We start from the raw sequence: 57,671 nt of genomic DNA on the forward strand, positions 1-57,671 counted from the left end.
AGCAGTGAAACGATGCATCGCCGATGGTAGTGTGGGGTTTCCCCATGTGAGAGTAGGTCATCGTCAAGATTAAATTCCGAAACCCCAATTGCGAAAGCAGTTGGGGTTTTGTTTTGTCCGCAGGAAAGTTTTTCAACGCTTTCGGGCCACCCCAACCGTCGCTCAAGCTGCCATTGGGGAAAAACCTTATGAAGTCGCCGGGCAGTTTTTGGTATGGTGCAGCTCGTTTTTTAACGGACTGATGTCATGCCCACGGATCGGCACTCATTTATGTCAAAGAGTTGCTGTAGAAATGCCTGAACCAATCCCGATCAAGGATCACGAAAAAGAGACGCGCCTGGTCAACAAACGGTTGATCGCCTGCGCCTTGTTCGTCTTCGCTGTGAGCTGCGCTCTGGTCGTGCGCCTGTACATCCTGCAAGTGGTCGAGTTCGACTACCACTCGACCATTTCCGAAAACAACCGCGTCCACGTTTTGCCGATTCCGCCGACGCGCGGCCTGATCTATGACCGCAACGGCGTGTTATTGGCCGACAACCGCCCCAGTTTCAACCTGACCATCACTCGTGAGCGCGCTACTGACGTTAATCAGGAGCTGGACGAGGTCATCAATCTTCTGCACCTGCCAGTAGAAGACCGTACAGTCTTCGACAAGGCGATGAAGCAGTCCCGTCATCCGTTCACCCCGGTTACGCTGTTCTACGAGCTGACGGAAGAGCAGATCGCGGTATTGGCAGTGAATGAGTTCCGCTTGCCGGGACTCGATGTCGAGCCACAGTTCGTCCGTCATTACCCGCTCGGCGCACATTTCGCCCATTCAATCGGTTATGTCGGCCGCATCAACGAAAAAGAATCCAAGTCCCTCGACTCGGTCGAGTACCGTGGCACCCAATCCATCGGCAAGACCGGCATCGAACGCTTCTATGAAGAGCAGTTGCACGGTCACGTTGGCTACGAGGAAGTCGAGACCAACGCGCAAGGCCGCGTGCTGCGGGTGCTGAAACACACGGATCCGGTGCCAGGCAAAAACATCGTCCTGAGCCTCGACGTTAAACTGCAGGAGGCCGCCGAGGCTGCACTGGGGGATCGTCGTGGTTCCGTCGTCGCGCTGGATCCGTCCACTGGCGAAGTGCTCGCCATGGTCAGCAACCCGAGTTTCGATCCCAACCTGTTCGTCACCGGCATCAGCTCCAAGGAGTATTCGGCGCTGCGTGATTCCATCGACCGGCCGCTGTTCAACCGCGTTCTGCGCGGCTTGTACGCACCGGGTTCGACGATCAAGCCAGAAGTGGCGATTGCCGGCCTCGATGCCGGTGTGGTGACGCCGCAGACGCGCGTGTTCGATCCGGGCTATTACCAACTGCCGGACTTCGATCACAAATACCGTAACTGGAACCACAGTGGTGACGGCTGGGTGGACATGGACGCAGCGATCATGCGTTCCAACGACACCTACTTCTACGACCTGGCACACAAGCTCGGCATCGATCGCCTGCATGACTACATGGCGATGTTCGGCCTTGGCGAGAAAGTCTCGCTGGACATGTTCGAAGAGTCTCCCGGCCTGATGCCATCGCAAGCCTGGAAGCGCGCCACGCGCCGTCAGGCCTGGTTCCCCGGCGAAACCGTAATCCTCGGCATCGGTCAAGGCTACATGCAGGTCACGCCGCTGCAACTGGCCCAGGCCACCGCGCTGATCGCCAACAAAGGCGTGTGGAATCGTCCGCACCTGGCCAAGACCGTCGATGGCGTAGCGCCTGTCGACGAGCATCCAATGCCGAACATTCTGCTGAAGAATCCGCGCGATTGGGATCAGGTCAACCATGGCATGCAGATGGTGATGCACGATGCCCGGGGTATCGCCCGTGCCGCAGCGGCGGGTGCGCAATACCGTATCGCCGGCAAGAGTGGTACGGCGCAGGTGGTGGCGATCAAGCAGGGCGAACGCTATAACCGCGAGAAGACGCTCGAGCGCCACCGTGATAACGCCTTGTTCGTTGGCTTCGCGCCGGCAGAGCATCCGAAGATTGCGATTTCGGTGATGATCGAAAACGGTGAGGCGGGTGGTCGTGTCGCCGGTCCCGTGGTGCGGCAGATCATGGACGCCTGGCTACTCGATCAGGATGGCCATCTCAAACCGCAATATGCGGCGCCGACCAAGGCGCCGGGTGACCCGCACGTTTAACGGTTCACAGCCTCGGCTCATGCTGCTTGAGCCGAGGCTGTGAGTTGTCCTGCAAAGCCTATTTGCAGCTGTAACCCTCGGGCATCGTGACGCTGTAGTTACGCTGTACGCGCTCCTCAAAGCTCAGGTTCTGCAAACCTTGCTCCACCAGAAACGTTTCGACCTTGGCGGACTGGCAGTCATCGTTATAGGACGAGGCCCGAAGCAGGTAGACCGTGCGTTTGCTGGCTTCATCCCGGGCCGTGGCATTGAATGTACTGAGCGTGGTGTAACCGGTTCGCTCCGAGGTACCTATCGGGCCGTAGGTCGTGTTGGGTGTACTGGTGCAGGTCAGTCGGTCGTCCTTTTTCTTGCTGTTCTTGCACACGGTAGAGGTGCTGGTCGGCACGTGCCCGTAGTCGGTGGCGGTATAACGATAAGTCACCTGTCGACTGCCAATATCGAGGCTGACCGTCATGTTTATCGGCGCATGGTTCTTTGGCAGGCTGGCGTCGGTGTAGACCTCCCGGTAGCCCCGGTCTTTCAGCGCGTTAACCATGTCGCGAAGATAGTAGCGGGCATTCAGAGAGTTTTCATCGCTACCGCCTGCTGATGTCACAAGCACAGTTGCCTTTCGATCAAATTGATAGTCCGGATCAGGTGTCGCATTTAACGCTACGTCCAGTTGTGTCGCGCAGCCGCTGATCAACGCTGTCAGCAACAACAGCGCGCAAAGTAAAAACCGGGTCATGACAAAGTCGCCTTACAACCAAGGATTGAATAAAAGGTAAACGGTGGGGACGGGCGGTAATTAACTCGCGTTCATGCGCAAGGCTCAGTCTTTCTGGTATTCCAGCAGATCGCCAGGCTGGCAATCGAGTGCGGCGCAGAGTTTGTCCAGGGTGGCCATCTTCACGCCCTTGACCTTGCCATTTTTCAGTAACGACAGGTTGGCCTCGGTAATGCCCAGCAGCGCAGCTAACTCTTTCGAGCGAATTTTTTGCGTGGCCATGACAACGTCAAGGCGGACGATAATGGTCATTGTCTTGTTCTATATGTATTGACTTTGCTCATCGCTGAGTACTTTTGCGTCACGCATGATAATTGAAAACAAACAGAGCAAAACCCCTTTGATGATCTCGTAGGCCGACGAGGAAGACAGGCCAATCGAGAACTGAAAAATGCGCTCCCCAGCGGGCAGATCGATAGACAGCGCCAAACCTTGCAAGGTTTCTACCAGCGGGTAGGTTGCAGGAGAAATGATGCACAGAATCCCCACTCGCCAAAGAACCCTGATATTGCGCTCGGTCCAGGTTTCACCGCGGGACAAGCGCAGGAAAAACAGGCCTGTCAGCCAGAGCACGTAGGTCGAGAGCAGAACGGGCAGGAAATCCAAAGCGATGAGCAGCGCGGTGACCAGTGGTGAGAGCCATGTGTCGGGCGAAAGTAGTGCGCCTTCGACAAACGGGTCAAGCAATTGCGGTGAGTTTTCAGCAAAGGCGTAAAGCAGAGCCGCGAGCATTTCATCCGTTTTGAAGAACCAGATCGAAGCGTTGCCACCGACCTCGGTCACCCCTAAAACCCAGACAAGAATCGCTGCCAGCAATCCGACCCAATGCATGCGCTGCAGTGCCAATCCGTTGTTACGAGTACTCATGAAAAATCCTTGCGGTGCCATTGGGAATGACTAATTCTCGATGTTAAATTATTGAATGGCAATAATAAATTGTTCTTTTTTTGTTAAGATCACCAACGGCATCGAATGCGGGGGCCACAGAGTGAACCTCTGTTCCATCGATCTAGGGGGATTTCAATGTCGATTTGCTCTCGAATTCAAACAAGTCGAGCGCAGAGGAGGGAAGCGTTCCACTCGGTGGCCGCTGGTATCGATGACGGGTTCAGGAATTGATTAGAGCGGGGACACACACTAGAGGCATGCTTCAGTCGCCCGCTCTTACCGGGATTACTTGATCTCGGTAACGAAATTTTCCCGCGAGCGGCGCACCTTTTTCAGGTTGACCAACCAGTCTCCCTCAGTGGCTCTATGCCCCAGTGGCAGAATCACCACGCTGCGCAGGTTGCGGGCCGCGAGTCCGAGGATCTCATCGATGGCTGCCGGGTCGAAACCTTCCATCGGTGTGGCATCGACTTCTTCAAACGCTGCGGCGATCAAAGCCGAGCCCAAACCGATATAAGCCTGTCGCGCAGCCGCCTGATAATTGGCTTCCTTGCCACGTCCCGCGACAATACCCAAGAGCATCTGACGGTAATTTTCCCATCCTTCGTTAACCGTCCCGCGTACTTCATTGGTCAGGTCAAACATCATGTTGACGCGCTCCGCAGTGATGTCGTCCCACGCGGCGAACACCAGCAAATGAGAGCAGTCGGTAACCTGCTGCTGATTCCAGCTGACGGCTTTGATCTTTTCGCGAATCTCTGCGTTAGTCACTACGAGCAATTCAAAAGGCTGCAGTCCACTTGATGTCGGCGTTAACCGCACCGCTTCCAGAATGCGCTCGATTTTTTCATCGGACACCGTCTGGGAAGGGTCGTACTTTTTCGTTGCGTAGCGCCATTTCAGCAGGTCTGTCAGTGTGCTCATCATCAAATTCCGTAAAGGTGAAAGATGTTCAGGTGGGTCAATAACGACTGGCTGTCGTGCTGAGCCTGGGCTTATGCTAACGATTAAAGCCAACTTGAAGGTCAAGCAGTTTTATGAAGATTGGAGAAGTTTCCAAGCGTACCGGTGTTGCCGCTTCGGCCATTCGCTATTACGAGGAACAAGGGTTACTGGAGCCTTCTACCCGTGACGCCAATGGATATCGCCACTACGCCGAGGCAGCTGTTGCACGATTGATACTGGTGCGCGACGCGCAACGGCTTGGTTTTTCTCTCGAGACCATTCGCGGTCTGTTCTTGCAGGATGGCAGTTGTTCGAAATCGCTGACCATCGAGCAAATCGATATCCGTATGGATGAGATACGCCAGATCGAGGCCAACCTGGCGATGCAACGTGAGGGATTGTTGCGGCTACGGCATGTGCTTGAGGAAAGTTTGCGCAGTGGTGCTCCTGTCGTGTGCGCGAGTGTGCACAGGGCCGAGTCGTATCGGCCTGAGCAGAACATGATCACGCGCAACGCATTGCACGGGCGTTGACCCACATTTGAAATGCGTTCCAATGTGGGAGCGAGCCTGCTCGCGAAAGATCCCTCAAAACCGCGGCAAGAAATCAGGCCCCGGGCACCGGGCAGCTCATGTCACCTTCTTCACACTTCAAATACTGTTTCAGCGCCTCAACCCGGACCTTGGTCACGCCGGTCAGGCAACTGCTGTAAACCCACGGATAAACGCTCCCGCCCGTTACCCCGGACGATGAAAACTTGCACTCGGCATCCCGAAACCCCAGCCACGCCCGCTGCGCACTGACCAACAGCTTCTTGCCATCCGGGTTGTCCTTCAAACGCCCGGTGATCTGCTGATAAACCGCGTTCAATTCCTTGTCCGCCGCTTTGAAGTCCTGCCCGGCACACTGATTCATTGTCGCCTGGTCGCTGGCATTGGCGCAGTCGACGGCAGCGTGGGCGAGGGGAGTGAACAGGAAGGGTGTCAGGGCCAGAAGCAGGCGTGGGGACATAGTCAAATCTCGCTGTATCATAGTAAGTGCCGAGCAGTGTAGCGGCTGCGTCGCGCTTATTCAGGCGCGCGCATTCGGGAAGCCGCGAGCAAACGGTCGGCGGTCGCCGCAATCTCTTCAACGTCGTGCAGCTTTTCCAGCCAGTGTTCAGGAATCCCCCGCACGCCGTAATAGGCGCCGGCCAATTGGCCGGTGATCGCGGCGGTGGTATCGGCGTCATCGCCCAGGTTGGCCGCCCGCAAAATGGCCGCTTCGAAGCTGTCCGTGTGATGAAAGCACCACAACGCCGCTTCCAGTGACTGCACGCTGTAGCCATTGCCTTTGATGTCCGTCTCGGACAGAACGATGTAATCGCCACACGCAATCGCGGCGACCTTGGGTTGCGAGAAGCTGGCGGAAGGCAGCTGACGCAGTTCTGCTTTGCTTGCGCCTTCAAGCGCTCTGGCGATCAGCCCGGCCAACAATTGGCAGCATTCGATGGCTTCTGGTGCTGCGTGGGTGGTTCGCGAACTGTCGGCGGCGAAGCTCTGGATTTTCCGGGCGTCGGGAAAGTAGAACAGCACCACCGGCACCAGACGCATCAGCGAACCGTTGCCGGCGCTGTTCGGGTCGGTCGAGCCGGCGAAGGGATCAGCGGTTTGTTGATATTGCGCCAGCGCCTGGCTGACGGTCATGCCGACATCGAAACATTCACCGGTCGAACTGAGGTAACCCCATTGCCACCAGTTGAGGTAGCGGCCCATCTGATCGGCAGCATTGAATCCATTCTTGTTCAGCAGGCTTTCTGCCAGACACAGAGCCATGGAGGTGTCATCGGTCCACTGCCCTGGCTTGAGGTGGAACGGGCCAGCGCCGACCATATCGGTCAACGGTTGGAATGATCCTCGTGGTTTGAACTCAACCGTAGTACCGACAGCGTCGCCGCATGCAAGACCGAGCAGGGCACCGCGGTAACGTTCAGCGAGGGATGGCGGCATGATTCGTCCTTGTAGATTCAAATTCGCGGGAAAAGGTAACAGTTTCGTTGGGCGGAGGGCGCCTGGATCCATCACGGCACCGGTCAAAAAGTGCAGCTTGATGTGTCCTTGCTGATGAATGACTGCACTGCCCTGATACAACTTCACATTGGACATGTGGTCATACAGGCCTAGTGTTCAAAACAGGAGGTGACGTATGAAACCAGTACCCAATAGTTTCGAACGCAAAATCACGCTCAAGGCGCCGCGTTCCCATGTCTGGCGTGCATTGGTCGATGCCGAGGCGTTTGGCCAGTGGTTTGGGGTGGCGCTGGAGGGCAGACGGTTTATTGCCGGTGAATGGACGCAAGGGCAGGTCACGTATCCGGGTTATGAACATGTGTTGTGGAATGTGCTGATCGAGCGGGTCGAGCCGCAGCAACTGTTTTCGTTTCGCTGGCATCCGTATGCGGTCAATCCGCAGATCGACTACTCCCAGGAGCCGACCACGCTGGTCAAGTTCGAGTTGGAGGATTACCAGGAGGGCACGTTGCTCAAGGTGTCTGAATCAGGCTTCGCGCATATTCCCGACATCCGCCAGAAAGAAGCGTATTACATGGACAGCCGTGGCTGGGAGGAGCAATTAAGCCGTCTCGAACAGTTTCTTGCCGAGAGCGCCAAGGCCCGCGAGCGTGACGGTGGCTGACATTTTTCAAGCCTGGCTGAAGCGCTGGTCACTGGTCCCCGATGGTGCGCCGATCATTACGCCCGGCAGCCGGTTGTTGCCGGTACGCCTGAACGACTCGCCGGCCATGCTCAAAGTGGCGCTGGATGTCGACGAAAAGTACGGCAATCGGCTGATGACCTGGTGGGACGGTGACGGTGCGGCGCAAGTGTTGGCGCATCACGAAGATGGCCTGCTGATGGAGCGCGCCATGGGCCGACGCTCGCTGATGCACATGGCAATGAATGGCGAAGACGATGAAGCGAGCCGGATTCTGTGTTCGGCGCTGGCACGTTTACATGCACCGCGTATAAAGCCTCCACCGCCGCTGGTTGAACTGGGGCCATGGTTTGCTTCGTTGCGCATCGCCGCTGCGCAACATGGCGGCCTGTATGACTTGAGTCTGCAAACCGCCGAAGCCTTGCTCACCGACCCACAGGATGTGGTGGTGTTGCACGGCGACATGCATCACGACAATGTTCTGGATTTCGAATCACGCGGCTGGCTGTCAATCGATCCGAAGCGGGTCAGGGGTGAGCGCGGTTTTGACTACGCCAACCTGATTTGCAACCCGGACCTGCCGACGGCCGGCGATCCGCTGCGCTTTCGCCGCCAACTTGCGGTGATTGTCGAGGCGGCCGGGCTCGATCGCCGCCGGTTGCTGCACTGGGTGCTGGCGTTTGCCGGGTTGTCGGCGGCGTGGTTTTTGGAGGATGACGCACTGGAACAGGCCTCAGGGCAGCTGAAAGTCGCGCAGATCGCGGCGTCCATGCTCGATGCCTGACACGTCTAGGGGTTTTCGGAAGGGCTGCTATGGCGAATGTCTTACACGCGCTGGTAGCTTTTACGACTATTGCTGATTGGATCCACTGCGTAATCTACACACATCAACTGAGACACAGGGAGTGTTTCAGGATCACGGATGATCGACCATTTGCAAGGATCGCTGCCGACAGGGAGTCGATAATGGTCTTGGGAAAAACCCGCTTCGGCGGGTTTTTTTTCGCCCATGGAAAAGTGCATTGCTCAAACAGAAACACCGCCGAATGGCGGTGTTTCTGCATCCGTAAATCTTACGAAGCGATCAGTTGACGCAGGACATAATGCAAAATCCCGCCCGACTTGAAGTACTCCACCTCATTCAATGTATCGATCCGGCACAGCACCTCGATTTTCTCCTGGCGCCCGTCCTCGCGAGTGATGACCAGCGGCAGGTTCATCCGCGGTGTCAGCTCGACGCCGGTCAGACCCAGGATTTGGAAGGTTTCCTTGCCCGTGAGGTTGAGGCTCTTGCGGTTCTGATCGAGCTTGAACTGCAGCGGCAATACGCCCATCCCCACCAGGTTGGAACGGTGAATCCGCTCGAAGCTTTCCGCGATCACCGCTTTCACCCCCAGCAGGTTGGTGCCTTTGGCCGCCCAGTCACGGCTGGAACCGGTGCCGTATTCTTGCCCGGCAATCACCACCAGTGGCGTGCCCGAAGCCTGATACTTCATCGCCGCATCGTAGATCGCCAGTTTCTCGCCGGTGGGAATGTAGAGAGTGTTGCCACCTTCTTCACCGCCGAGCATTTCGTTGCGGATCCGGATGTTGGCGAAGGTGCCGCGCATCATCACTTCATGGTTGCCGCGCCGTGAACCGTAAGAGTTGAAGTCCCGCGGCTCGACGCCTTTTTCGCGCAGATAGCGCCCGGCCGGGCTGTCAGCCTTGATGTTGCCGGCAGGTGAGATGTGGTCGGTGGTCACCGAATCGCCAAGCAGGGCCAGTACCCGGGCACCTTTGACATCCTTGATCTGCGGCAACGGTCCGGAAATATCGTCAAAGAACGGCGGGTGCTGGATGTAGGTGGAATCGTCCTGCCACACGTAAGTCGCCGCTTGCGGCACCTCGATGGCTTGCCATTGTTCATCACCGGCAAACACTTCGGCGTATTCCTTGTGGAACATTGCGGTGTTGACCTGACTCACCGCGTCGGCGATTTCCTTACTGGTCGGCCAGATATCGCGTAGATACACCGGATTGCCTTGCTGATCTTCGCCCAGCGGCTCGCTGCTGATATCGCTGCGCACACTGCCGGCCAAGGCATAGGCGACTACCAGCGGCGGCGAAGCCAGCCAGTTGGTTTTCACCAACGGGTGCACGCGGCCTTCGAAGTTACGATTGCCGGACAGCACCGATGCCACGGTCAGATCAGCTTTCTGGATGGCTTTCTCGATCGGCTCCGGCAACGGCCCGGAGTTGCCGATGCAGGTGGTGCAGCCATAACCGACCAGGGAAAAGCCGAGCTGGTCGAGGTATTGCGTCAGCCCCGCAGCCTTGTAGTAGTCGGTGACCACTTTTGAGCCCGGTGCCAGCGAACTCTTCACCCACGGTTTGCGCGTCAGGCCCTTTTCCACGGCTTTCTTGGCCAGCAACCCGGCGGCCATCATCACGCTCGGGTTGGAGGTGTTGGTGCAAGAGGTGATCGCGGCGATGACCACCGCGCCGTTTTTCAGGCGATAGGTGTGGCCTTCGTATTCGTATTCGGTCTCACCGACCAGATCGGCATTGCCCACCGCGACACCGCCACCGCCCTCACTTTCCAGGCGTCCTTCTTCTTTGCTGGTGGGTTTGAATTGCAGGTCGATGAAGTCGCTGAAAGCTTGCGGCACGTTCGGCAGCGACACGCGGTCCTGCGGGCGTTTCGGCCCGGCGAGGCTGGCTTCGACGCTGCCCATGTCCAGCGCGAGGCTATCGGTGAACGCCGGTTCCTGACCGGGCAGACGCCACAGGCCCTGAGCCTTGGTGTAAGCCTCGACCAGTTTCACCACTTCCGGTGGCCGGCCGGACAGGCGCAAATATTCCAAAGTCACGTCATCAACGGGGAAGAAGCCGCATGTCGCACCGTACTCCGGGGCCATGTTGGCGATGGTTGCACGGTCGGCCAGCGGCAAGTCGGCGAGGCCATCGCCGTAAAATTCGACGAATTTGCCCACCACACCTTTCTTGCGCAGCATTTGTGTGACGGTCAGCACCAGGTCGGTAGCAGTGATGCCTTCCTTGAGTTTGCCGGTAAGTTTGAAACCGATCACTTCCGGAATCAGCATCGACACCGGTTGCCCGAGCATCGCCGCTTCCGCTTCGATCCCGCCGACGCCCCAGCCGAGCACGCCGAGGCCGTTGATCATGGTGGTGTGCGAGTCGGTTCCGACCAAGGTGTCGGGGAACGCATAAGTGCGGCCGTCTTCATCCTTGGTCCAGACGGTGCGGCCAAGGTATTCGAGGTTGACCTGGTGGCAGATCCCGGTGCCCGGTGGCACCACGCTGAAATTGTCGAAAGCGCTCTGGCCCCAACGCAGGAAGGCATAACGTTCGCCGTTGCGCTGCATTTCGATGTCGACGTTCTGCTCGAAAGCGCTGGCGGTGGCGAACTTGTCGACCATCACCGAGTGGTCGATCACCAGATCCACCGGCGATAGCGGATTGATTCGCTGCGGATCGCCGCCGGCCTTGGCCATCGCCGCGCGCATGGCGGCGAGGTCGACCACGGCGGGCACGCCGGTAAAGTCTTGCATCAATACCCGGGCAGGGCGGTACTGGATTTCCCGATCGGAGCGACGCTCCTTGAGCCACGCGGCAATCGCCTTGAGGTCGGCGCCGGTGACAGTTTTTTCATCTTCCCAGCGCAGCAGGTTTTCCAGCAGGACTTTCAGCGACATCGGCAGCTTGTCGAGGTCGCCGAGGCTTTTGGCGGCGTCCGGCAAGCTGAAATAGTGGTAGGTTTTTTGGTCAATCTGCAGTGTTTTGAGGGTCTTCAGACTATCGAGGGACGGCATTACGATCACTCCTTTGAATCCGCACGGCTACGGATTGAGGGGACGGGCAGAGCTATCAACGTAGCCCTGTTTTCATTAGCTGGCTAATAACTGGACTCTATGGGCAAGTCCAAGGTTCCGACATCGGCTATCATGCGCCGGTTTTCGTGACAGGCTTTGCTGCAACGCAAGGCTTGAGCATCGCGCAGGGGCCGAATGATCGCCCGCTGCCCAGGAGTAAGAATGAACACCCTATTCATGCATTGCCGGCCAGGCTTCGAAGGCGAAGTCTGTTCGGAAATTTCCGACCTTGCCGCGCAACTCAACGTGGCCGGCTACGCCAAAGCCAAAGCGGCCAGCGCGTACGCCGAGTTTGTCTGCACCGAAGAAGACGGCGCCGAGCGCCTGATGCGCGGTCAGCGCTTTGCCGAGCTGATCTTCCCGCGCCAATGGGCGCGCGGGGTTTTCATCGATCTGCCGGAAAACGACCGTATCAGCGTGATCCTCGCGCACATGGCCGATTTCCCGGTGTGCGGCAGCCTGTGGCTGGAAGTCGTCGACACCAATGACGGCAAGGAGCTGTCGAACTTCTGCAAGAAATTCGAAGGACCGCTGCGCAAGGCACTGACCGGCGCTGGCAAACTGGTAGAGGACGCCAGCAAGCCGCGTCTGTTGCTGACCTTTAAAAGTGGTCGTGAAGTGTTTCTGGGTATGGCCGATGCCGGTAACTCGGCGATGTGGCCGATGGGCATTCCGCGTTTGAAGTTCCCGCGTGAAGCGCCGAGCCGTTCGACGCTGAAGCTGGAAGAGGCGTGGCATCACTTCATCCCGCGTGATCAGTGGGAAGATCGCCTGCACAGCGACATGACCGGTGTCGATCTGGGCGCTGCGCCGGGTGGCTGGACCTGGCAACTGGTCAACCGCGGCATGCTGGTCACCGCCATCGACAACGGCCCGATGGCTGAAAGCCTGATGGACACTGGTCTGGTCCAGCATTTGATGGCCGACGGTTTCACCTTCAAGCCCAAGCAGCCGGTGGACTGGATGGTCTGCGACATCGTCGAGAAACCGGCGCGTAACGCCGCGATGCTGGAAGAGTGGATCGGTGAGGGGCATTGCCGCGAGGCGGTGGTCAACCTGAAGTTGCCGATGAAGCAGCGTTATGCCGAAGTGAAGCGTTTGCTCGAGCGCATTGCCGATGGTTTCAAGGCGCGCGGGATCAAGGTCGATATTGGCTGCAAACAGCTGTATCACGATCGTGAGGAAGTGACTTGCCACTTGCGCCGGCATGACACCAAGAAAGCCAAATCCCGCTGAAAAAGCACAAAACCCTTGTAGGAGTGAGCCTGCTCGCGATGGCGTCGTGTCAGCCAACATCCATGCTGAATGACATATTGCTTTCGCGAGCAAGCTCGCTCCCACAGGGTTAGACGTTTTACCCGGCAATGCGCGACAATGCCGGCCAGTTTCAGGAGTGAATCATGAGTGAAATGATCGATACCCCGGTCGACGGCACCCTCGACGCCACCGGCCTCAATTGCCCGGAGCCGGTGATGATGCTGCACCAGCACATCCGTGACCTGGTGCCCGGCGGCCTGCTCAAGGTGATCGCGACCGACCCGTCGACCCGTCGTGACATTCCCAAGTTCTGTGTGTTTCTCGACCACGAACTGCTGGGCCAGCACGAAGAGGCCGGGACTTATCTGTACTGGATTCGCAAAAAGTCCTGATCAAAGACAAAAAAAGACCTGCATATGCAGGTCTTTTTTTTGGCGCGATCAACCCGCCGAGCGACTGATCCGAATTCGCTTGCGCGCACTGCGCGTCAGGCGGATCGACAGCATAAACGCCGCACAGCTCAAGCCCACGATCAGACCCTGCCACAAACCGCTCGGGCCACGTGGTTCACCGAGCCAGTCGGTCAGGCCGAGGGCGTAACCCACTGGCAAACCGATCCCCCAATAGGCGAACAGCGTCAGGATCATCGTCACCCGCGTGTCCTGATAACCACGCAGCGCGCCGGCGGCGGTGACCTGGATCGCGTCGGAAAACTGGAACAGCGCCGAATACACAATCAGCATCGCCGCGATGTGAATCACCGTCGGGTCGGCGGTGTAGATCGCCGCAATCGGCTCGCGCAGCAACAGCATCATGCTCGCCGACAGGCAGGCGTAAGCCAGCGCGGTGCCCATGCCGACACCCGCGGCAAAGCGTGCCTCGCGCGGTTCTTCACGGCCCAGTGCCTGACCGACACGCACGGTGACGGCCATGCCCAGCGAGTAGGGAATCATGAACACCAACGAGCTGACGTTCAGCGCAATCTGATGCCCGGCCACTACGGTGGCGCCGAGGCTGCCGATCAGCAGGGCGATCACGGCAAAAATGCTCGACTCGGCAAACACCGCGATACCGATTGGCAGCCCAATCGCCAGCAGACGCTTGATCACCGCCCATTGCGGCCAGTCGAAACGGCTGAAAATTTCGCTCGAACGATAAGCCGGCGCCCAGCGCTCATACCCGGCCAGACCCAGTGCCATCACCCACATCACGATCGCCGTGGCCCAGCCGCAGCCGACGCCGCCCATGGCCGGCACGCCGAAGTGGCCATAGATGAAGATGTAGTTCAGCGGAATGTTCAACGCCAGGCCGCACAGACCGAGCACCATCGCCGGACGGGTACGGCCGATGCCGTCACTGGTGCAGCGCAACACGTGATAGAACGCCACCGCCGGCAGACCGCTGGCGATGCCGTGCAGGTATTGCATGCACGGGCCGATCAGCTCGGGATCGACTTTCATCAGGTGCAGGACCGGCTCGGCGGCCACCAGCATCGCGGTCGCGATCAGCCCAACCACCAGCGCCAGCCACAACGCCTGACGGACGATCGGGCCGATCTCGCTGTGGGTGCCGGCGCCAAAGCGCTGGGCGACTTTCGGCGTGGTTGCCAGCAGGGTGCCGGTCATCAGCAGAAACACCGGCACCCAGATCGAGTTGCCCAGCGCCACGGCCGCCAGATCCTTGGGCCCGACGCGGCCGGCCATCACCGCATCGACGAAGCCCATGGCCGTGGTCGCCAGTTGCGCGATGATGATCGGCAACGCCAGGGCGAGCAGGTTCTTGAATTCCAGGCGAATGCGCGCAGGGCGGGTGAGGGAGACGGCGACAGGTTGATCGGTTACAGAATTCACGGGCAAAGCGTCCACAGGAGTTGATGCGCAGGGCGCCGCATTCTACGCCGCTGACGCCTTGGTCAGGAAAAATCCTCTGTTGCGGATTTGTAAGCGCAAAGCCCGCTGGCCCGGCGACCGATCTACACCTAAACTGCCGATCCGCCAAAGGAGCCCGCCATGCTGATTGTTGCCGACGAAAATATCCCGCTGCTCGATGCCTTTTTTGCCGGTTTCGGCGAGATCCGCCGGGTGCCGGGCCGTTCCATCGACCGTGCGACGGTCGAGCAGGCCGACGTGTTGCTCGTGCGCTCGGTGACCAACGTCAACCGTGCGTTGCTTGAAGGCAGCAAGGTGCGCTTTGTCGGCACCTGCACCATCGGCACTGATCATCTGGATCTCGACTACTTCAATGAGGTCGGTATCACCTGGTCGAGCGCACCCGGCTGCAACGCCCGTGGTGTGGTCGATTATGTGCTGGGCAGTCTGATGACCCTCGCCGAAATCGAAGGCGTCGATCTCACTCGACGGACTTACGGTGTCGTCGGTGCCGGTGAGGTGGGCGGGCGCCTGATCAAGGTTCTGAAAGGCCTGGGCTGGAACGTCAAAGTCTGCGATCCACCGCGTCAGGCCGCCGAGGGTGGCGATTACGTCAGCCTGGAGCAGATCATTGAGCAATGTGACGTGATCAGTCTGCACACACCGCTGACCCGTAGCGGCGACGGCGCGACCTGGCATTTGTTCGATCAGTCGCGTTTGCAGCAACTCAAGCCCGGTGCCTGGTTGATCAATGCGGCGCGTGGCCCGGTGGTGGATAACGCCGCACTGCGCGACGTGCTGCTGGACCGTGAAGACCTGCAAGCCGTTCTCGATGTCTGGGAAGCCGAGCCCGAAGTTGACGTGGCGTTGGCCGAGCTTTGCGTATTGGCCACGCCGCACATTGCCGGTTACAGCCTTGATGGCAAGCAGCGCGGCACGGCGCAGATCTATCAGGCTTTCTGCGAGTTCAGCGGTCAAGCGGCGAGCATCCAGCTCAGTGAGCTGTTGCCGGCTCCGTGGTTGTCGCAAGTCACCCTGCACGCTGACAGCGATCCGGCCTGGGCGCTAGCGATGTTGTGCCGTGGCGTGTACGACCCGCGCCGCGATGATGCGGATTTTCGCCGCAGCCTCGTAGGCAATGTCGGCGAACAGCGCGCGGCGTTCGATGTGTTGCGCAAGCAATATCCGGTGCGGCGTGAGATTGAAGGGTTGAAGGTGCGGATTGAAGGGGAATCGCCAGAGTTGGCGAGGATCGTGGCGGCGCTGGGGGCTGTGGCTGTCTAGAAACCGAGTCGGTTCCTTCGCGAGCAGGCTCGCTCCCACATGGATCTGTGATTCACAAAAGATATTCTGTGGGAGAGAGCCTGCTCGCGAAGGCCGCGCCACAAGTGCCGGATCTGCAGACAGAAAAAACCCGGCCAAAGGGGCCGGGTCAGGAAGACGGTGGCTATATCACTTTTGTTCGGCAGGCTTGACCAATCGCTTCTCCAGTTCGCGGCACGCGTCCTGGATCATGTCTTCAGTGATCGGTACTTCACGCCCGTCCTTATCGATAATCGAGCAACCCAGAGTTTGGCCGGGCTTGGTGCGGATCACTTCAATCTTGTCATCGCTGCTGTGTTGCAAGGACATGGCCTGTCTCCTCATCAGGTTGTATAAGCAGATTAAAGCCGCCACGTGACCAGGCTGTGACAACGCCTTTCGATCCGTCATGAGCGGCCATTCCAGTCCAACAGAAATGACCGTTCGTCTCAACCGCGACGTTAGACCGATAGCAACTATGGCCTAGTCTTTGGGGGCATATTTAACCTGACTCATTGTGATTTACAGAGTTCCACCCCAAAGAAGGTTTACGCTAGCCCTTTCATCAACACGGATGCGTACCTGAATGACCCCGAAGCTTTCTTCAAGGCACCGGCGCGCCCTGCGTCTGACCAGTCGATTTCTGGCCCCTTACCGCTGGCAAGTCATCGGTGCGCTGCTGGCGTTGATCGTCACGGCTGCCGTTACGTTGTCGATGGGGCAGGGCATCAAGTTACTGGTCGACCGTGGCTTCATGACCCAGTCGCCGCATCAGCTCAATCAGAGCATTGGCATTTTCATGCTGATGGTGCTGGGCCTGGCGGTCGGTACGTTCGCGCGGTTTTACTGGGTGTCGTGGATCGGCGAGCGTTGCGTGGCCGACATCCGTCGCGAGGTGTTCAATCATCTGGTTTATCTGCACCCCGGCTTCTATGAGAACAACCGCAGTTCGGAGATCCAGTCGCGGCTGACCGCCGATACCACGCTGCTGCAGTCGGTGATTGGCTCATCGCTGTCGATGTTCCTGCGTAACCTGTTGATGGTCATCGGCGGCGTCATCCTGCTGTTCGTGACCAATGCGAAACTCACCAGCATCGTGGTGATTGCCTTGCCGTTCGTGGTGGCCCCCATCCTGATTTTCGGCCGGCGCGTGCGCAATCTGTCGCGATTGAGCCAGGACCGGGTGGCCGATATCGGCAGCTATGTCTCGGAAACCCTTGGCCAGATCAAAACCGTGCAGGCCTATAACCACCAGGTGCAGGACGAACGACGTTTTGCGACGACGGTCGAGGACGCCTTCGACACGGCGCGCAAACGCATCTTCCAGCGCTCGTGGATGATCACCATGGTGATCGTGCTGGTGCTCGGCGCGGTGGCTGTAATGTTGTGGGTTGGCGGCATGGACGTGATTGCCGGGCGCATCACCGGTGGCGAACTGGCGGCGTTTGTTTTTTACAGCCTGATCGTCGGGAGTGCGATCGGCACCCTGAGTGAGGTGATTGGCGAACTGCAACGCGCGGCAGGTGCCGCCGAGCGCATCGCTGAATTGCTGGGGGCGGAAAACATCATCCAGCCGCCCACCACCGGGCTGGCGACTTTGCCGCAGCGCGTGCGCGGCGAGCTGCAATTGCAGGAAGTGCGTTTTTCCTACCCGTCGCGTCCTGAAAGCTACGCCGTCAACGGTTTGAATCTGACCATCCGGGCCGGCGAGACATTGGCGCTGGTGGGGCCGTCCGGTGCCGGCAAGTCGACGGTGTATGACTTGCTGTTGCGTTTTTATGACCCGCTGGAGGGGCGGATCCTGATTGACGGTGTGCCGCTGACCAGCCTTGATCCGCTGGACCTGCGCCGTCACTTCGCGTTGGTATCACAGTCGCCGGCGCTGTTTTTCGGCAGCGTTGAAGAGAACATTCGCTACGGCAATCCGGGGGCGACGCTTGAGCAGGTCAAGGACGCGGCCAAAATTGCTCACGCCCACGACTTCATCGAGAAAATGCCCAACGGTTACCAGACTCATCTCGGCGATGGTGGCCTCGGCCTTTCCGGTGGCCAGCGTCAGCGCTTGGCGATTGCCCGGGCGTTACTGGTCGACGCGCCGATCCTGCTGCTGGACGAAGCCACCAGCGCCCTCGATGCGCAGAGCGAACACCTGATTCAGGAAGCCCTGCCGAGCCTGATGCAGAACCGCACCACGCTGGTGATCGCGCATCGACTGGCCACGGTAAAAAACGCCGACCGGATTGCAGTGATGGATCAGGGCAAGCTTGTGGCCATTGGCACGCATCAGGAACTGATTGCCAGCAATCCGCTGTATGCACGGTTGGCGGCGTTGCAGTTCAATGATGGAAAAGTAACGGTTGATCAAGTCTGATGGACACTGCTCGTATCGGGCATTATGGCGGCCTGTTTGGAATGCCTGGATGAGGACATGAGCCGTTACCAACCTCCGTTGACCCTAACCACACGAATGATCGTGTTGATCGCCGAAATCAGCGAGCAAATCGGTCAGCTTTCGGCTGGGGGCGATAGTCGGCAGACGCCTCATCTGCGCCGAGGTAATCGTATCCGTACGATTCAGGCCTCTTTGGCAATTGAAAACAATACATTGAGTGTCGAGCAGGTAACCGCAGTGCTCGCCGGGCAACGGGTTTTAGGTTTGCCCAAGGAAATTCAAGAAGTGCGCAATGCATTTAAAGCCATCGCTAATGAGTCTGCAGGCGACCTAGTAACCGACTCAGTAACCGACCTAGTAGCAAAACTATTGTTAACGCTGGGACCTCGTTCTTTGAGGATCAGTGATCTGATGGCAGAGATGAGCCTGGTCCACAAGGCTACGTTCAGATCCAACTATCTAAAGCCGGCCTTAACCGCTGGGATGATCGAAATGACCGATCCTCAATCACCCAAGAATCCAACCCAGAAATATCGGCTTACCCAACTTGGCAAAATGATGGTTAAAAAGTCGCAGTGTTAAGTCCGCAACCGACAGCTCAATAAAAAATGCCCGTATCTCGCGATACGGGCATTTTTTGTTACTCGGCGTCAGCCGCGTGATCACTGATCATCAAAATACCGCTCATGCCAATCCACCAGCGGCTGCGGTGAGTTGAGCTTCTGGCCGTAGATCACCGAGTACGACAGCACGTTCTGCACGTATTGACGGGTTTCGTCGAACGGGATGCTTTCCACCCACACGTCGAAACTCAAGTGATCGGCGCCGCGCAGCCATTGGCGCACACGACCAGGGCCGGCGTTGTAGGCGGCGGAGGCGAGGACGCGGTTGCCGTTGAACTGGCTGTGCACCTGACTCAGGTAAGCGGCGCCGAGCTGGATGTTCTTGTCCGGGTCGAGTACTTGCTGTGGCGAGGCCAGTGGAATGCTGAACTTGCGCGCGGTTTCCTTGGCAGTGCCGGGCATCAGTTGCATCAGGCCACTGGCGCCGACGCCGGAGCGGGCGTCGTCCATGAAAGCGCTTTCCTGGCGGGTAATGGCAAACACCCAGCTTGAATGCAGGCCGCGTACCTTGGCTTCACGCACGAGGGTGTCGCGGTGGGCCATCGGGAAGCGGATATCCAGATCGTCCCAGTACTGCGCTTGACTGATGGTGCGGATCGCCGGGAAGTACCATTTCAGGTCGTAAGCCAGTTTCGCCTGGGCAACCATCTCATCGCGATTGAAATGGCGGCTGACGTGATACCACTCGCGGCGTCCATCGACGATCTGCCCGCGAGCATGGAATTCCAGCGCGCGGCGCACGCCCGGGGTGTTGCGCACCTTGTTGATCAGCGCCTGGCTGAGCACCAGCGGCTTGTTGTTCAGCGAGTACGGCGATTGCGAGCGGTCGGCGGCGAGGAAACCGTAGAAGTCACGCTCCCGTGCGAGGCCTTTGTACAGCGTCTGCGCTTGCGGGTTCTGTGGCTGGGCCAGTTCCAGACTGCGCGCCTGCCAGTAGCGCCAGCGGTTGGTGGTGGCGAGGTCTTGCGGCAGACGTTTGGTCAATTGATAGGCGTCGTCCCAGCGGGCCAGACGCAACAGCAGGCGCAGGCGCCATTCCGACACCGTGTTGTCACGCAGCTCGGGATCGTATTGGGTCATCACGTCCAGCGCACGGCTGTCGAAACGCCGGGCCAGGGTCAAGCCGATTTCCCGGGCGATCGCGACTTTTTCATCGCGGGAGAAATGCATGCTGCTGGCGTAACCGTCGAGCAGGGCCATGGCCTTGTCCGGGTCCTGACGCGCCAGTCGGCGCAGGCCGAGGCTGACCACATCGGACATCGGTTCATCGGCCGGGGTGAAGCGCGAAGGCTGATTGAGCAGCTCCGGCTTCTGCGCCACATCCACCAGCAAGCGCCCGCGCGGGGCGAGGGTGGTCAGGCCATTGACCAAGCTGTTGGCCAGCGGATAATTGCGGGCCTGAGCGGCGAGTTTGGTGCGCTCCCAGCGTTTCTGCTCGGTGAGCTGGCCGTCGGCGGCCCAGATGCCGAACAGCGCGTCACACGCGGCGGGCTGCGATTTGCCGGTCAGCCAGAGCTTTTCGGCGTTGGCATAGCCTTCGGCCTTGTGGCCGCTGCTGATCTGGTACTGCGCGTTGAGGCAATCCAGTTCAGTGAAGTTGAGTTTCGGGTCGTAATACTTGACGAAGGTCGCCCAGTCGCCACGGTCGGCGAGCCAGCGCAACCAGCGCAGCTTCATCCAGTTGGCCTGGGGCAGGTCACCGTGTTCGGCGAGGAATTTCTCGATTTCCGCATTGCTCGCGGTTTTCAGGCGCGCGGTCAGTTCGTCGTAGGCCAGGTACGGTTCCAGCGGATAATCGGCCAGCGCCTGGCTGTAACGGAAATACGGGCCGGTATCACCCTTGGCCAGCGCGCGCTTGGCTTCATCGTAATACTGGCGTTGGGTGGACAGGTCCACCGCCTGGGCGGATTGAACGGCAGCGGCGGTAAGTAGCAAACAGGACAAGACACTGAAAAGGCGACTGCGCATGAGACATCCGGGCAGAGAAATCATGACAAGTGCCGACCTCGGTCAGCACTGAATTGTCTGTAGCTTAGCCTTTTGCCAGCGAGCGGCGAAAGCTTTGCCGGCCTCGCAGCACAAGTTCGCAACAATTGTTGTGCAGAGTGCTTCGACAGACAAATTGCCGGCCTGCTGAAGCCCTAACTCAGGTAGAATGCGCGCCCGGTTTTTGGAGAAGCTCATGACCCTGCTCAAATTCAGCGATGTGTCCCTTGCGTTCGGCGCTATGCCGTTGTTGGACAAGGTGTCCTGGCAGATCGCCCGTGGTGAGCGGGTGTGCATCATCGGCCGCAACGGCACTGGCAAGTCCAGCATGATGAAACTGGTCAAGGGCGACCAGAAGCCCGATGAAGGCTCGGTGTGGCGTGCCCCCGGTCTGAAAATCGGCGAATTGCCGCAAGAATTGCCAGTGGCCGACGATCGGACGGTGTTCGACGTGGTCGCTGAAGGCCTAGATGGCGTGGGCGCGTTGCTCGCCGAGTACCATCACCTCGCGCAGAACTGCGTCACTGAAGAAGACCTGAACAAGCTGATGCATGTTCAGCAAGACCTCGAAGCCCGTGATGGCTGGCGTTTGCAGACCCTGGTCGAAAGCACCTTGAGCCGTCTGCAACTGCCGGCCGACAAGACCCTCGCCCAGTTGTCCGGCGGCTGGCGTCGTCGCGTGCTGCTGGCGCAGGCGCTGGTGTCCGAGCCGGATCTGCTGCTGCTCGACGAGCCGACCAACCACCTGGACATCGGTGCAATTGCCTGGCTCGAAGAGGCGCTGAAAGATTTCCAGGGCGCCGTTTTGTTCATCACGCACGACCGTTCCTTCCTGCAAAACCTCGCCACGCGCATCCTTGAACTGGATCGCGGCGGCCTGATCGACTGGAACGGCGATTACGCCAGTTTCCTCGTGCACAAAGAAGCCGCGCTGGCCGCTGAAGAAACCGCCAACGCGCTGTTCGACAAGAAACTGGCCCAGGAAGAAGTCTGGATCCGCCAAGGCATCAAGGCTCGCCGCACCCGTAACGAAGGCCGTGTCCGTGCATTGAAAGCCTTGCGCGTTGAACGTAGCGAGCGCCGTGAGCGCACCGGCAAAGCCAACATTCAGTTGGACACCGCTGACAAGTCCGGCAAGCAGGTGATGGTGCTCGAGAACGTGAGTTTCGCTCACCCGGGCGGCCCGTTCCTGATCAAGGATTTCTCGATGGTGCTGACGCGCGGCGATCGTATCGGTCTGCTCGGCGCCAACGGTACCGGCAAGACCACGTTGCTCAAGCTGATGCTCAGCGGTCTGCAACCGACCAGCGGCAAAGTGGAAGAGGGCACGCGCATCGACGTGGCGTACTTCGACCAGTTGCGCCATCAACTGGATCTGGAAAAGACCGTGATCGATAACGTTGCCGAAGGTCGCGACTTTATCGATATCGACGGTCAGAGCCGTCACGTGCTGAGCTACCTCGGCGATTTCCTGTTCAGCCCGCAGCGTGCCCGCACGCCGGTCAAGGCGCTGTCGGGTGGTGAGCGTGCGCGCCTGCTGCTGGCCAAACTGTTCAGCAAACCGGCAAACCTGCTGGTACTCGACGAACCGACCAACGACCTCGACGTGGAAACCCTCGAGCTGCTCGAAGAAGTGCTGCTGACCTTCAACGGCACGGTGCTGATGGTCAGCCACGACCGGGCATTCCTCGACAACGTGGTCACCAGCACTCTGGTTTTCGAAGGCGAAGGCAAGGTGCGTGAATACGTCGGTGGCTATCAGGACTGGATCCGTCAGGGCGGTTCACCGCGTTTGCTGGGCGTGACTGAAAGCAAGTCGGGCAAGGCTGACCTGAACTCCGCTGTAGTGACCGCTGAGCCTGCTGTGGTCGCAGCGCCAGCCGCTGCTGCTCCGGCTGCCAAGAAGAAGTTGAGCTACAAGCTGCAACGCGAGCTGGAAGCGCTGCCAGGTGACATCGATGCCAAGGAGCAGCAGATCGCTGCGGTGGAAGCTGAAATGGCTGAAGCCGGTTTCTATCAGCGTCCTGCGGTTGAAACGGCAAAGGTGATTGCTTCGCTGGAGCAGTTGCAGGCTGAGCTGGATGCGTTGCTGGAGCGTTGGGCCGAGCTGGATGCCTGATTGATCCGGATGTGAAAAAGCCCGGCGCTCAGTGATGAGCGCCGGGCTTTTCATATGCGGGTGGAGATCTGATGTGTTTCAGCGTTTGATCAGGTGAACGGCAAGGACGTCGCAGGGCGCGCCGTGCAGCACGTCATTGGCGGTCGAACCGAGCAACAGCGCCAGACCATGCCGGCCATGGCTGCCGACCACGATCAGATCGCACGTTTGTTCCTTGGCGAAATGGTGGATTTCCTGACGTGGCTGACCGTAGGTGAGGTGGCAGTTGGCACCTTCAAGCTCTGTGTATTTGGCTTTCAGGCGCTCAAGACGCTCCTTGGCCTGATCGAACTGCTGTTGTTGCAGTTGTGACAGATCCATCGGCACGTCGCCGCCAAAGGCCATGGCCATCGGTTCGACGATATGCACCAGCGACAGCTTGGCGCCATTGCTCACCGACAGCTCGCGGGCGCGGTTGATCACAGGGTCGCACTCTTCAGTCAGATCTACGGCGACCAGGATGTGGTGGTAGGGCATGAGGTGCTCCTCGTGAGGTTTCAATATTGTTAAGTATGGCTGGTTTCAAGCGCATTGGTTCCAAAGTGACACAATGCGCTCACCAAGAATTGGGAATAGAGATATGACGGTCTGGTTGGTGGTGTCAATCCTGTTGGTGGTTTTGAGTCCGCTGGCGTGGTTACGTCCCTCGCGCGCGCAAAGCGGTCGCATCGCCCTGCGCATGGAGGCGCGGCGCATCGGTCTGGCCATGCAACTGGCGCCTCAGGAGTGGCCGCACTGGCTGGCGCAGGAGCCGCCGAACCCGTGCGCGCAATACCATCGTCCGCGCCGTGGCAAGCAGCCTGCCTGCTGGACGTATTGGCAGAAAACGCCGGGTGTATGGGTGAATCAGTGGCAAGAAGTCTGTGAGGATCGAACGCTGCTCAATCATTTCGAAAAGTTGCCGGGCAACGTTTTTAAAGTCGAGGCAGACAAGCAGATGATCGCCTTGTATTGGGGCGAAAAGGGCGAAGCCACGGTTTTGCAGGATATCGACGCCACACTGAAAGCGCTGGCCTGACGCGCGGACTTTTCCCACTGCAACGGTGGGGAACGTCCGGCAGACGCGCAATAAAAAGCCCGACATGATTCATCGGGCGGGGTTGGCCAGGCAGGCCGGAAACTTTTTTGAGCAGATGTGGCTTGGCGCGTTCCGCGCATTTCCCTGTAGTCCCCCAGCGTAGCCGTTTAAACAGGGGCTGCCGTGAATTAGGGCGACTTTTCTAACTATTGATTCTATGAATGGCTTCACATGCAGACGCGTGTTGCTGGTCTTCGTCGTACGGAAATGACCGCAAAGTCGCATTTCAACCCGTATTTTGGGCGATTGACAATTGTTGGAAATTCCGTGAAGGTGACGTACCCAAATCAAACGGGCGTATGAATTGAGCGTTTGTCTTACAGACTGCTCCTACAGAATCCCGACTATCGCGTTGGCGGGTGTGCCGGGTGGATTGGCGTTAGCATCGACGAAAAAGCGTCCTGCCGAGCCATTCGCCTGCGTCCGACGTGTACTGTTCAGCTTCCATATCGTGGAGATCAGTTGATGATTTACGAAGGTAAAGCCATCACGGTTAAAGCTCTTGAAAGTGGCATCGTCGAATTGAAATTCGACCTCAAGGGTGAGTCCGTCAACAAGTTCAACCGTCTAACCCTGAACGAGCTGCGTCAGGCCGTAGACACCATCAAGGCAGATGCTTCGATCAAGGGCGTGATCGTCAGCAGTGGCAAGGACGTGTTTATCGTCGGCGCCGACATCACCGAATTTGTCGACAACTTCAAGCTGCCGGATGCCGAGCTGGTTGCTGGCAATCTCGAAGCCAACAAGATCTTCAGCGATTTCGAAGACCTCAACGTTCCGACGGTAGCGGCCATCAATGGCATCGCCCTGGGCGGCGGTCTGGAAATGTGCCTGGCGGCTGACTATCGCGTCATGTCGACCAAGGCCAAGATCGGTCTGCCGGAAGTCAAACTGGGCATCTACCCAGGCTTCGGCGGTACTGTGCGCCTGCCGCGTCTGATCGGTGTCGACAACGCCATCGAGTGGATTGCCGCCGGCAAGGAAAACCGCCCGGAAGACGCCCTGAAAGTCAGCGCCGTCGACGCCGTGGTTGCTCCTGAGAAACTGCAGGAAGCTGCCCTCGAACTGATCAAGCGCGCCATCTCCGGCGAGTTCGACTTCAAGGCCAAGCGTCAGCCGAAACTTGAAAAACTCAAGCTGAACGCGATTGAACAAATGATGGCTTTCGAAACCGCCAAAGGTTTCGTCGCCGGTCAGGCTGGCCCGAACTACCCGGCGCCGGTTGAAGCGATCAAGACCATCCAGAAAGCCGCGAACTTCGGTCGTGACAAGGCACTGGAAGTCGAGGCTGCCGGTTTCGTCAAACTGGCCAAGACCTCTGCCGCGCAGAGCTTGATCGGTCTGTTCCTGAACGATCAGGAGCTGAAGAAAAAGGCCAAGGCTTACGACGAAATCGCCAAAGACGTGAAGCAGGCCGCTGTACTGGGCGCCGGCATCATGGGTGGCGGTATCGCTTATCAGTCGGCCTCCAAAGGTACGCCGATCCTGATGAAGGACATCAACGAGCACGGTATCGAGCAGGGTCTGGCCGAAGCCGCCAAACTGCTGGTTGGCCGCGTTGATAAAGGTCGCATGACCGCTGCGAAAATGGCTGAAGTGCTCAACGCCATTCGTCCAACCCTGTCCTACGGCGACTTCGGTCACGTTGATCTGGTGGTCGAAGCTGTTGTCGAGAACCCGAAGGTCAAGCAAGCCGTATTGGCTGAAGTTGAAGGCCAGGTCAAAGAGGACACCATCCTCGCGTCCAACACCTCGACCATTTCCATCAGCCTGCTGGCCAAAGCCCTCAAGCGTCCGGAAAACTTCGTCGGCATGCACTTTTTCAACCCGGTGCACATGATGCCGCTGGTGGAAGTGATTCGTGGCGAGAAGTCCAGCGAGCTGGCGGTTGCCACCACCGTTGCCTACGCCAAGAAAATGGGCAAGAACCCGATCGTCGTCAACGACTGCCCGGGCTTCCTGGTCAACCGTGTACTGTTCCCGTACTTCGGCGGTTTCGCCAAGCTGGTCAGCGCCGGTGTGGACTTCGTCCGTATCGACAAGGTCATGGAAAAATTCGGCTGGCCGATGGGCCCGGCGTACCTGATGGACGTGGTCGGCATCGACACCGGTCACCACGGTCGTGACGTGATGGCTGAAGGTTTCCCGGATCGCATGAAGGATGACCGTCGTTCGGCCATCGACGTGCTGTACGAAGCCAAGCGCCTGGGTCAGAAGAACGGCAAGGGCTTCTACGCCTACGAGGCCGACAAGAAAGGCAAGCAGAAGAAAGTCGCCGATCCATCGGTGCTGGAAGTGCTCAAGCCGATCGTTTACGAGCAGCGCGAAGTCACTGACGAGGACATCATCAACTGGATGATGATCCCGCTGTGCCTGGAAACCGTGCGTTGCCTGGAAGACGGCATCGTTGAAACCGCCGCCGAAGCTGACATGGGTCTGGTCTACGGTATCGGTTTCCCTCCATTCCGTGGCGGTGCACTGCGCTACATCGATTCGATCGGTGTTGCCGAGTTCGTTGCCCTGGCTGACCAGTACGCTGATTTGGGCGCGCTGTACCACCCGACCGCGAAGCTGCGTGAAATGGCCAAAACCGGCCAACGGTTCTTCGGTTAAGCGTCCCAACTTTTGAGCGAGAGTGAAATTTTATGAGCTTGAATCCAAGAGACGTCGTGATTGTCGACTTCGGTCGTACTCCGATGGGCCGCTCCAAGGGCGGCATGCACCGCAACACCCGCGCCGAAGACATGTCGGCGCACCTGATCAGCAAATTGCTGGAACGCAACGCCAAGGTCGATCCTGCTGAAGTCGAGGACGTGATCTGGGGTTGTGTCAACCAAACCCTGGAGCAGGGCTGGAACATCGCGCGCATGGCGTCGCTGATGACCCAGATCCCGCACACCTCGGCCGGCCAGACCGTCAGCCGTCTGTGTGGCTCGTCGATGAGCGCGCTGCACACTGCTGCGCAAGCGATCATGACCGGTAACGGTGACGTGTTCGTGGTTGGCGGCGTCGAGCATATGGGCCACGTGAGCATGATGCACGGTGTCGATCCGAACCCGCACATGTCGCTGTACGCGGCGAAAGCCTCGGGCATGATGGGCCTGACCGCTGAAATGCTCGGCAAAATGCACGGCATCTCTCGCGAACAACAGGACGCTTTTGGCGTGCGCTCCCACCAGTTGGCCCACAAGGCAACCGTGGAAGGCAAGTTCAAAGACGAAATCATCCCGATGCAGGGCTACGACGAGAACGGTTTCCTGAAACTGTTCGACTACGACGAAACCATTCGTCCGGAAACCACCCTGGAAAGTCTGGCGGCCCTCAAGCCTGCCTTCAATCCAAAGGGCGGCACCGTGACTGCCGGTACATCGTCGCAGATCACTGATGGTGCTTCGTGCATGATCGTGATGTCGGCGCAACGTGCGCAGGATCTGGGTATCCAGCCAATGGCGGTTATCCGTTCGATGGCAGTGGCGGGTGTGGATCCGGCGATCATGGGCTATGGTCCAGTTCCGGCTACGCAAAAAGCCCTGAAGCGCGCGGGCCTTGGCATCAACGATATCGACTTCTTCGAGCTCAACGAAGCTTTCGCCGCACAGGCCCTGCCAGTGCTGAAAGATCTGAAAGTGCTCGACAAGATGAACGAGAAGGTTAACCTGCACGGCGGCGCGATCGCCCTGGGTCACCCGTTCGGTTGCTCCGGTGCACGTATCTCCGGCACCTTGCTGAACGTGATGAAGCAGAATAGCGGCACCTTTGGGGTGGCCACTATGTGCATTGGTCTCGGCCAAGGCATCTCCACCGTCTTCGAACGCGTTTAAGCGTTTCGTTGATGGAAGCCGGGGCCAAGTGCCCCGGTTTTTGTTTTTGTGGATTTATTTTGTTTTTATTTTGAAAAAATTTGAGTGAGGGCCAACACATGCCGATACAACCTGGGCTCTACCAACATTACAAAGGTCCGCAGTACCGCGTATTTAGTGTTGCGCGGCATTCCGAAACCGAAGAAGAAGTGGTCTTTTACCAAGCCCTGTATGGCGATTACGGCTTTTGGGTACGCCCTTTGAGCATGTTCGTCGAGTCAGTCGAGGTTGACGGCGAGCAGATGCCACGCTTTGCTTTGGTGCAAGCTGAACCGAGCCTTTTTTCCAAGGCATGAGGCGAGTGCGCACAAAACCCTGTGCTTGACCTCACCTTGTATCAACTATATATAGCGGTGCCGCGTCAGGCGCCAACCGCCTTTCACTTCTAGAATTCAGGAATTTTCTGATCCATGGGCAAATCGCTGGTCATTGTGGAATCCCCGGCTAAGGCCAAGACCATCAACAAGTATCTGGGTAACCAATACGTGGTGAAGTCGAGTATCGGCCATATCCGAGACCTGCCCACCAGCGGTTCGGCTAGCGCCAGCAAAGAGCCAGCCGCCAAGCGCGGCAAGGCTGCTGCGGGCGAAGGTCCGGTGCTCTCGCCGAAAGAGAAAGCGCGCAAGCAGCTGGTCTCGCGAATGGGTGTCGATCCCGATCATGGCTGGAAAGCCAAGTACGAGATCCTCCCGGGTAAAGAGAAGGTGATCGAAGAGCTGCGCCGGCTCGCCAAAGATGCTGACACCATCTATCTCGCAACCGACTTGGATCGCGAGGGGGAAGCCATTGCCTGGCACCTGCGCGAAGCCATCGGTGGTGACGACAGCCGCTACAAGCGTGTGGTGTTCAACGAAATCACCAAGAAGGCGATTCAGGAAGCCTTCTCGCAGCCGGGCGAGCTGGACATTGATCGTGTCAACGCTCAACAGGCGCGTCGTTTCCTCGATCGCGTCGTGGGCTACATGGTCTCGCCGCTGCTGTGGGCGAAGATCGCCCGTGGCTTGTCCGCCGGTCGTGTGCAATCGGTAGCCGTGAAGCTGGTGGTCGAGCGTGAGCGCGAAATCCGTGCATTCAACCCGGAAGAGTACTGGGAAGTGCATGCCGATCTCGGCACCGCCAAAGGCTCGACCGTGCGTTTCGAAGTAGCCCGCGAGAAAGGCGAAGCCTTCAAGCCGCTCAACGAAGCCCAGGCCATGGCCGCGCTGGAGAAGCTCAAGTCCTCCAGCTACAGCATCGTCAAGCGCGAAGACAAGCCGACCAGCAGCAAGCCGTCGGCGCCGTTCATCACTTCGACCCTGCAACAGGCAGCGAGCAACCGCCTGGGCTTCGGTGTGAAGAAAACCATGATGATGGCCCAGCGTCTGTACGAAGCCGGCTACATCACTTATATGCGTACCGACTCGACCAACCTCTCGGCTGATGCCGTGACGATGGCGCGCACTTACATCGAAGACGAGTTCGGCAAGAAGTACCTGCCGGAAACGCCAAACGTCTACAGCAGCAAGGAAGGCGCACAAGAGGCTCACGAAGCGATTCGTCCTTCTGACGCCAACACCACGCCAAGCAAGCTCGCGGGTATGGAGCGTGACGCTGAGCGCCTCTACGAGCTGATCTGGCGCCAGTTCCTCGCTTGCCAGATGCTGCCGGCGCAATACTTGTCGACCACCGTCAGCGTAGGTGCTGGCGACTTCGAGCTGCGTGCCAAAGGGCGTATCCTCAAGTTCGACGGTTACACCCGCGTGATGCCGCAAATTGCCAAACCAGGTGATGACGACGTTCTGCCTGATATGGCGCAAGGCGACGTGATGAAGCTGATCAAGCTCGATCCGTCGCAGCACTTCACCAAGCCACCGGCCCGTTACTCGGAAGCCAGTTTGGTGAAAGAAATGGAAAAACGTGGCATCGGTCGTCCTTCGACTTATGCGGCGATCATTTCGACCATTCAGGATCGCGGTTACGTGACTCTGCACAACCGTCGTTTCTATTCGGAAAAGATGGGCGACATCGTCACCGAGCGTCTGTCGGAAAGCTTCTCGAACCTGATGGACTACGGCTTCACCGCCGGCATGGAAGAGAACCTCGATGACGTGGCGCAGGGCGAGCGCGACTGGAAAAACGTACTGGACGAGTTCTACGGCGACTTCAAAAAGAAACTCGAAGTGGCCGAAAACCCGGACAGCGGCATGCGTGCCAACCAGCCGGTCATGACCGATATCCCGTGCACCACTTGCGGCCGTCCGATGCAGATTCGTACCGCATCGACCGGCGTGTTCCTCGGTTGCTCGGGCTACAGCCTGCCGCCGAAAGAACGCTGCAAGGCCACCGTCAACCTGGTGCCGGGCGACGAAATCGCTGCGGACGACGAGGGTGAGTCGGAATCGCTGGTGCTGCGTGGCAAGCATCGCTGCCCGATCTGCAGTACGGCGATGGACGCTTACCTGCTCGACGAGAAACGTAAACTGCACATCTGTGGTAACAACCCGGATTGCGCAGGCTACGAGATCGAAGAGGGCAGCTATCGCATCAAGGGCTACGAAGGGCCGAGCCTGGAATGCGACAAGTGCGGCAGCGAGATGCAGCTCAAGACTGGCCGGTTCGGCAAGTTCTTCGGTTGCACCAACCCGACCTGCAAGAACACCCGCAAACTGCTGAAGAGCGGTGACGCGGCGCCGCCGAAGATGGACCCGGTGAAGATGCCTGAGCTGAAATGCGAAAAGGTCAACGACACCTACATCCTGCGCGATGGTGCGTCCGGTCTGTTCCTGGCGGCCAGTCAGTTCCCGAAAAACCGCGAGACCCGTGCTCCGCTGGTGATCGAGATTCTGCCGCACAAGGACGAGATCGATCCGAAGTATCACTTCCTCTGTGACGCCCCACAGAAGGATCCTGATGGTCTGCCGGCGGTGATTCGTTACAGCCGCAAGACCAAGGAGCAATACGTGCAGACCGAAGTCGATGGCAAGCCTACCGGTTGGAAGGCGTACTTCGACGGCGGTAAATGGACGATTGAAGACAAACGTACCAAGGCCAAAGCTGAGTAAGCGATAGCCTGATGCTGAAAGGCCGCATGACAACCCTCGGGTTTTCATGCGGCCTTTTTGTTTTGTGCTTGCGGTGGGATCGACTGATCCACGACACTGTCCGGCCTGTGTGAAGCAATTATTTCGTAGTGGAGACTGCCGTCATGGCCCACGAGCTCTATACCCGTACCAACCAGAAAATCTATTTCGCCGGCCTGTCGCTGGAAGCCTTGGCTCGTGCTGAAGAAGGGCGGGCAATGAATTCTCTGGCGTTGATTCAGGCCGGGCGTGAGTCGGCGTTATTTCATCTCTACGGCGCGCTGCTGGGGCTTTGCCATGAAATCGCTGGTTTCTATCGTCTGCCCCAAGCCAATGCGCCGCGCGCTGAGATGCTGTTGACGCGTGAAGTTCTGGTGTCTATTGCGATTCCCGAGCTGGCAGAGATGGTCGAATTGGCGGGCAACTCGGAAACCTGGCTGGCTAAACTGCTGGCTGCGCATTCGGCACTATTTCAGCCGCCACGGGTACCGCACAAGCCGAAGGGTGATGTGACGCAGCCGCTGATTCAGGCGATTAATCTGGATGAGGAAGAGGCGCCAGAAGAACTGAGCCGAGAGGAGCTGGAGAGTTGGCGGCAGAATCTAAAAGGCTTGGCGATTCGTTTCCGCGAAGGGTTGAACGAATGCTGAGGGCGATTGACACGGTGGCAATCTGAAACATGCTGCTGGTCAAGATCCCGAGCGAAGCCTGAATGATGTCTATATAATCCCTGCCTTTCGTGGAGAACAGACCTTTATGCCAACGTCCTTTCTAGAAATTGTCGAGTTACCAGACGGCCGAATCGAACTGCGCAGGGCTGAGGACGAAGGTTCTTTGGTGACTCTGGATTTCTCCGAGGATGCCAAGACTTTCCTTCAGGGCCAGCACGTGGAAATCGCCAAGGCGATGTTGAGCGTCGGTGTGCAGATGGCGGGTCGGATGATCGAAGGCGAGTTTGATAAGGAAGAGGGGCCGCGGGTTCTTCACTGATCCGCGCCTGCTTATTGCCGCTTCAGATCGGCTTCTCTGTCCTTGGAGAAGCCCTGCGCTTCACACAGCGCACATCATGAGATCAACCCAGTCGAATGTTCAGGCTTTGAGCGTCGCCCGTGCGTGCAGCGCTGATCAGCTGTTGCCGTGAATTTGCGTTCAACGGGTTGAGCCAGGTCACCACGGTGTGGCTACGGCCCAAGCGCAGCGCTTCGCACGCCAGTTGCTGAGCGCTTTGAGTGCCTCGTGGTTGCAGCAGTAGAATGCGTTCCCGGTTCAGGCCGGCATCCCGCAGCCACGTTTGGGTCAGGCTTGCTGGTGGCGCGATCAGCGTCAACCAGCGTGCGTCCTGATCCTCGCTCAATTCACGCAAGATCGGCGCCAGCAGGTTCAGGCAGCTCCCGGCCGCACCACGCAGTGACAGCTCACTGAATACTTCGGGTTCGGCATTCCATGGGCGCTCGACAACCTCTTTGAGGATCGGCGCCATCGGTTGCGCCAGAAACGCTTCGAATAAAGGCAGTTGTGTTTGCTGAGGTGTGTGTGGGAACTGCATAAAGCCTCCTTTTAGCGGCGGATTACGCCGACACTCAAGCCTTCGATCACCAGTTCCTGATCTTTCAGGTCGACTTCGATGGGGGCGAACTCAGAGTTTTCGGCAATCAGCCAGACCTTGCTGCCTTCACGCTTGAAGCGTTTGACGGTCACTTCATCGCCGATACGGGCGACGACAACCTGGCCATTACGCGCTTCGCGGGTGGTATGCACGGCGAGCAGGTCACCGTCGAAAATACCGATGTCCTTCATGCTCATGCCGTGTACGCGCAACAGGTAGTCGGCACGCGGATGGAAGAAGGCGGGATTGATGTTGCAGGATTCTTCGATGTGTTGCTGAGCAAGGATGGGTGCACCGGCAGCGACCCGGCCGATGATCGGCAGCGTGGAGTCGTCGGCCTTGGCTTCGAAGCCCGGGATACGAATGCCGCGAGAGGCGCCTGGCGTCATCTCGATGGCACTCTTGCGAGCGAGAGCCTTGAGGTGTTCTTCAGCCGCGTTCGGCGACTTGAAGCCCAGCTCCTGAGCGATTTCCGCACGGGTTGGCGGGTAGCCGTTGTCTTCGAGGCAGCGTTTGATAAAGGCCAGAATCTCGGCTTGGCGTGGCGTCAGCTTTAGCATATTGATCGCTCTGTCTTTTTATACAGTGACTGGGATTATATACAGTGAAACGGTCTTGGCAATGCCCGTTTTTTTGCCTGCCGCCGGACGGTCGGCAGTGCTGCTTATAAAAGCGCCGGGCTTGTGTGGTTAAATAGCTGACCGACCATTCCCAAAACGAACTGGCAGGCTTGACAAGGCACAGGCTGAAACGTATGTTTCAAACAAGTGTTTGTCAGGCGGAGTAGCCATGGCCCAGTCGGAAACCGTTGAACGCATTCTTGATGCTGCCGAGCAGTTGTTCGCGGAAAAAGGTTTCGCTGAAACCTCATTGCGTTTGATCACCAGCAAGGCTGGCGTCAACCTGGCAGCAGTGAACTATCACTTCGGTTCGAAGAAAGCCCTGATTCAGGCGGTGTTCTCGCGCTTCCTCGGGCCGTTTTGCGTCAGCCTCGATAAAGAGCTGGAGCGGCGTCAGGCCAAACCTGAAAGCAAGCCGACCCTTGAAGAACTGCTGGAGATCCTCGTCGAACAGGCTCTCGTGGTTCAGCCACGCAGCGGCAACGATCTGTCGATCTTCATGCGCCTGCTCGGTCTCGCGTTCAGCCAGAGCCAGGGCCACTTGCGTCGTTATCTGGAAGACATGTACGGCAAGGTGTTCCGTCGCTACATGTTGCTGGTCAACGAAGCAGCGCCACGCATTCCGCCGATCGAGCTGTTCTGGCGCGTGCACTTCATGCTCGGCGCCGCCGCGTTCAGCATGTCCGGCATCAAGGCGTTGCGTGCAATTGCCGAGACCGATTTCGGCGTCAACACTTCCATCGAGCAAGTGATGCGCCTGATGGTGCCGTTCCTCGCTGCGGGCATGCGCGCCGAAACCGGCGTCACCGATGCGGCGATGGCTACCGCACAACTGCGTCCGCGCAGCAAATCAACGCCGGTCGCCGCCAAGGTTTAACCGCGCACGGGTGGGCGCGGCAGTTGGTATCCGCTAAGCTAGCCGCCCATGCCGACTCTCGTTCTGAACCCGATCCTCATAGAAATCGCCGACCTGCCGAGCATTGCTCACGGTAGCGATTTGTTGCGGATCGGGTTTTTCGTTTTCAAGGAATCTCTATGACTGCTGGCCTGCAAGGCTCGTTGATGGTGGACGTCGCCGGTACCTGGCTGACGGCCGAAGATCGCCAATTGTTGCGTCAGCCCGAAGTGGGCGGCCTGATCATTTTTGCGCGCAACATCGAGCATCCGCGCCAGGTGCGCGAACTCAGCGCGACGATTCGCGCGATTCGTCCGGATATGCTGCTGGCGGTGGATCAAGAGGGCGGCCGTGTGCAGCGCCTGCGCCAGGGCTTCGTGCGCCTGCCGGCGATGCGTGCGATTGCCGACAACCCGAATGCCGAGTACCTCGCCGAACAGTGCGGCTGGATCATGGCCACCGAAGTGCTGGCAGTCGGCCTCGATCTGAGTTTCGCCCCGGTGCTCGATCTGGATTACCAGCGTAGCGCTGTAGTCGGTACCCGCTCTTTCGAGGGCGACCCGGAGCGCGCAGCGTTGCTTGCCGGTGCATTCATTCGCGGCATGAACAGCGCCGGCATGGCCGCCACCGGCAAGCACTTCCCCGGCCACGGCTGGGCGGAAGCGGATTCCCATGTCGCGATCCCGAACGACGAGCGCAGCCTCGACGAGATCCGCGCCAACGACTTGGTACCCTTCGCCAAACTCAGTAAACAACTGGCTGCGATCATGCCGGCGCACGTCATTTATCCGCAGGTCGATTCGCAGCCAGCCGGTTTCTCCCGGCGTTGGTTGCAGGACATTCTGCGCGGCGAATTGCAGTTCGACGGCGTGATCTTCAGCGACGACCTGTCGATGGCCGGCGCCCATGTGGTTGGCGACGCCGCCAGCCGCATCGAAGCTGCTTTGACCGCCGGTTGCGACATGGGCCTGGTGTGCAACGACCGCGCCGCTGCTGAACTGGCCCTGAGCGCCGCGCAACGCATGAAGGTCAAGCCTTCCGCGCGCATCGCCCGCATGCGTGGTCAGGCATTTGCCAGCACCGATTACCGTCAGGATCCGCGCTGGCTCACCGCCATCGGCGCGCTCAAAGACGCTCAACTGATCGATTAAGGATTTTTGCTATGACGGTTTACGCAATCATCGGTGGCACCGGCCTGACCCAACTCGAAGGGCTGACCATTCGCCAATCGCTGGCGGTGGACACGCCCTACGGCGCGCCATCGGCCGACGTGCAAATTGGCGAATACGCCGGCAAGGAAGTGTTGTTCCTTGCCCGTCACGGCCACCCGCATCGCTTCCCGCCGCACAAGGTCAACTACCGCGCCAACCTGTGGGCGTTGAAGCAGGCCGGTGCCGAAGCGATCATTGCCGTTAACGCGGTGGGCGGTATTCATCCAGCGATGGGCACCGGTCATTTCTGCGTGCCGCACCAGATCGTCGACTACACCAGCGGGCGCGAGCACACCTTTTTCGCCGATGATCTTGAGCACGTTACCCACATCGACTTCAGCTTTCCTTACAGCGAACCGCTGCGTCAGCAATTGATCGCCGCCGTGGCCGCCGAAGGTTGCGAGTACAGCGATCAAGGTGTGTATGCCTGCACTCAGGGCCCGCGTCTGGAAACCGTGGCGGAGATCGTGCGTCTTGAGCGCGATGGCTGCGACATCGTCGGCATGACCGGCATGCCGGAAGCGGCACTGGCTCGCGAGCTGGATCTGGATTACGCCTGTCTGGCACTGGTGGTCAACCCGGCAGCGGGCAAGACCACTGAAGTGATCACCATGGCCGAGATCGAGCAGGCGTTGCATGACGGCATGGGCAAGGTGAAATCGGCGCTGGCACGGGTGCTGGCCGGCTAAGGACTGCCCATGAGCATTCTCATCGAACAGCTCAAGTCGTTGGCCTGGACTCAGGCATTCAGTAGCAAGGCCCTGGCCAAGGCTCGCGCTTATGCCGCCGATGACCGGGTAGAGATCATCGAGATCCATGACAAAAAGATCGAGGCGTTCTGCGTCGGTTCGGAAAGTCAGGCGTATGAACAAAGCATTTACCTGTCCGAAGATCGGCTGGATTCGGTCAACTTGCGTTGCCTGTGCAGCTGTCCTGTCGTAATCGACTGCAAGCACTGCGCTGCGGTGCTCTATCACCTGCAGGGCAGTGTTGATGATGCGTCTGAAGGTGACGCACAAATCCCTTTGGGGCGGGCGCTGGAACATTGGCTTTCGACCATTCCCGTGCCGGCCAAGCCCGCCGAAGAAGGCGCGCAAACCGCAGGCACGCGCCTGTTTTACAAGCTCAAGCCAACGTCAGTGAGCGGCAAGTGGCTGCTTGATATTTTCAAGGTCTCCCAGCTCAAGAGCGGCGAGTTACGCGAAGTCAAACCGATGTATTCGCTGGCGGAAATGCTCATGCGTCAGCCCGGCTACCTGTCCGAGCTGGATCTGCGCGTCGCCAGGCTGCTGGTTGCCATGCACTCTCACCACGCCTATTACAGCGGCTATCCGCTGGAAGGCAGCAGCGGCGCCGAATTGCTGGAAATGCTCTTGCGCACCTCGCGGCTGTTCCTCGATTTCGAGGATCTGCAACCGTTGGTGGCGGGTGCGAAACGCATCGGCCAGTTCGCCTGGGCCGAGCAGGCCGACGGCGGTTTCCGTGCGCAGTGGAGCAGTGCCGAGGCTGAGCAGGAAACCGTGCTGGCGCTGGAGCCGCTTTATTATCTGGATCGTGAACAGCGGCAGATTGGCCCTCTGTTCAATGAACTGGAAGAAAAACTGGCCAGCCATTTGACGCTGGCGCCGGACATTCCGGCGCGTCAGGCCATGCAGTTCAGCCATCGCATGAGCGCGGCAACGAGAATCCCGCCGCCACACCAACTGACCGAACGGATCATCGACGACGTACTTCCACAGCCACAACTGACCCTCGTCAGCGGTCGGGAGCGCTCGCGCTGGGAATACATTCTTGAGCACCGCGCCGCCCTGGTGTTTACCTACAACGGCCAGCCGACGGTGGATCGCAACCCGGAAGTAATGATCCTCAACGGCACCGAAACCCAGCGCATTCAACGCCAGCCTGCGGTGGAAAAGCAGCTGCGCCAGATCCTGCAAAAGCTCGGCTTCAAGAAAGCCACGCGCAAGAGCTCGCTGGATCGTCCCGGCGAGATGTTCACGTTGGCGGATGATTCTGCTTGGCTCGGGTTTATGCACGAAGGGCTTGCCACGTTGCGCGCCTCAAACTGGGAAGTGGAGATGAGTCCCGGCTTTCATTTCAATGTGCAACCGGTTGAGCATTGGTACGCCGAGGTCGAAGAAGAGGCTGGGCATCAGTGGTTTGATTTGCGGTTGGGTATCGTCGTCAATGGCCAGCGCTACAGCTTGCTGCCGATCCTTCTGCACTTGTTGCGCACGCAGCCGCGCTTGCTTGACCCGGTCGATCTGGCGCAACGCGGCGATGACGAAAAACTCCTGATCGAACTCAAGCCCAGCGCTTTTGGCGACCCTTCAGGCGCCAAGGTCGCGCTGCCGCTGAGTCGGGTCAAACCGCTGATGGCGACGCTGGGCGAGTTGTACCTGGGCGGTCATCAGGGCGATGCACTGCGCTTGAGTGTCCCGGATGCCGCGCGCTTGAGCATGCTTGATGGCGTACCGCTGGAATGGCAAGGTGGCGAGCGGCTGCGCACCTTCGCCAAGCGCTTGCAGAATTCCAGTCACGCCCGCGTCGCTGCGCCGGCCGGCCTTAACGCGCAACTGCGCCCGTATCAGCTCGAAGGCCTCAACTGGATGCAGACCCTGCGCGAGCTTGAGGTCGGCGGCATTCTGGGCGATGACATGGGGCTGGGCAAAACGCTGCAAACCTTGGCGCACCTGCTCACGGAAAAACACGCCGGGCGCCTCGATTGCCCGGCACTGGCGGTGATGCCGACCAGCCTGATTCCCAACTGGCTCGACGAGGCCGAGCGTTTCACCCCCCAGTTGAAAGTATTGGCGCTGCACGGCTCTGGGCGGCAAAAGGATTTCGCGGATCTGGCTGAGTACGATCTGGTGCTGACCACTTACGCGCTGCTGCCGAGGGATCTGGAGACCTTGCAGCCGCAGTCGTGGAGCGTGCTGATTCTCGACGAAGCGCAGAACATCAAGAACCCGCTCAGCAAAGCCGCGCTAGCGGCCCGTGATCTGCAGGCCCGCCAGCGCTTGTGCCTGAGCGGCACGCCGTTGGAAAACCACTTGGGCGAGCTGTGGTCGCAGTTTCATTTCCTCATGCCCGGTTGGCTTGGCGACAGCAAGTCTTTCAATCGCGATTACCGCACGCCAATCGAGAAGCACGGCAATGTTCAGCGCATGCAGCACCTGACAGCGCGCATCAAGCCGTTTTTACTACGCCGCAAAAAGGATCAGGTCGCCACCGAACTGCCACCGAAAACCGAGATCGTGCATTGGGTGGATCTCAGCGACGGCCAGCGCGACGTCTATGAAACGGTTCGCGTGGCGATGGACAAAAAAGTCCGCGACGAAATTGCCCGCAGTGGCGTGGCGCGCAGCCAGATCATCATTCTCGATGCTTTGCTCAAGCTGCGGCAGGTCTGTTGCGACTTGCGCCTGATCAACATGCCGATAACAGCAAAGGCACTGCGTTCCGGCAGTGGCAAGCTGGTCAGCTTGATGGAGATGCTCGAAGAGCTGCTCGGCGAAGGTCGCCGGATCCTGCTGTTTTCCCAGTTCACTTCGATGCTTGCCTTGATCGAGGAAGAATTGCAGCAACGTGACATTGCCTATTCGTTGTTGACCGGTGACACCACGGATCGGCGCACACCGGTGAAGGATTTTCAGGGCGGCAAGGTGCCGCTGTTTCTGATCAGTCTGAAGGCCGGGGGGACTGGTTTGAACCTGACCGCTGCGGATACGGTGATCCACTTCGACCCTTGGTGGAACCCGGCGGTGGAAAATCAGGCAACCGATCGTGCGTATCGAATCGGGCAAAACAACCCGGTGTTCGTTTACAAGCTGATTGCTCGCGGCACGGTGGAGGAAAAAATACAGGCACTGCAGCAGGAGAAGGCGGCGCTGGCCGGGGCGGTGCTTGAGGGCGGGACGACGGGTGGCTGGAAGCTGGAGCAGAGTGACATCGAGGCGCTGTTTGCGCCGCTGCCGGTTTCCAAGGATTGATTGCCTAAGTCTGAGGCCATTATCTGATGGCCCCATCGCTGGCAAGCCAGCTCCCACAGGTATCGAGTTGAAACACAGTTTTGTGTACGACTCACAGCCCTGTGGGAGCTGGCTCGCCAGCGATAGCTATTTAACAGGCGACGCAGGTCTCAACGCTTGTCGAGCTTATCCGGCAACGGCGCAAACAACGCCTCGATATCATCGCTCTGCAACTTCCAGTCCCCGGCCTTGCGCCCATCCAGCACGCCCGCTGCCAAGTCGGATTTTTCCTTCTGCAAGTGCTGAATCTTCTCTTCCACCGTGCCCCGGGCAATCATCTTGTAGACGAACACCGGTTTCTCCTGACCAATCCGATACGCGCGATCGGTGGCCTGATTCTCGGTTGCCGGGTTCCACCACGGGTCGTAGTGAATCACCGTGTCCGCCTCAGTCAGGTTCAAGCCGACGCCACCAGCCTTCAGGCTGATGAGAAAGATCTGACGCTTACCGCTCTGGAACTCCTTCACCGGCGTACGCCGATCACGGGTCTGGCCGGTCAGTAGCGCGTAGGACACGTTGCGTTTTTTCAGCTCTTGCTCGATCAACGACAGCATCGAGGTGAATTGCGAGAACAGCAAAATCCGCCGTCCTTCTTCGAACAATTCCTCAAGCATTTCCATCAAACTGTCGAGCTTGCCTGACGTGCTGCCGCGAGCGGGCAGGGTGGCGTCGTTGACCAGACGCAGATCGCAGCAAACCTGACGCAGCTTGAGCAGCGCTTCAAGAATGATGATCTGGCTGCGCGCCACGCCTTTGCGGGTGATCTCGTCGCGGACTTTCTTGTCCATCGCCAGGCGCATGGTTTCGTACACATCGCGCTGCGCTTCGTTGAGATCGACCCAGTGGATGATCTCGGTCTTCGGCGGCAGCTCAGTGGCAACCTGCTCTTTGGTCCGGCGTAGCAAGAACGGCTTTATCCGACCGTTGAGGTGCTGAAGTCTGACTTCACTGCCGCGCTTTTCAATCGGCACACGGTAATCGGCGTTGAAGCTTTTTACATCGCCCAGCCAGCCCGGCAACAGGAAGTGAAACAGCGACCACAGCTCGCCCAGGTGGTTTTCCAGCGGCGTACCGCTCAGGCACAGGCGCTGACGTGCGTTCAGCTCACGGGCGGCTTGAGCGGCTTTGCTGTTCGGATTCTTGATGTACTGCGCTTCATCCAGCACCAACACATGCAGCGGCTGCCTGGCCAGGCGCTCGACGTCCTTGGGCAGCAGTGCGTAGGTGGTGAGGATCAGGTCGAAATCCGCCAGATTGTCGAAATGCTTTTTGCGACTGGCGCCATACAGAGCGACCACTTTCAGTTGCGGGGTGAAATGCGCCGCCTCATCGAGCCAGTTCGGAATCAGGCTGGTCGGCATCACCACCATGCACGGCCGATCGAGGCGTCCGGCGTTTTTCTCGCTGAGAATATGCGCCAGGGTCTGTAGGGTTTTACCCAGGCCCATGTCGTCCGCGAGAATCCCGCCGACTTCCAGTTGCCGCAGCGATTGCATCCAGCTCAAACCCTCGAGCTGATAAGGACGCAATGTCGCGTTCAGGCCTTGCGGCGCTTCAGCGCTGAAATCACGAATGTCGCGCAGACGTTGCGCAAACGTGCGGATCTGCTCGCCGCCTTCCCAGAGCAGCGGCAGGCCTTCCAGCGAGTTGAGCCGCGTCGCATCCGCCTTGCTCAAGCGCAGGGTGGTTTCGCCCGGTTCCTGCAGATAGAATTCGCCGAGCGTCATCAGCACCGGCTTCAATCGGCCCAGCGGCAGCGCTACCTGCAACGGTCCGTGCTCGCTGTTGCGCTGCGGAATATTCACCAGAATCAGCTCGTCATCGCGACGGCGCGCGAGGCGTTCCGGGTTGAGGATTTCCGCATGCGAGCGCATCAGGTTGAGCAGAATTGGCAACAGGCTCAGTCGCTCACCGTTGACGATGATGCCCAGTTCCAGGTCAAACCAGTCACGCTCCGGCGCTTGCTCGACGGTGGCGTACCAGTCATCCACGGCGGTCAGATCGAAGCCGAATTCCTCGTCGATCTGCAGCTCCCAGGCTTGGCTGCGCAATTTCGGCAGATCGTTGAGGGTGAAGGTCAGCCAGGCGCTGTCGTTGACCATCTCATACAGTTCGCCAGCGCTTTCCGGCAGCGCTTTGCTCTGCCGCGTGGCGATGCGAAATCCGAGGATTCTTAACTGTTCGCGGTAGGACTGTTCGACTTCCGGGTGACGTTTTATCCGCAGCGTCTGGGTTTCCTGACGGATCAGGATGTCGCTGTGCTTCTGCCCGCTGACGTACTCATCCAGATAACTGAACGACAACGCCGCGCGGTGCTGAATATAGCGCTGCATTTTGCCGTTACGCGGTTCGAAAGCGCTGAACTCGACGCTGGCCAGCCACAGACGTGGCAGCGGCTGAACATTATCGACCAGCACTTGCGGCGGCGCTTTCGGGCCACGGTTTTCCAGCACGGCTTGAAGTTTCTCCAACAGCTCGGCGTCTTTGGCGGCGGCGGGGTAGTCGAGGGTTTCCTGCACTTTCAGCAAAACAGCGGCGCAGTGTTTGCAGTTGGTGCGCACCGGGCAGGTGCAGCCGGCGTCCACCAGCAGCAAGGTGCCTTTGGCGGACTCGCGCAGATGAATGGTCTGACGGTAAACGTTACCGCCAGAGCCTTCGCAACTGGCGGTAATCGTTGCATCGCCGACCTGGGCGATGCGTACCCGGTTTTCCACGGCGTAGCGGCGGCCACGCTCCAGGCTCTGTTCCTTGAATCGGCTGACCCAGGAGGGCGCCAACGGTTTACTCAGCGGCGGGTTCATAAGGACTTCGATCAGTCCGGAATCGCTTCAGGCGCTTCCCGTGGCGCAGGCGCGGTCAGGGAAGTGATCTTGATCAGCAGGGCCAGATGGCCGTTGTCGAGATAGTTGAGTTGGCCGTTTTTGGTGTGGCTGTCCTGTTTCAGGCGTTCGCTGGCAGTGACCATGCCGTTACTGTCGATCTGATTGACCCAGAAATCGGCGTTGACGTCGGTGAAACGCCCCAGTTTCATCTCCAGCGTGCCCTCGATCGGGAATTGGCCGAACTGCTCCTGGCCGTCGCTCACCGCGACTTTCGCCGGTGCTTCGCCAAGGGTTTGCTGCCAGGCCTTGTGCATCAACACGCTGTAGTCGCCGCTGGCGGTGAGTTTGGTCACCACGTCATTCAGCGCAGGTGTGCGTTTGCTGTCATCGGCCAGGCGTTGGGCGCCAGCGGCCCAGTCTTCCGGCGCGGCGCGGCTGACAATTGCCGGTACGGCGTTCTGCCGGACCAGAATCATTTCGACCTGATACAGGTCATCGGCAAACGCCATCGGTGCTACGAAAGTGAGTAGCAAAGTCAGTGAGCGAAACAGGCGCATGCGGCGTCCTTCAAACAGATTTCGGGAGGAGGCGCTCAAACAGCGCCTCTACAGTATTAAAGCGCTCTTCCGGACGTTCCATCGGCACCTGGAACTTGAACATCGTCGCGCCTTCGAATTTGTAGCGTTTCGGTTGGCTCTGAATCAGTTTGATCAACGTCATCGGATCGACCGGCGTCTGCGCTTCGAACTCGATACGTCCACCTTGCGGGCCGCCATCGACTTTTTTGATGCCCAATTGTTCAGCCTGCAACTTCAGCGCGGTGATACGCACCAGATTCTTCGTCGGTTCCGGCAGCAGACCGAAGCGGTCGATCATCTCGACTTGCAGATCCTTAAGGCCTTCCTCGTCGGTCGCCGAAGCGATGCGCTTGTACAGGATCAGGCGCGCGTGAACATCCGGCAGATAGTCTTCCGGAATCAGCGCCGGCACGCGCAGATTGACCTCCGGGCCACCGCCGAGCGGTTGATCGAGGTTCGGTTGCTCGCCCTTGCGGATCGATTTCACCGCGCGTTCCAGCATCTCCATATACAACGTGAAGCCCACAGCCTGAATCTGCCCGCTCTGGCCATCGCCGAGCAGTTCGCCGGCGCCACGGATTTCCAGGTCGTTGGTCGCCAGCACGAAACCGGCGCCGAGATCCTGGGTATTGGCGATCGCCTCCAGACGCTTTTCCGCGTCCGAAGTGATTTGCTGGCGCGGCGGCGTCAGCAGGTAGGCGTAAGCCTGGTGGTGACTACGGCCGACACGACCACGCAACTGGTGCAGTTGCGCCAGGCCGAACTTGTCGGCGCGCTCGATGATGATGGTGTTGGCGCTCGGCACGTCGATACCGGTCTCGATGATGGTCGAGGCGATCAGCACGTTGAAGCGCTTGTGATAAAAGTCGCTCATCACCTGTTCGAGATCGCGCTCGCGCATCTGCCCGTGACCGATACCGATACGCGCTTCCGGTACCAGTTCGGCGAGATCGGCGGCGCATTTCTCGATGGTTTTCACATCGTTGTGCAGGTAGTACACCTGACCGCCGCGCAGCAGTTCGCGGAGCAGGGCCTCTTTGACCGTGCTCTTGTTCTGCTCCATGACGAAGGTGCGCACCGACAGGCGTCGCGCCGGCGGCGTGGCGATGATCGACAGGTCGCGCATGCCCGACACCGCCATGTTCAGCGTGCGCGGAATCGGCGTGGCGGTCAGGGTGAGAATGTCGACTTCACTGCGCAGGGCCTTGAGCTGTTCTTTCTGACGGACACCGAAACGGTGTTCTTCGTCGATGATCACCAGCCCGAGGTTTTTGATTTTCACATCGTCGGACAGCAGCTTGTGCGTGCCGATGACGATGTCGATCTTGCCTTCCGCCAGATCGGCGATCGCCGCGTTGACTTCCTTGGCCGATTTGAAGCGGCTCATCACTTCGACGGTCACCGGCCAGTCGGCGAAGCGGTCGCGGAAGCTGTTGTAGTGCTGTTGGGCGAGCAGGGTGGTCGGTACCAGAATCGCAACCTGGCGGCCACCGTGTACGGCGATGAACGCCGCGCGCATGGCCACTTCGGTCTTGCCGAAACCGACGTCGCCGCAGACCAGGCGATCCATTGGTTTCGGCGCGAGCATGTCGGCGCGCACCGCTTCGATGGTCGATTGCTGATCCGGGGTTTCTTCGAACGGGAAACCGGCGCTGAACGTCGCGTAATCGGCTTTCGGGTCGGCGAACGCATAACCTTCGCGAGCGGCGCGGCGGGCATAGATGTCGAGCAATTCAGCGGCAACATCGCGCACCTGTTCGGCGGCTTTGCGTTTGGCTTTCTGCCAAACCTCGGAGCCGAGGCGGTGCAGCGGGGCCAGCGAATCGTCGCTGCCGGTGTAGCGCGCAATCAAGTGCAGGTTGGCCACCGGTACATAAAGCTTGGCGTTCTCGGCGTATTCGAGGGTGAGGAATTCGGCAGCCTGATTGTCGATTTCCAGAATCGTCAGGCCCAGATAGCGACCGACACCGTGGTCGATGTGCACCACCGGCGCGCCTTCGCGCAGCTCGGTGAGGTTCTTGATCACCGCGTCATTGCTGACGTCGCTACGCTTCTCGCGGCGACGGCGTTGCATCACGCGTTGACCGAACAACGGACTTTCTGCGACCAGTGCCAGTGCCGGGTCATCCAGCATCAGACCTTCATCGAGCGGGGCAATGGTGATCGCCAGGCGATCCTTGCTCGCGACGAAGTCCGGCCAGCTGTCGACGGTTTTCGGCCGTAGCTTCAGGCGCTCGAGCAACTCCAGCAGCACTTCGCGACGGCCGGCGGATTCGGCGGTGAACAGCACGCGGCCGGGAAATTCATCGAGGAAGGTCGACAGCGCCGCCAGCGGTTGTGTGGCTTTTGCCTCGATTGCCAGATTCGGCAGTGCTTGCGCCGGGAAGCGCTCGCGGCCGACACCGGTTTCCACGTCTTGCTGGCTGGCGACCACACGTGGCCAGCTCTTCAGGCGGGCGAAGCAGTCTTCCACCGGCAGGAACAATTCGGCGGGCGGCAACAAAGGACGCGAAGGGTCGACGCGACGCTCTTCATAGCGATTGCGCACGTCGTTCCAGAAGTTTTCCGCCGCTTGCTCGATGCCGGGCAGAGAGAACACTTGGGTGTCCTGCGGCAGGTAATCGAACAGCGTCGAGGTTTCGTCGAAGAACAGCGGCAGGTAGTACTCGATACCGGCCGGAGTGATGCCGCTGCTCAGATCCTGAAAAATCGGGCAGCGACGGAAGTCGACGTCAAAGCGCTCACGGAAGCGTGCCTTGAAGCGGGTGACCGCGTCCTTTTGCAGCGGAAACTCGCGGGCCGGCAGCAGCTTGACCGAGTCGACTTTGTCGATGGAGCGCTGGTTTTCCGGATCGAAGGTACGCAGGGTCTCGATTTCGTCGTCGAACAGGTCGATGCGGTAGGGCAGTTTGCTGCCCATCGGGAACAAGTCGATCAGTGCGCCACGGACGGTGAACTCGCCGTGCTCATAAACCGTGTCGACGTAGCGATAGCCGCTGGCTTCGAGCCGTGCACGCATCTGCTCGACATCGAGTTTCTGGCCGACATCCAGCACCAGGCTGCTGCCAAGCAGGAACTTGGTCGGCGCCAGGCGGTGCAGCGCTGTGGTGATCGGCACCACCAGTACACCGTGCGCCAGTTCCGGCAGCCTATATAAGCTGGCAATGCGCTGGGAAATGATGTCCTGGTGCGGCGAGAACAGATCGTACGGCAGGGTTTCCCAGTCGGGGAAATGCAGCACGGGCAAATCCGGGGCGAAGAAACTCAGCTCCTGTTCCAGTCGTTCAGCGCTCTGGCTGTCGGCGGTCAGTAGCAGGGTGAAGCGCTTGGCAGCGCTGGCAGCCTCGGCAATCGCCAGGCTGAGGGCAGCACCGGGCAGATTGCCCCAATGCTGTTTACCTGCCTCGGCAGGGAGTAGCGGTAGACGCAGAACGGGCACGGAAGGTTGAGCTCCAGGCTTTGCGGCAAAGTCGGTAATTGTAGCGGCGTCCGGTGCCGCCTGTCAGTTGCAGACTACGTCTATCTTCGATGTTTACGCGAAATGTAGTGGTAACCATAAAAACCAGCCGTTTTTTAGCGATTATGTAGTGCCGAAAGTGGCTGGTGTTACGGAGGGTTACAGACATCGTCTAACAGTCGTCGAAAAATTGACTGCGCTGAAAGCCCCGGTTTTACTGGGCTGGAGAGAGGCGTAATTTTTTTGAACGGAATTTTGTTACCGATTGCGCGACAAGCGCGCATTGCTACAAGAGGTAGTCGGCGGCATAATGTAGCCCCTTTTTTCTGCCCCTACATGTGGAAGGTTACCGTGACTCAGAAGCCCGACCAGTGTCTTGGTGAATGGATCGACCGTGAAGCACTCGCAGAAGCGATGATTCCGCTTATCGGTCAGCTCTACCGCAATAACAACGTGGTGAGCTCGATCTATGGCCGCAGCCTGATCAACCAGTCTGTCATCGCGATTCTCAAAGCTCACCGCTTTGCGCGCCACCGTTCTTCCGACGACAGCGAACTCTCCGTCCACGAAACATTCCCACTGCTCAAGGCCATGAGCGAGCTCAAGCTCGGCGCGGCCTCGGTAGACTTGGGCAAGTTGGCGTTCAAATTCCGTAACGAAGGCAATGGCCGCAGCGCCGAGCAGTTCGTACGTGAAGAAATGGCTGACGTGGTTGGCCAGCAAAACGCTTCCGCACGTAAAGGCACCGACGTTGTGCTGTACGGCTTCGGTCGTATCGGCCGTCTGCTGGCGCGCATCCTGATCGAAAAAACCGGTGGTGGCGACGGTCTGCGTCTGCGTGCCATCGTCGTGCGCAAAGGCGCCGACAACGACCTGACCAAGCGCGCCAGCCTGCTGCGTCGCGATTCGGTGCATGGTTCGTTCAACGGCACCATTACCATCGACGAAGAAAACAACACCATCACCGCCAACGGTAACCTGATCCAGGTGATCTACGCGAAGAACCCGACTGAAGTGGATTACACCCAGTACGGCATCAAAGACGCGCTGCTGGTGGACAACACCGGTGTATGGCGTGACGCCGATGGTCTGGGCCAGCACTTGCAGTGCCCGGGTATCGACCGCGTTGTTCTGACCGCGCCTGGCAAAGGCAAGCTGAAGAACATCGTGCACGGCATCAACCACGGTGAAATCACCGCTGACGACAAGATCGTGTCCGCCGCTTCCTGCACCACCAACGCCATCGTGCCGGTGCTCAAAGCTGTGAATGACAAGTTCGGCATCATCAACGGTCACGTCGAAACCGTTCACTCGTACACCAACGACCAGAACCTGATCGACAACTTCCACAAGGGCGATCGCCGTGGCCGTAGCGCCGCGTTGAACATGGTGATCACCGAGACCGGTGCTGCCACCGCTGCTGCCAAGGCCCTGCCTGAGCTGGCCGGCAAGCTGACCGGTAATGCGATCCGCGTTCCGACGCCAAACGTGTCGATGGCCATTCTCAACCTCAACCTTGAGAAAGCCGCTACCCGTGAAGAGATGAACGAGTACCTGCGCTACATGGCGCTGCACTCCGATCTGCACAAGCAAATCGACTTCGTCAATTCGCAGGAAGTGGTTTCCACTGACTTCGTTGGCTCGCGCCACGCCGGTGTGGTTGACGCTGAAGCGACCATCGTGCAGGACAACCGCGTTGTTCTGTACGTCTGGTACGACAACGAGTTCGGTTACAGCTGCCAGGTTATCCGCGTGATGGAAGACATGGCCGGTGTAAACCCGCCAGCGTTCCCGCGCTAAGCGATAGCTGCACATGAAAACGCCCCGACTTTGGTCGGGGCGTTTTTTTATGCCTGAAAAATCTTCATTGCCTGTTGTGGCCTCATCGCTGGCAAGCCAGCTCCCACAGGGTCCAGGGGGGTGAATGCAATCGTATAACCGCCAAATAAACCTGTGGGAGCTGGCTTGCCAGCGATAGATTCCTATCGGGCGCCGCCGGGTATGGCTGCTTGCGCCGTGCGCAGTTCATGCTTGTTGCCACGGAACAGCACCAGCGTCGCAATCAACCCCAACACCGCCGCGCCACTGAGCCAGATCCCCGGTGCTGCCTTGTTATCCAGCACATGAATCAGATACGTACACGCCGCCGGGGTAAACCCGCCGAAGGTTGCCGTTGCCAGGCTGTAAGCCAGCGAGAACCCGGTCGTGCGCACTTCCACCGGCATGATCTCGGTCAGCGCCACCACCATCGCGCCGTTGTACGAACCGTAGAGGAAAGACAGCCACAACTCGACAATCAGCAAATGGCTGAAGCTCGGGTTCGCCACCAGCCACGACAGCGCCGGATAGGCTGTAAGAATCGCCAGAATCGTCGCCGCCAGCAGTAGGGGTTTACGTCCGATCTTGTCAGACACCGAACCCATTACCGGCAACCAGAAGAAGTTCGACAGGCCGATGCACACCGTCACCAGCAACGCATCAAAGTCCGACAAGTGCAGCTCAGCCTTGCCGAACGTCGGGGTGTAAGCGGTGATCAGGTAGAAAGACACCGTGGTCATCACCACCAACGCCATGCCAGCGATGACGATGCCAAAGTTCTGACCAATCGAGCGGACAATTTCACGCAGGGTAGGGCGATGTTTCCTGGCCTGGAACTCCGGCGTTTCCTCCAGTGAACGGCGAATGACGAAGATCACCGGCACAATCATGCAACCGATCAGGAACGGCACGCGCCAGCCCCAATCGCCCATTTGTTCCGGGCTCAGCCAGTGATTGAGGCCGACGCCCAGCAGGCCGGCGAAGACCACCGCCGCTTGTTGGCTTGCAGACTGCCAACTGACGAAGAAGCCCTTGCGGCCCGGTGTGGCGATTTCTGCCAGATAGACAGAGACACCGCCCAACTCCACGCCAGCCGAAAAGCCTTGCAGCAAACGGCCGAACAGTACGATCAGCGGCGCAGCGACGCCGAGGGTGGCATAGCCCGGCACGCAGGCGATCAGTACCGTACCGGCCGCCATCAGCGCCAGCGTGATGATCAGCCCTTGGCGACGGCCATGGCGGTCAATATAAGCACCAAGGAAAATCGCCCCCAACGGTCGCATCAGGAAGCCGGCACCGAAGGTCGCCAGCGAAAGCATCAGGGAAGCGAAGGCGCTGTCGGCCGGAAAGAAAGTCTTGGCGATGGCCGTGGCGTAGAAGCCGTAGACCATGAAGTCGAACATTTCGAGAAAGTTGCCGCTGACAACGCGAAAAATCGCTTTGCCTTTGCCCGTGGTGGTGGACATGTTCAGGTACTCACTATTGGATTTTGTATAAAGATGTTGCAGATCCTTTAATTCATAATGGCCGCCGTGGTTTTACGGAGAGATGAATAATTGTTCACTGGACGGTTGCTTGGGCTTGTGATTCTGGTTGGCGTATTGGCTGGCTGCGGCAATGGCGATGCCATGGAGAGCTTCGGTGGGCCGACCATGGGCAGCACGTATTCGATCAAATACGTGCGCCGTGCGGGCCTTGCCGATCCCGTGCAAGTTCGCAGCGAAGTGGAAGGCATCCTCGGCGAAGTCGACCGGCAGTTATCCACCTATCGCAATGACTCGGACATCGAGCGTTTCAATGAATTGCCGGCCAACAGCTGTCAGAAAATGCCTGCATCGGTGCTCGAATTGGTCCGCGTTGGCGAACAGCTGTCAGTGCAAAGCGAAGGCTCCTACGACCTCACTGTCGAGCCGCTGATGAATCTCTGGGGCTTCGGCCCGCAGGGACGCGAGGAGAAAGTCCCGGACGCCAAAGCGCTTGCCGAAGTCATGCAGCGCGTTGGTCAGCAGCATCTGCGCATCGATGGCGAGCAGTTGTGCAAGGACGCGGCAGTCGAAGTCGATTTCAACAGCATTGCTGCCGGTTATGCCGTCGACACTATCGCGGCGAGGCTCGACGCCATGGGCATTCAAGACTACTTGGCCGAAGCCACAGGTGAATTAAAGGCCAAAGGCAGAAAACTCGACGGCTCACCCTGGCGCATCGCTTTGGAAGAACCCCGTGATGATCAACAGGTCGCCGAGCGCATCATCAATGTCGATGGCTACGGCGTTTCCACCTCCGGCGACTACCGCAACTATTTCCTGCAGGACGGTCGGCGCTATTCCCACACCTTTGATGCCCGCACGGGGGCACCGGTCCTACACAGCCTGGCGTCCGTCACGGTGATTCATCCTTCAGCGCTGATGGCCGATGGACTATCGACGCTGTTGCTTATTCTCGGCCCCGAAAGGGCTTGGGACTATGCCGAAAAACATGAGATTGGTGCATTCTTTGTCATTCGTGCCGATACAGGTTTTGTCGTCCGCACCAACTCGGCTTTCGAGCACCTCAGTGGCAAAAAAACTGACTGAGAACAATACGAAAGCTGGCGTTGTAGTGCAGGCAAAAGTAGCCTACGACGCGACCAAGGGTTAATGTGCGCGGCGTTGACGCTTCTATAGACTGTGTCCGGGTTCTTGATTGACCCCCAATTGTTCCTTCGCGCCGCCGTTCGGCGTGATTTAGCCGCCGGTGCTGCTGGCACCGCGGCCTGTTCTGAGGAGTACGCATGGCTGTCTACAACTACGACGTGGTGGTACTGGGTTCCGGCCCGGCGGGAGAAGGCGCGGCAATGAACGCCGCCAAAGCAGGGCGCAAGGTCGCGATGGTCGACAGCCGTCGCCAGGTCGGCGGCAACTGCACCCACCTCGGCACCATTCCGTCCAAGGCACTGCGTCACTCGGTGCGGCAGATCATGCAGTTCAACACTAACCCTATGTTCCGGGCGATCGGCGAGCCACGCTGGTTCTCCTTCCCGGACGTGTTGAAAAGTGCCGAGAAAGTCATTTCCAAACAAGTCGCCTCGCGCACCGGCTACTACGCCCGTAACCGCGTCGACGTGTTCTTCGGCACCGGCAGCTTCGCCGACGAGCAAACCATCGAAGTGGTCTGCGCCAACGGCGTGGTCGAGAAACTGGTGGCCAAGCACATCATCATCGCCACCGGTTCGCGTCCGTATCGCCCGGCGGACATCGATTTCCACCACCCGCGTATCTACGATAGCGACACCATCCTCAGCCTCGGCCACACCCCGCGCAAACTGATCGTTTACGGCGCCGGCGTGATCGGTTGCGAATACGCCTCGATCTTCAGCGGTCTGGGTGTGTTGGTTGAACTGGTCGACAACCGTGGTCAGTTGCTGAGCTTCCTCGACTCGGAAATCTCCCAGGCGTTGAGCTACCACTTCAGCAACAACAACATCACCGTGCGCCACAACGAAGATTACGATCGCGTTGAAGGCGTCGACAACGGCGTGATCCTGCACCTGAAGTCTGGCAAGAAGATCAAGGCCGACGCCTTGCTCTGGTGCAACGGTCGTACCGGTAACACCGACCAGCTCGGTCTGGAAAACATTGGCGTCAAGGTCAACAGCCGTGGCCAGATCGAGGTCGACGAGGCTTACCGCACCTGCGTGCCGAACATCTACGGTGCCGGTGACGTGATTGGCTGGCCGAGCTTGGCCAGTGCCGCCCACGACCAGGGCCGTTCGGCTGCTGGCAGCATCGTTGATAACGGTAGCTGGCGCTTTGTGAATGACGTGCCGACCGGTATCTACACCATTCCGGAGATCAGCTCGATCGGCAAGAACGAGCAGGAACTGACTCAGGCCAAAGTGCCGTACGAAGTCGGCAAGGCGTTCTTCAAGAGCATGGCGCGTGCGCAGATTGCCGGTGAGCCGCAAGGCATGCTGAAGATCCTGTTCCACCGTGAAACCCTGGAAGTGCTCGGCGTTCACTGCTTCGGTTATCAGGCGTCGGAGATCGTCCACATCGGTCAGGCGATCATGAGCCAGCCGGGCGAGTTGAACACGCTGAAGTACTTCGTCAACACGACGTTCAACTACCCGACCATGGCCGAAGCCTATCGGGTAGCGGCGTACGACGGTCTCAACCGGCTTTTTTGACGGGCTCCGGCCGGTGGCCTGAGCCGGCCGGGGAGACCGATTTCAGCAATTCTCGAGCGTGGCAGTGGCCAAACCGGGAAAGTCTGTAATCAGGCTGTCAACGCCGAAGTCGGCGAGTCTGCGCATCAGCGCAGGCTCGTTGACGGTCCACACCGACACATGCAGCCCCTGACGCTGCGCCTTCTGCAGGCGTTCCGGCGTACACAGGGTCCAGTTCAGCGCAAGAATCTCACAGCCGTAACTGGCCGCGACCTTCAACGGGTCGAGCCAGGCGTATTCGGCGACCAGTCCGCGTGACACATCCGGCACCAGATCCAGCGCCGCTTTCAACACTTCCCGCGAACTCGAGGTGATCGTCACCTTGTCGAGCAGGCCATGCCGTTGGGCCATTTCACGAATCGCCAGCACCGTGGTTGCCGCGCGAGTACGTGAAGCGCTTTTCACTTCCAGCTGCCAGTGCTCGAAATCGCACTTCTCGAATAACTCTTCCAGGGTCGGAATCGGGCACGGCTTGATCCAGCCCGGGCCACCCTTGCGCGCGTCGTAGGTCACCAGTTCGGCGGCAGTGTGCTCGACGACCTTGCCGCGCCGTTCGGTGGTGCGCTTGAGGGTCGGGTCGTGGATGACCATCAGCTCGCCGTCCTTGGACAGGTGCAGATCGAGTTCGCAGCGGCGCACGCCGTGCTTGAGACATTCCTGAAAACTGCTCAGGGTGTTTTCCGGTGCTTCGCCCTTGGCGCCGCGGTGGCCGTAGATGAGGGTCACGGTTCTTCCTTAAATTAAATGCCTGATTCGTTCTGTTCGCGGGCCAGACGTCGTTCCTGGGCCTGCTTCTGCAAGATATAGCGGGCGAGCAACTGGCGCTGGGCGTCGGTCAAGTGTTCGAACTCGGTGCCGACGTCATAACCGTCGCCCTTGCGGTCGCAATGGGTGACGCGGGCGCGCAGCAGCAGGCCCAGCGCTTGCGGCATCAGCACCAGTTTCACCGACAGGTGTGCGCCGGTGGCAATCGGCGTCGGGTACTGAAAGTCGATCCCGCCTTCGGAGATGATCACCGGTTGCGGCTCGCCGATATGGCCGAGCACGGTCAGGGCGACCACCTGGCTGAGCAGGTCGATGCGCTTGTTCTGGGATTTCAGGAACGCGGCGATGGCCCGGTCGCGCTCGCTGATCTGGCGCAACAGGTGCTGCGACTCGAATTCGCTCAGGTGCAGTTCACTGAGCAGGTTGAAGAGCGGGGAAGCATCCTGCAACACTTCCTGGCCTGCGGCTTCGGGAGCGGACAGGGGCCGAATTTCCAGTGCGATCGTGTCCTCGATACGGTAGTATTCGCGGCGATCTTCTTCATCTAATGTCGACATGGCGAACCCATGGTAGCGGCGGTGGTCTGAGTGTAAAGCTGGTTATCGACCCCCGCCACAAGGACGTTCCTTTTCCCTCCGAACAAGCCCCGACATGTTCAGACCTCTCTTCGTATTTATCGGCACGCGTTATACCCGTGCAAAGCGTCGCAATCATTTTGTGTCATTCATTTCCCTGACTTCGATGATCGGGCTCGCCCTTGGCGTGGTCGTGATGATCGTCGTGCTGTCGGTGATGAATGGCTTCGATCATGAGATGCGCACCCGCGTGCTGGGCATGGTGCCCCACGCGACCATTGAATCCACCGAGCCGATCAACGATTGGCAAAGCCTGGCGACCCAGGTCAAGCAGAACCCGCAGGTGACGGCGGTTGCGCCGTTCACCCAGATGCAGGGCCTGTTGACCAATAACGGTCAGGTGTCCAAGGTGTTGCTCAACGCCATCGACCCGGCGCTGGAGCGCAACGTGTCGATCATCGACAACTTCATGAAGCAGGGCAAACTCGACGATTTGACGCCGGGCAGCTTCGGCATCGTGATTGGCGACAAGGCCGCGACCAAGCTCGGCGTCGGCATCGGTGACAAGGTCACCTTTGTCGCGCCGGAGGTCAGCGTGACCCCGGCCGGGATGTTTCCGCGCATGAAGCGCTTTACCGTGGTCGGCATATTCCATGTCGGCGCCGGTGAGCTCGACGGCTATCTGGGCGTCACCAACCTGCAGGATCTGGCGAAGATGCACCGCTGGAAGCCTGATCAGGTGCAGGGCATTCGCCTGAAGTTCGACGACCTGTTTCAGGCGCCGCGCGTAGCATGGAACATCGCGCAGCAGCTTGGCGAAGACCATTACTACGCCCGCGACTGGACGCGCACCCACGGCAATCTGTATCAGGCGATCCGCATGGAAAAAGCCATGATCGGCCTGCTGTTGTTGCTGATCGTTGCTGTGGCGGCGTTCAACATCATTTCCACGCTGGTGATGGTGGTCAACGACAAGAAGGGCGACATCGCCATTCTGCGCACATTGGGCGCAACGCCGGGCACGATCATGCGCACGTTCATGGTGCAAGGCACGGTGATCGGCGTGGTCGGTACGGCGATTGGCGCGGTGGTCGGTATTTTCGCCGCGCTTAATGTCAGCGCCGCGATCTCGGCACTGGAAGGCCTGATCGGCCACAAATTCCTTAATGCTGACGTGTATTTCATTGATTATCTTCCGTCGCAGGTGCAGATCCAGGATGTCGTCATGGTCTGCGCGGCGGCGTTGGTCCTGAGTTTCCTCGCCACCCTGTATCCCGCCTGGCGTGCCGCGCGCACCCAGCCGGCGGAGGCGCTACGTTATGAGTGAGTCGGGCATGAGTGAACAAGCAATCTTGAGCTGCCGTAACCTGGGCAAATCCTACGAGGAAGGTCCGGAATCGGTAGAAGTCCTCGCCGGCCTGCAACTGGAGTTGCACCCGGGCGAGCGTGTGGCAATTGTCGGCACCTCGGGTTCGGGCAAAAGTACCTTGCTCAACCTGCTCGGCGGCCTCGATACGCCGACCAAGGGCAGCGTCTGGCTCGACGGTGAAGAGCTGTCGGCATTGAGCGAGAAGAAGCGCGGCCTGCTGCGTAACCGTGCGCTCGGTTTCGTCTATCAGTTCCACCACTTGCTGCCGGAATTCACTGCGCTGGAAAACGTCTGCATGCCGCTGTTGATCGGCAAGACGCCGATCCCGGAAGCCCGTCTGCGCGCGACCGCTTTGCTGGAACGCGTCGGCCTCGGCCATCGTCTGGAGCACAAACCGGCGGAACTGTCCGGTGGTGAGCGTCAACGTGTCGCTATCGCCCGCGCCTTGGTCAACAAGCCAGGCCTGGTGATGCTCGACGAGCCTACCGGCAACCTCGATTCGCACACCGCGCAAGGCATTCAGGATTTGATGCTGGAACTCAGCACTTCGATGCGCACCGCGTTTCTGGTGGTGACTCACGACATGAACCTGGCCCGCCAGATGGATCGCGTACTGCACCTGCAAGAAGGTCGTCTTACGCCTATCTGATTGGCTGAAACCCGACACCTGAAAAGGTGTCGGGTCTTTTATTTTTATACGGTGCCCCAGCGAATGTTCAGACCGTTATCGATCTTTATCGGCACGCGCTATACCCGCGCCAAGCGCCGCAATCGCTTTGTTTCGTTCATTTCGATGACCTCGATGATCGGCCTCGCCCTCGGCGTGCTGGCAATGATCGTGGTGTTGTCGGTGATGAACGGCTTCCAGCGCGAAATGAGCTCGCGCATCCTCGGCATGGTGCCGCACGCGACCATCGTTGGCGTTAAGCCGATCGATGACTGGCAGCCGGTGGCTGCCGCCGCGATGAAGAATCCTGAAGTGACTGCCGCCGTACCGTTCACCGAAATGGAAGGCATGCTCTCCTATAAGGGCCTGATGCAGCCAATCCAGATCAGCGGCGTCGATCCGGCGCAGGAAGGCAAGGTCTCGATCGTTGCCCAGCACATTGTCCAGGGCCGTCTCGATGCCTTGAAGCCGGGCGAGTTCGGTGTGGTAATCGGTGAAATCACCGCCCGCCATTTCCGCCTAAACGTCGGTGACAAGATCACTTTGATCGTCCCGGAAGTCAGCACCGCACCGGGCGGCATCACCCCGCGCATGCAGCGGCTGAACGTGGTGGGTGTGTTCAAGGTTGGCGCAGAACTGGACGGCTCGATGGGCCTGATCCATGTCGCCGATGCCGCGACCATGCAGCATTGGGAACCGAATCAGGTGCAGAGTGTGCGTCTGGCGGTCAAAGATCTGTACGCCGCACCGAAAGTCTCCTCGGATATCGCCGCCGGTTTGGGCACCGATTTCAAGGCTGACGACTGGACGCACACTCAGGGCAGCCTGTTCAGTGCGATGAAGATGGAAAAAACCATGATTGGCCTGCTGTTGCTGATGATCGTCGCGGTGGCGGCGTTCAACATCATCGCAACGCTGATCATGGTGGTGAACGACAAGGGCGCGGACATCGCGATCCTGCGCACCATCGGCGCCACGCCGCGACAGATCATGGCGATCTTCATGGTGCAGGGCACCGTGATCGGTATTGTCGGCACCCTTATTGGCGGTGTGCTGGGTGTGATTGCCGCACTGAATGTCAGCGAGATGGTTGGCTGGGTCGAGCGCGTGAGCGGGCAGCACATCTTCAGTTCGGATGTATATTTCGTCAGCAATCTGCCGTCGGAACTGCAGGGCGGGGATGTGCTGTTGATCTGCTCGGCAGGCTTTATTCTGAGCTTTTTGGCGACGGTATATCCGGCGTGGCGGGCGGCGAAGATCGAGCCGGCTCACGCGCTGAGATATTCCTGAGTTTCAAGTCCGTCTTCGCGAGCAAGCTCGCTCCCACAGGGTTTCGGGTCGTTCACAAATTGTGATTCAACTCGATACCTGTGGGAGCGAGCTTGCTCGCGAAGGGGCCTGAATGGCTGGCCTCAATCTCCCTTGGGCAGCTCAATCACAAACCGCGTCCATCCCGCCTCCGATTCGCAACGAATCTGCCCACCATGGGCGCGGATGATCGACTGAGTAATTGCCAACCCCAACCCCGCATGCTCACTGCTGCCTTCCTGCCGCGCCGGATCGGCCCGGTAAAACCGGTCAAACAGCCGCGGCAACAGCTCTGCAGAAATCCCCTCGCCACTGTTCTCGACTGAAATGCCAACGGCGTTCGGTTGATCAACGATCCGCAAGCTCACATAACCCTCAACCGGGGTAAAGCGCAGCGCGTTATCCAGCAAATTCGACAAGGCCCGGCGCAACATACTGCGATCACCTTCGATCCGCGCATGGCCCTCACGACTCAGTCTGACCCCGGCGTCTTCCGCCAACGGTGCAAAAAACTCCAGCAACACGTCGCTCTCATCCGCCAGTTCCAGCGGTTCACGCTTGGGCATCAGCAAGCCGTGGTCAGCCTTGGCCAGATACAACATGTCGTTGACCAGTTGCGCCATCCATTGCAGTTCTTCGAGATTGCTGTGCAGCGCTTCGCGGTAATCTTCGATCGGCCGTGGGCGGGTGAGGGTGACCTGCGTGTGAGTCAGCAGGTTCGACAGCGGTGTGCGCAGTTCATGGGCGATGTCGGCGGAAAACGCTGAGAGCCGCTGAAACGAGTCGTCGAGGCGTGCGAGCATGGCGTT

The 57,671-nt window shown here is 59.0% G+C and carries 47 protein-coding genes (1 of these 47 running past the window's edge); 27 read left to right on the forward strand and 20 right to left on the reverse strand.

The annotated features are described in order from the left end of the window. The first annotated feature begins 292 nt into the window (after positions 1–292). Complete coding sequence (gene mrdA / locus WA225_RS23380; protein WP_422609824.1) at positions 293–2,185, forward strand: penicillin-binding protein 2; 1,893 nt, start codon at positions 293–295, stop codon at positions 2,183–2,185. 58 nt (positions 2,186–2,243) lie between these two features. On the opposite strand, the gene WA225_RS23385 is transcribed toward mrdA, so the two are convergent. The 4 genes from WA225_RS23385 to WA225_RS23400 all read right to left on the reverse strand — a co-directional run bounded on the left by WA225_RS23385 (position 2,244) and on the right by WA225_RS23400 (position 4,766). Continuing rightward, positions 2,244–2,915, reverse strand: a complete 672-nt coding sequence (locus WA225_RS23385; protein ID WP_422609825.1) for a hypothetical protein — start codon at positions 2,913–2,915, stop codon at positions 2,244–2,246. A gap of 84 nt (positions 2,916–2,999) precedes the next feature. After that, a complete protein-coding gene (locus WA225_RS23390) occupies positions 3,000–3,206 on the reverse strand; it encodes a helix-turn-helix domain-containing protein (RefSeq protein ID WP_003226632.1) in 207 nt (68 codons plus the stop codon). A gap of 9 nt (positions 3,207–3,215) precedes the next feature. Then, positions 3,216–3,821 carry a hypothetical protein gene (locus tag WA225_RS23395; protein ID WP_422609826.1) on the reverse strand — a complete coding sequence of 202 codons (606 nt, stop codon included), beginning with the start codon at positions 3,819–3,821 and terminating at the stop codon, positions 3,216–3,218. Between the two features lie 306 nt (positions 3,822–4,127). Further along, positions 4,128–4,766: an NAD(P)H-dependent oxidoreductase gene (locus tag WA225_RS23400; protein ID WP_422609827.1), complete on the reverse strand. Its 639-nt coding sequence runs from the start codon at positions 4,764–4,766 to the stop codon at positions 4,128–4,130. Positions 4,767–4,879: 113 nt separating this feature from the next. Here WA225_RS23400 and WA225_RS23405 point away from each other — a divergent pair, with 113 nt between their 5' ends. Further along, entirely contained in the window at positions 4,880–5,320 is a 441-nt protein-coding gene (locus WA225_RS23405; RefSeq protein WP_150776640.1) for a MerR family transcriptional regulator, read from the forward strand. A 73-nt stretch (positions 5,321–5,393) separates the two neighbouring features. Here WA225_RS23405 and WA225_RS23410 read toward each other — a convergent pair whose 3' ends face one another. Both WA225_RS23410 and WA225_RS23415 read right to left on the reverse strand, forming a co-directional pair. Then, complete coding sequence (locus WA225_RS23410; RefSeq protein WP_016983718.1) at positions 5,394–5,798, reverse strand: lysozyme inhibitor LprI family protein; 405 nt, start codon at positions 5,796–5,798, stop codon at positions 5,394–5,396. Positions 5,799–5,854: 56 nt separating this feature from the next. Continuing rightward, on the reverse strand, positions 5,855–6,775 hold the full coding sequence (locus WA225_RS23415; protein ID WP_422609828.1) for an ADP-ribosylglycohydrolase family protein: 921 nt from the start codon (positions 6,773–6,775) through the stop codon (positions 5,855–5,857). Positions 6,776–6,971: 196 nt separating this feature from the next. Between WA225_RS23415 and WA225_RS23420 the strand changes: the two genes are divergently transcribed. Then, positions 6,972–7,460, forward strand: coding sequence for an SRPBCC family protein (locus WA225_RS23420; protein WP_422609829.1), 489 nt, complete (start codon positions 6,972–6,974; stop codon positions 7,458–7,460). A 1-nt stretch (position 7,461) separates the two neighbouring features. After that, positions 7,462–8,262, forward strand: a complete 801-nt coding sequence (locus WA225_RS23425; RefSeq protein WP_422609915.1) for an aminoglycoside phosphotransferase family protein — start codon at positions 7,462–7,464, stop codon at positions 8,260–8,262. Positions 8,263–8,551: 289 nt separating this feature from the next. On the opposite strand, the gene acnA is transcribed toward WA225_RS23425, so the two are convergent. Continuing rightward, on the reverse strand, positions 8,552–11,293 hold the full coding sequence (gene acnA / locus WA225_RS23430; RefSeq protein ID WP_422609830.1) for an aconitate hydratase AcnA: 2,742 nt from the start codon (positions 11,291–11,293) through the stop codon (positions 8,552–8,554). A gap of 222 nt (positions 11,294–11,515) precedes the next feature. On the opposite strand from acnA, the gene rlmM reads away from it, so the two are divergent. Further along, positions 11,516–12,589, forward strand: coding sequence for a 23S rRNA (cytidine(2498)-2'-O)-methyltransferase RlmM (rlmM, locus tag WA225_RS23435; RefSeq protein WP_422609831.1), 1,074 nt, complete (start codon positions 11,516–11,518; stop codon positions 12,587–12,589). A 164-nt stretch (positions 12,590–12,753) separates the two neighbouring features. Next, entirely contained in the window at positions 12,754–13,002 is a 249-nt protein-coding gene (gene tusA / locus WA225_RS23440) for a sulfurtransferase TusA (protein ID WP_422609832.1), read from the forward strand. 48 nt (positions 13,003–13,050) lie between these two features. Here tusA and WA225_RS23445 read toward each other — a convergent pair whose 3' ends face one another. Continuing rightward, complete coding sequence (locus WA225_RS23445) at positions 13,051–14,460, reverse strand: MATE family efflux transporter (RefSeq protein WP_422609833.1); 1,410 nt, start codon at positions 14,458–14,460, stop codon at positions 13,051–13,053. 159 nt (positions 14,461–14,619) lie between these two features. Here WA225_RS23445 and pdxB point away from each other — a divergent pair, with 159 nt between their 5' ends. Further along, positions 14,620–15,762, forward strand: coding sequence for a 4-phosphoerythronate dehydrogenase PdxB (gene pdxB / locus WA225_RS23450; protein ID WP_422609834.1), 1,143 nt, complete (start codon positions 14,620–14,622; stop codon positions 15,760–15,762). A gap of 168 nt (positions 15,763–15,930) precedes the next feature. Here the strand turns inward: pdxB and WA225_RS23455 are convergent, their stop codons facing one another. Then, positions 15,931–16,110: a PA1571 family protein gene (locus tag WA225_RS23455; RefSeq protein WP_422609835.1), complete on the reverse strand. Its 180-nt coding sequence runs from the start codon at positions 16,108–16,110 to the stop codon at positions 15,931–15,933. Between the two features lie 256 nt (positions 16,111–16,366). Here WA225_RS23455 and WA225_RS23460 point away from each other — a divergent pair, with 256 nt between their 5' ends. Both WA225_RS23460 and WA225_RS23465 read left to right on the forward strand, forming a co-directional pair. Then, positions 16,367–18,151 carry an ABC transporter transmembrane domain-containing protein gene (locus WA225_RS23460; protein WP_422609836.1) on the forward strand — a complete coding sequence of 595 codons (1,785 nt, stop codon included), beginning with the start codon at positions 16,367–16,369 and terminating at the stop codon, positions 18,149–18,151. A gap of 57 nt (positions 18,152–18,208) precedes the next feature. After that, entirely contained in the window at positions 18,209–18,754 is a 546-nt protein-coding gene (locus WA225_RS23465; RefSeq protein ID WP_422609837.1) for a Fic family protein, read from the forward strand. 80 nt (positions 18,755–18,834) lie between these two features. Here the strand turns inward: WA225_RS23465 and WA225_RS23470 are convergent, their stop codons facing one another. After that, positions 18,835–20,763 (reverse strand): transglycosylase SLT domain-containing protein, encoded by a 1,929-nt coding sequence (locus WA225_RS23470; protein ID WP_422609838.1) that lies wholly within the window; start codon positions 20,761–20,763, stop codon positions 18,835–18,837. Between the two features lie 214 nt (positions 20,764–20,977). Between WA225_RS23470 and WA225_RS23475 the strand changes: the two genes are divergently transcribed. Beyond that, positions 20,978–22,900 (forward strand): ATP-binding cassette domain-containing protein, encoded by a 1,923-nt coding sequence (locus WA225_RS23475; RefSeq protein WP_422609839.1) that lies wholly within the window; start codon positions 20,978–20,980, stop codon positions 22,898–22,900. Positions 22,901–22,978: 78 nt separating this feature from the next. Here the strand turns inward: WA225_RS23475 and WA225_RS23480 are convergent, their stop codons facing one another. Further along, positions 22,979–23,416 carry a universal stress protein gene (locus WA225_RS23480; RefSeq protein WP_422609840.1) on the reverse strand — a complete coding sequence of 146 codons (438 nt, stop codon included), beginning with the start codon at positions 23,414–23,416 and terminating at the stop codon, positions 22,979–22,981. Between the two features lie 103 nt (positions 23,417–23,519). On the opposite strand from WA225_RS23480, the gene WA225_RS23485 reads away from it, so the two are divergent. The 7 genes from WA225_RS23485 to WA225_RS23515 all read left to right on the forward strand — a co-directional run bounded on the left by WA225_RS23485 (position 23,520) and on the right by WA225_RS23515 (position 31,926). Then, positions 23,520–23,957, forward strand: a complete 438-nt coding sequence (locus WA225_RS23485) for a hypothetical protein (protein ID WP_422609841.1) — start codon at positions 23,520–23,522, stop codon at positions 23,955–23,957. Between the two features lie 525 nt (positions 23,958–24,482). Further along, positions 24,483–26,630: a fatty acid oxidation complex subunit alpha FadB gene (gene fadB, locus WA225_RS23490; RefSeq protein ID WP_422609842.1), complete on the forward strand. Its 2,148-nt coding sequence runs from the start codon at positions 24,483–24,485 to the stop codon at positions 26,628–26,630. A gap of 32 nt (positions 26,631–26,662) precedes the next feature. Beyond that, entirely contained in the window at positions 26,663–27,838 is a 1,176-nt protein-coding gene (gene fadA, locus WA225_RS23495) for an acetyl-CoA C-acyltransferase FadA (RefSeq protein WP_422609843.1), read from the forward strand. Positions 27,839–27,936: 98 nt separating this feature from the next. Further along, on the forward strand, positions 27,937–28,173 hold the full coding sequence (locus WA225_RS23500; RefSeq protein ID WP_422609844.1) for a DUF1653 domain-containing protein: 237 nt from the start codon (positions 27,937–27,939) through the stop codon (positions 28,171–28,173). A gap of 114 nt (positions 28,174–28,287) precedes the next feature. Further along, positions 28,288–30,918, forward strand: a complete 2,631-nt coding sequence (gene topA, locus WA225_RS23505) for a type I DNA topoisomerase (protein ID WP_422609845.1) — start codon at positions 28,288–28,290, stop codon at positions 30,916–30,918. 143 nt (positions 30,919–31,061) lie between these two features. Continuing rightward, on the forward strand, positions 31,062–31,586 hold the full coding sequence (locus WA225_RS23510; RefSeq protein ID WP_422609846.1) for a DUF6586 family protein: 525 nt from the start codon (positions 31,062–31,064) through the stop codon (positions 31,584–31,586). Between the two features lie 106 nt (positions 31,587–31,692). Further along, positions 31,693–31,926, forward strand: coding sequence for a hypothetical protein (locus WA225_RS23515; protein ID WP_008082203.1), 234 nt, complete (start codon positions 31,693–31,695; stop codon positions 31,924–31,926). A gap of 82 nt (positions 31,927–32,008) precedes the next feature. On the opposite strand, the gene sulA is transcribed toward WA225_RS23515, so the two are convergent. Continuing rightward, positions 32,009–32,482: an SOS-induced cell division inhibitor SulA gene (gene sulA / locus WA225_RS23520; RefSeq protein WP_422609847.1), complete on the reverse strand. Its 474-nt coding sequence runs from the start codon at positions 32,480–32,482 to the stop codon at positions 32,009–32,011. An 11-nt stretch (positions 32,483–32,493) separates the two neighbouring features. Then, the gene (gene lexA / locus WA225_RS23525) at positions 32,494–33,102 is read right to left on the reverse strand and encodes a transcriptional repressor LexA (protein WP_422609848.1); all 609 of its coding nucleotides are present in this window, start codon (positions 33,100–33,102) and stop codon (positions 32,494–32,496) included. 229 nt (positions 33,103–33,331) lie between these two features. Between lexA and WA225_RS23530 the strand changes: the two genes are divergently transcribed. From WA225_RS23530 to WA225_RS23545, 4 genes are all read left to right on the forward strand, one after another. Continuing rightward, positions 33,332–34,039, forward strand: a complete 708-nt coding sequence (locus WA225_RS23530; protein WP_422609849.1) for a TetR/AcrR family transcriptional regulator — start codon at positions 33,332–33,334, stop codon at positions 34,037–34,039. 158 nt (positions 34,040–34,197) lie between these two features. Continuing rightward, a complete protein-coding gene (nagZ, locus tag WA225_RS23535; protein ID WP_422609850.1) occupies positions 34,198–35,208 on the forward strand; it encodes a beta-N-acetylhexosaminidase in 1,011 nt (336 codons plus the stop codon). An 11-nt stretch (positions 35,209–35,219) separates the two neighbouring features. Continuing rightward, positions 35,220–35,957: an S-methyl-5'-thioinosine phosphorylase gene (locus tag WA225_RS23540; protein WP_016986745.1), complete on the forward strand. Its 738-nt coding sequence runs from the start codon at positions 35,220–35,222 to the stop codon at positions 35,955–35,957. 9 nt (positions 35,958–35,966) lie between these two features. Continuing rightward, positions 35,967–39,260, forward strand: coding sequence for an SNF2-related protein (locus WA225_RS23545; RefSeq protein ID WP_422609851.1), 3,294 nt, complete (start codon positions 35,967–35,969; stop codon positions 39,258–39,260). 149 nt (positions 39,261–39,409) lie between these two features. On the opposite strand, the gene WA225_RS23550 is transcribed toward WA225_RS23545, so the two are convergent. Genes WA225_RS23550 through mfd form a run of 3 tightly spaced genes read right to left on the reverse strand, consistent with a single transcriptional unit; the run spans position 39,410 to position 46,138 of the window. Next, on the reverse strand, positions 39,410–42,100 hold the full coding sequence (locus WA225_RS23550) for a DEAD/DEAH box helicase (protein ID WP_422609852.1): 2,691 nt from the start codon (positions 42,098–42,100) through the stop codon (positions 39,410–39,412). A gap of 11 nt (positions 42,101–42,111) precedes the next feature. Beyond that, a complete protein-coding gene (locus WA225_RS23555; protein WP_422609853.1) occupies positions 42,112–42,678 on the reverse strand; it encodes a CsiV family protein in 567 nt (188 codons plus the stop codon). 10 nt (positions 42,679–42,688) lie between these two features. Then, the gene (gene mfd / locus WA225_RS23560; RefSeq protein WP_422609854.1) at positions 42,689–46,138 is read right to left on the reverse strand and encodes a transcription-repair coupling factor; all 3,450 of its coding nucleotides are present in this window, start codon (positions 46,136–46,138) and stop codon (positions 42,689–42,691) included. Between the two features lie 354 nt (positions 46,139–46,492). Here mfd and WA225_RS23565 point away from each other — a divergent pair, with 354 nt between their 5' ends. Further along, positions 46,493–47,956, forward strand: a complete 1,464-nt coding sequence (locus WA225_RS23565; protein ID WP_007910488.1) for a glyceraldehyde-3-phosphate dehydrogenase — start codon at positions 46,493–46,495, stop codon at positions 47,954–47,956. Positions 47,957–48,138: 182 nt separating this feature from the next. Here WA225_RS23565 and WA225_RS23570 read toward each other — a convergent pair whose 3' ends face one another. Continuing rightward, the gene (locus WA225_RS23570) at positions 48,139–49,440 is read right to left on the reverse strand and encodes an MFS transporter (RefSeq protein WP_422609855.1); all 1,302 of its coding nucleotides are present in this window, start codon (positions 49,438–49,440) and stop codon (positions 48,139–48,141) included. 162 nt (positions 49,441–49,602) lie between these two features. Between WA225_RS23570 and WA225_RS23575 the strand changes: the two genes are divergently transcribed. Together WA225_RS23575 and sthA are read left to right on the forward strand one after the other, a co-directional pair. Next, the gene (locus WA225_RS23575) at positions 49,603–50,547 is read left to right on the forward strand and encodes an FAD:protein FMN transferase (RefSeq protein WP_422609916.1); all 945 of its coding nucleotides are present in this window, start codon (positions 49,603–49,605) and stop codon (positions 50,545–50,547) included. A 197-nt stretch (positions 50,548–50,744) separates the two neighbouring features. Then, positions 50,745–52,139 carry a Si-specific NAD(P)(+) transhydrogenase gene (sthA, locus tag WA225_RS23580; RefSeq protein WP_064117858.1) on the forward strand — a complete coding sequence of 465 codons (1,395 nt, stop codon included), beginning with the start codon at positions 50,745–50,747 and terminating at the stop codon, positions 52,137–52,139. A 42-nt stretch (positions 52,140–52,181) separates the two neighbouring features. Here sthA and WA225_RS23585 read toward each other — a convergent pair whose 3' ends face one another. Together WA225_RS23585 and WA225_RS23590 are read right to left on the reverse strand one after the other, a co-directional pair. Continuing rightward, positions 52,182–52,904, reverse strand: a complete 723-nt coding sequence (locus tag WA225_RS23585) for a glycerophosphodiester phosphodiesterase (RefSeq protein ID WP_007910500.1) — start codon at positions 52,902–52,904, stop codon at positions 52,182–52,184. A 14-nt stretch (positions 52,905–52,918) separates the two neighbouring features. Beyond that, positions 52,919–53,500, reverse strand: a complete 582-nt coding sequence (locus WA225_RS23590) for a PilZ domain-containing protein (RefSeq protein WP_210703292.1) — start codon at positions 53,498–53,500, stop codon at positions 52,919–52,921. A gap of 94 nt (positions 53,501–53,594) precedes the next feature. Here WA225_RS23590 and WA225_RS23595 point away from each other — a divergent pair, with 94 nt between their 5' ends. The 3 genes from WA225_RS23595 to WA225_RS23605 all read left to right on the forward strand — a co-directional run bounded on the left by WA225_RS23595 (position 53,595) and on the right by WA225_RS23605 (position 56,844). Continuing rightward, positions 53,595–54,845, forward strand: a complete 1,251-nt coding sequence (locus tag WA225_RS23595; RefSeq protein WP_422609856.1) for a lipoprotein-releasing ABC transporter permease subunit — start codon at positions 53,595–53,597, stop codon at positions 54,843–54,845. After that, positions 54,838–55,536 carry a lipoprotein-releasing ABC transporter ATP-binding protein LolD gene (gene lolD / locus WA225_RS23600; protein ID WP_422609857.1) on the forward strand — a complete coding sequence of 233 codons (699 nt, stop codon included), beginning with the start codon at positions 54,838–54,840 and terminating at the stop codon, positions 55,534–55,536. The genes WA225_RS23595 and lolD overlap by 8 nt, the downstream gene beginning before the upstream one ends. 63 nt (positions 55,537–55,599) lie before the next feature. Next, positions 55,600–56,844: a lipoprotein-releasing ABC transporter permease subunit gene (locus WA225_RS23605; protein WP_422609858.1), complete on the forward strand. Its 1,245-nt coding sequence runs from the start codon at positions 55,600–55,602 to the stop codon at positions 56,842–56,844. A gap of 122 nt (positions 56,845–56,966) precedes the next feature. Here the strand turns inward: WA225_RS23605 and WA225_RS23610 are convergent, their stop codons facing one another. Next, positions 56,967–57,671, reverse strand: the 3' portion of a protein-coding gene (locus tag WA225_RS23610) for a heavy metal sensor histidine kinase (protein WP_422609859.1). The gene runs 645 nt beyond the window's last position; 705 of the gene's 1,350 nt are visible here — the last part of the coding sequence; its start codon lies off the right edge, out of view; the stop codon is at positions 56,967–56,969.

The organism is Pseudomonas sp., assembly GCF_049300855.1.
In the GTDB taxonomy this organism is placed as follows: Bacteria; Pseudomonadota; Gammaproteobacteria; order Pseudomonadales; family Pseudomonadaceae; genus Aquipseudomonas.

Coding starts and splice junctions, on each gene's coding strand:
- mrdA (WP_422609824.1), top strand. CDS start 293: ATGCCTGAACCAATCCCGATCAAGGATCACGAAAAAGAGACGCGCCTG.
- WA225_RS23385 (WP_422609825.1), bottom strand. CDS start 2,915: ATGACCCGGTTTTTACTTTGCGCGCTGTTGTTGCTGACAGCGTTGATC.
- WA225_RS23390 (WP_003226632.1), bottom strand. CDS start 3,206: ATGACCATTATCGTCCGCCTTGACGTTGTCATGGCCACGCAAAAAATT.
- WA225_RS23395 (WP_422609826.1), bottom strand. CDS start 3,821: ATGAGTACTCGTAACAACGGATTGGCACTGCAGCGCATGCATTGGGTC.
- WA225_RS23400 (WP_422609827.1), bottom strand. CDS start 4,766: ATGAGCACACTGACAGACCTGCTGAAATGGCGCTACGCAACGAAAAAG.
- WA225_RS23405 (WP_150776640.1), top strand. CDS start 4,880: ATGAAGATTGGAGAAGTTTCCAAGCGTACCGGTGTTGCCGCTTCGGCC.
- WA225_RS23410 (WP_016983718.1), bottom strand. CDS start 5,798: ATGTCCCCACGCCTGCTTCTGGCCCTGACACCCTTCCTGTTCACTCCC.
- WA225_RS23415 (WP_422609828.1), bottom strand. CDS start 6,775: ATGCCGCCATCCCTCGCTGAACGTTACCGCGGTGCCCTGCTCGGTCTT.
- WA225_RS23420 (WP_422609829.1), top strand. CDS start 6,972: ATGAAACCAGTACCCAATAGTTTCGAACGCAAAATCACGCTCAAGGCG.
- acnA (WP_422609830.1), bottom strand. CDS start 11,293: ATGCCGTCCCTCGATAGTCTGAAGACCCTCAAAACACTGCAGATTGAC.
- rlmM (WP_422609831.1), top strand. CDS start 11,516: ATGAACACCCTATTCATGCATTGCCGGCCAGGCTTCGAAGGCGAAGTC.
- tusA (WP_422609832.1), top strand. CDS start 12,754: ATGAGTGAAATGATCGATACCCCGGTCGACGGCACCCTCGACGCCACC.
- pdxB (WP_422609834.1), top strand. CDS start 14,620: ATGCTGATTGTTGCCGACGAAAATATCCCGCTGCTCGATGCCTTTTTT.
- WA225_RS23455 (WP_422609835.1), bottom strand. CDS start 16,110: ATGTCCTTGCAACACAGCAGCGATGACAAGATTGAAGTGATCCGCACC.
- WA225_RS23460 (WP_422609836.1), top strand. CDS start 16,367: ATGACCCCGAAGCTTTCTTCAAGGCACCGGCGCGCCCTGCGTCTGACC.
- WA225_RS23465 (WP_422609837.1), top strand. CDS start 18,209: ATGAGCCGTTACCAACCTCCGTTGACCCTAACCACACGAATGATCGTG.
- WA225_RS23470 (WP_422609838.1), bottom strand. CDS start 20,763: ATGCGCAGTCGCCTTTTCAGTGTCTTGTCCTGTTTGCTACTTACCGCC.
- WA225_RS23475 (WP_422609839.1), top strand. CDS start 20,978: ATGACCCTGCTCAAATTCAGCGATGTGTCCCTTGCGTTCGGCGCTATG.
- WA225_RS23480 (WP_422609840.1), bottom strand. CDS start 23,416: ATGCCCTACCACCACATCCTGGTCGCCGTAGATCTGACTGAAGAGTGC.
- WA225_RS23485 (WP_422609841.1), top strand. CDS start 23,520: ATGACGGTCTGGTTGGTGGTGTCAATCCTGTTGGTGGTTTTGAGTCCG.
- fadB (WP_422609842.1), top strand. CDS start 24,483: ATGATTTACGAAGGTAAAGCCATCACGGTTAAAGCTCTTGAAAGTGGC.
- fadA (WP_422609843.1), top strand. CDS start 26,663: ATGAGCTTGAATCCAAGAGACGTCGTGATTGTCGACTTCGGTCGTACT.
- WA225_RS23500 (WP_422609844.1), top strand. CDS start 27,937: ATGCCGATACAACCTGGGCTCTACCAACATTACAAAGGTCCGCAGTAC.
- topA (WP_422609845.1), top strand. CDS start 28,288: ATGGGCAAATCGCTGGTCATTGTGGAATCCCCGGCTAAGGCCAAGACC.
- WA225_RS23510 (WP_422609846.1), top strand. CDS start 31,062: ATGGCCCACGAGCTCTATACCCGTACCAACCAGAAAATCTATTTCGCC.
- WA225_RS23515 (WP_008082203.1), top strand. CDS start 31,693: ATGCCAACGTCCTTTCTAGAAATTGTCGAGTTACCAGACGGCCGAATC.
- sulA (WP_422609847.1), bottom strand. CDS start 32,482: ATGCAGTTCCCACACACACCTCAGCAAACACAACTGCCTTTATTCGAA.
- lexA (WP_422609848.1), bottom strand. CDS start 33,102: ATGCTAAAGCTGACGCCACGCCAAGCCGAGATTCTGGCCTTTATCAAA.
- WA225_RS23530 (WP_422609849.1), top strand. CDS start 33,332: ATGGCCCAGTCGGAAACCGTTGAACGCATTCTTGATGCTGCCGAGCAG.
- nagZ (WP_422609850.1), top strand. CDS start 34,198: ATGACTGCTGGCCTGCAAGGCTCGTTGATGGTGGACGTCGCCGGTACC.
- WA225_RS23540 (WP_016986745.1), top strand. CDS start 35,220: ATGACGGTTTACGCAATCATCGGTGGCACCGGCCTGACCCAACTCGAA.
- WA225_RS23545 (WP_422609851.1), top strand. CDS start 35,967: ATGAGCATTCTCATCGAACAGCTCAAGTCGTTGGCCTGGACTCAGGCA.
- WA225_RS23550 (WP_422609852.1), bottom strand. CDS start 42,100: ATGAACCCGCCGCTGAGTAAACCGTTGGCGCCCTCCTGGGTCAGCCGA.
- WA225_RS23555 (WP_422609853.1), bottom strand. CDS start 42,678: ATGCGCCTGTTTCGCTCACTGACTTTGCTACTCACTTTCGTAGCACCG.
- WA225_RS23565 (WP_007910488.1), top strand. CDS start 46,493: ATGTGGAAGGTTACCGTGACTCAGAAGCCCGACCAGTGTCTTGGTGAA.
- WA225_RS23570 (WP_422609855.1), bottom strand. CDS start 49,440: ATGTCCACCACCACGGGCAAAGGCAAAGCGATTTTTCGCGTTGTCAGC.
- WA225_RS23575 (WP_422609916.1), top strand. CDS start 49,603: ATGGAGAGCTTCGGTGGGCCGACCATGGGCAGCACGTATTCGATCAAA.
- sthA (WP_064117858.1), top strand. CDS start 50,745: ATGGCTGTCTACAACTACGACGTGGTGGTACTGGGTTCCGGCCCGGCG.
- WA225_RS23590 (WP_210703292.1), bottom strand. CDS start 53,500: ATGTCGACATTAGATGAAGAAGATCGCCGCGAATACTACCGTATCGAG.
- WA225_RS23595 (WP_422609856.1), top strand. CDS start 53,595: ATGTTCAGACCTCTCTTCGTATTTATCGGCACGCGTTATACCCGTGCA.
- lolD (WP_422609857.1), top strand. CDS start 54,838: ATGAGTGAGTCGGGCATGAGTGAACAAGCAATCTTGAGCTGCCGTAAC.
- WA225_RS23605 (WP_422609858.1), top strand. CDS start 55,600: ATGTTCAGACCGTTATCGATCTTTATCGGCACGCGCTATACCCGCGCC.